The sequence below is a fragment of the bacterium genome (assembly GCA_021372615.1).
In the GTDB taxonomy this organism is placed as follows: domain Bacteria; phylum Armatimonadota; class Zipacnadia; order Zipacnadales; family UBA11051; genus JAJFUB01.
On sequence record JAJFUB010000029.1, the window covers coordinates 1 to 57,671 of the forward strand.

The 57,671-nt window shown below is 67.3% G+C and carries 35 protein-coding genes, 1 tRNA gene, 2 rRNA genes and 1 pseudogene (1 of these 39 running past the window's edge); 15 read left to right on the forward strand and 24 right to left on the reverse strand.

The features are described from left to right. From LLH23_04835 to LLH23_04845, 3 genes are all read left to right on the forward strand, one after another. Positions 1 to 269 (forward strand): 23S ribosomal RNA (locus tag LLH23_04835); the annotation flags it as partial. 116 nt (positions 270 to 385) lie between these two features. Beyond that, a 5S ribosomal RNA gene (gene rrf / locus LLH23_04840) occupies positions 386 to 502 on the forward strand. Positions 503 to 556: 54 nt separating this feature from the next. Beyond that, positions 557 to 631, forward strand: a tRNA-Asn gene (locus tag LLH23_04845). 584 nt (positions 632 to 1,215) lie between these two features. Here the strand turns inward: LLH23_04845 and LLH23_04850 are convergent. The 8 genes and pseudogenes from LLH23_04850 to LLH23_04885 form a co-directional block, all read right to left on the reverse strand. After that, positions 1,216 to 2,517, reverse strand: a pseudogene (locus LLH23_04850) (recombinase family protein). Continuing rightward, positions 2,514 to 2,756, reverse strand: a complete 243-nt coding sequence (locus LLH23_04855; protein MCE5237801.1) for a hypothetical protein — start codon at positions 2,754 to 2,756, stop codon at positions 2,514 to 2,516. The pseudogene LLH23_04850 and the gene LLH23_04855 overlap by 4 nt, the downstream one beginning before the upstream one ends. 701 nt (positions 2,757 to 3,457) lie before the next feature. Then, a complete protein-coding gene (locus LLH23_04860) occupies positions 3,458 to 4,042 on the reverse strand; it encodes a hypothetical protein (protein MCE5237802.1) in 585 nt (194 codons plus the stop codon). A 421-nt stretch (positions 4,043 to 4,463) separates the two neighbouring features. Further along, entirely contained in the window at positions 4,464 to 4,934 is a 471-nt protein-coding gene (locus LLH23_04865) for a hypothetical protein (protein ID MCE5237803.1), read from the reverse strand. Between the two features lies 1 nt (position 4,935). After that, positions 4,936 to 5,265, reverse strand: a complete 330-nt coding sequence (locus LLH23_04870; protein MCE5237804.1) for a helix-turn-helix transcriptional regulator — start codon at positions 5,263 to 5,265, stop codon at positions 4,936 to 4,938. Positions 5,266 to 5,338: 73 nt separating this feature from the next. After that, complete coding sequence (locus tag LLH23_04875) at positions 5,339 to 6,082, reverse strand: hypothetical protein (protein MCE5237805.1); 744 nt, start codon at positions 6,080 to 6,082, stop codon at positions 5,339 to 5,341. Continuing rightward, positions 6,079 to 7,056 (reverse strand): hypothetical protein, encoded by a 978-nt coding sequence (locus LLH23_04880; protein MCE5237806.1) that lies wholly within the window; start codon positions 7,054 to 7,056, stop codon positions 6,079 to 6,081. Before LLH23_04880 ends, LLH23_04875 begins: the two co-directional genes overlap by 4 nt. Before the next feature lie 24 nt (positions 7,057 to 7,080). Beyond that, the gene (locus LLH23_04885) at positions 7,081 to 7,344 is read right to left on the reverse strand and encodes a hypothetical protein (protein ID MCE5237807.1); all 264 of its coding nucleotides are present in this window, start codon (positions 7,342 to 7,344) and stop codon (positions 7,081 to 7,083) included. 453 nt (positions 7,345 to 7,797) lie between these two features. Here LLH23_04885 and LLH23_04890 point away from each other — a divergent pair, with 453 nt between their 5' ends. From LLH23_04890 to LLH23_04930, 9 genes are all read left to right on the forward strand, one after another. Continuing rightward, positions 7,798 to 10,503 carry an N-6 DNA methylase gene (locus tag LLH23_04890; GenBank protein ID MCE5237808.1) on the forward strand — a complete coding sequence of 902 codons (2,706 nt, stop codon included), beginning with the start codon at positions 7,798 to 7,800 and terminating at the stop codon, positions 10,501 to 10,503. After that, positions 10,493 to 11,887, forward strand: coding sequence for a restriction endonuclease subunit S (locus tag LLH23_04895; protein ID MCE5237809.1), 1,395 nt, complete (start codon positions 10,493 to 10,495; stop codon positions 11,885 to 11,887). Before LLH23_04890 ends, LLH23_04895 begins: the two co-directional genes overlap by 11 nt. Continuing rightward, the gene (locus LLH23_04900) at positions 11,880 to 15,260 is read left to right on the forward strand and encodes an HsdR family type I site-specific deoxyribonuclease (GenBank protein MCE5237810.1); all 3,381 of its coding nucleotides are present in this window, start codon (positions 11,880 to 11,882) and stop codon (positions 15,258 to 15,260) included. Before LLH23_04895 ends, LLH23_04900 begins: the two co-directional genes overlap by 8 nt. Next, positions 15,257 to 15,946, forward strand: coding sequence for a M48 family metallopeptidase (locus LLH23_04905; protein ID MCE5237811.1), 690 nt, complete (start codon positions 15,257 to 15,259; stop codon positions 15,944 to 15,946). The genes LLH23_04900 and LLH23_04905 overlap by 4 nt, the downstream gene beginning before the upstream one ends. Positions 15,947 to 15,998: 52 nt before the next feature. Continuing rightward, complete coding sequence (locus tag LLH23_04910; protein MCE5237812.1) at positions 15,999 to 17,510, forward strand: HNH endonuclease; 1,512 nt, start codon at positions 15,999 to 16,001, stop codon at positions 17,508 to 17,510. Positions 17,511 to 17,683: 173 nt separating this feature from the next. Then, positions 17,684 to 18,472, forward strand: a complete 789-nt coding sequence (locus LLH23_04915) for a hypothetical protein (GenBank protein ID MCE5237813.1) — start codon at positions 17,684 to 17,686, stop codon at positions 18,470 to 18,472. Further along, positions 18,459 to 20,816 (forward strand): hypothetical protein, encoded by a 2,358-nt coding sequence (locus tag LLH23_04920; GenBank protein MCE5237814.1) that lies wholly within the window; start codon positions 18,459 to 18,461, stop codon positions 20,814 to 20,816. The genes LLH23_04915 and LLH23_04920 overlap by 14 nt, the downstream gene beginning before the upstream one ends. 374 nt (positions 20,817 to 21,190) lie before the next feature. Further along, positions 21,191 to 23,308: a hypothetical protein gene (locus LLH23_04925; protein MCE5237815.1), complete on the forward strand. Its 2,118-nt coding sequence runs from the start codon at positions 21,191 to 21,193 to the stop codon at positions 23,306 to 23,308. Positions 23,309 to 24,248: 940 nt separating this feature from the next. After that, the gene (locus tag LLH23_04930; protein MCE5237816.1) at positions 24,249 to 25,550 is read left to right on the forward strand and encodes a hypothetical protein; all 1,302 of its coding nucleotides are present in this window, start codon (positions 24,249 to 24,251) and stop codon (positions 25,548 to 25,550) included. A 645-nt stretch (positions 25,551 to 26,195) separates the two neighbouring features. Here LLH23_04930 and LLH23_04935 read toward each other — a convergent pair. The 14 genes from LLH23_04935 to LLH23_05000 form a co-directional block, all read right to left on the reverse strand. Beyond that, positions 26,196 to 26,744 (reverse strand): GNAT family N-acetyltransferase, encoded by a 549-nt coding sequence (locus LLH23_04935; protein ID MCE5237817.1) that lies wholly within the window; start codon positions 26,742 to 26,744, stop codon positions 26,196 to 26,198. A gap of 44 nt (positions 26,745 to 26,788) precedes the next feature. Next, a complete protein-coding gene (locus LLH23_04940) occupies positions 26,789 to 28,072 on the reverse strand; it encodes a Gfo/Idh/MocA family oxidoreductase (protein MCE5237818.1) in 1,284 nt (427 codons plus the stop codon). An 84-nt stretch (positions 28,073 to 28,156) separates the two neighbouring features. Beyond that, positions 28,157 to 28,327, reverse strand: a complete 171-nt coding sequence (locus tag LLH23_04945; GenBank protein ID MCE5237819.1) for a hypothetical protein — start codon at positions 28,325 to 28,327, stop codon at positions 28,157 to 28,159. 269 nt (positions 28,328 to 28,596) lie between these two features. Continuing rightward, the gene (locus tag LLH23_04950; protein ID MCE5237820.1) at positions 28,597 to 30,306 is read right to left on the reverse strand and encodes a glycoside hydrolase; all 1,710 of its coding nucleotides are present in this window, start codon (positions 30,304 to 30,306) and stop codon (positions 28,597 to 28,599) included. 672 nt (positions 30,307 to 30,978) lie between these two features. Continuing rightward, on the reverse strand, positions 30,979 to 31,521 hold the full coding sequence (locus LLH23_04955; GenBank protein MCE5237821.1) for a hypothetical protein: 543 nt from the start codon (positions 31,519 to 31,521) through the stop codon (positions 30,979 to 30,981). 43 nt (positions 31,522 to 31,564) lie between these two features. Continuing rightward, complete coding sequence (locus LLH23_04960; GenBank protein ID MCE5237822.1) at positions 31,565 to 32,476, reverse strand: DUF5591 domain-containing protein; 912 nt, start codon at positions 32,474 to 32,476, stop codon at positions 31,565 to 31,567. A gap of 26 nt (positions 32,477 to 32,502) precedes the next feature. Further along, complete coding sequence (locus LLH23_04965; protein ID MCE5237823.1) at positions 32,503 to 37,605, reverse strand: DEAD/DEAH box helicase; 5,103 nt, start codon at positions 37,603 to 37,605, stop codon at positions 32,503 to 32,505. A 253-nt stretch (positions 37,606 to 37,858) separates the two neighbouring features. Beyond that, complete coding sequence (locus LLH23_04970; protein ID MCE5237824.1) at positions 37,859 to 39,025, reverse strand: hypothetical protein; 1,167 nt, start codon at positions 39,023 to 39,025, stop codon at positions 37,859 to 37,861. Positions 39,026 to 39,074: 49 nt separating this feature from the next. Further along, a complete protein-coding gene (locus LLH23_04975; GenBank protein ID MCE5237825.1) occupies positions 39,075 to 39,581 on the reverse strand; it encodes a GyrI-like domain-containing protein in 507 nt (168 codons plus the stop codon). Between the two features lie 304 nt (positions 39,582 to 39,885). Further along, positions 39,886 to 41,328, reverse strand: coding sequence for an amidohydrolase family protein (locus tag LLH23_04980; protein ID MCE5237826.1), 1,443 nt, complete (start codon positions 41,326 to 41,328; stop codon positions 39,886 to 39,888). Continuing rightward, positions 41,328 to 42,803, reverse strand: coding sequence for a rhamnulokinase (locus tag LLH23_04985; GenBank protein MCE5237827.1), 1,476 nt, complete (start codon positions 42,801 to 42,803; stop codon positions 41,328 to 41,330). The genes LLH23_04980 and LLH23_04985 overlap by 1 nt, the downstream gene beginning before the upstream one ends. 13 nt (positions 42,804 to 42,816) lie before the next feature. Next, positions 42,817 to 43,587, reverse strand: coding sequence for an SDR family oxidoreductase (locus LLH23_04990; protein ID MCE5237828.1), 771 nt, complete (start codon positions 43,585 to 43,587; stop codon positions 42,817 to 42,819). A gap of 10 nt (positions 43,588 to 43,597) precedes the next feature. Beyond that, a complete protein-coding gene (locus LLH23_04995; protein MCE5237829.1) occupies positions 43,598 to 44,932 on the reverse strand; it encodes an aminotransferase class III-fold pyridoxal phosphate-dependent enzyme in 1,335 nt (444 codons plus the stop codon). Between the two features lie 10 nt (positions 44,933 to 44,942). After that, on the reverse strand, positions 44,943 to 45,917 hold the full coding sequence (locus LLH23_05000) for a sugar phosphate isomerase/epimerase (GenBank protein ID MCE5237830.1): 975 nt from the start codon (positions 45,915 to 45,917) through the stop codon (positions 44,943 to 44,945). Between the two features lie 133 nt (positions 45,918 to 46,050). Between LLH23_05000 and LLH23_05005 the strand changes: the two genes are divergently transcribed. From LLH23_05005 to LLH23_05015, 3 genes are all read left to right on the forward strand, one after another. Beyond that, a complete protein-coding gene (locus LLH23_05005) occupies positions 46,051 to 46,818 on the forward strand; it encodes a GntR family transcriptional regulator (GenBank protein MCE5237831.1) in 768 nt (255 codons plus the stop codon). 79 nt (positions 46,819 to 46,897) lie between these two features. Continuing rightward, on the forward strand, positions 46,898 to 49,933 hold the full coding sequence (locus LLH23_05010) for a hypothetical protein (protein ID MCE5237832.1): 3,036 nt from the start codon (positions 46,898 to 46,900) through the stop codon (positions 49,931 to 49,933). A 60-nt stretch (positions 49,934 to 49,993) separates the two neighbouring features. Continuing rightward, the gene (locus LLH23_05015; GenBank protein MCE5237833.1) at positions 49,994 to 53,821 is read left to right on the forward strand and encodes a hypothetical protein; all 3,828 of its coding nucleotides are present in this window, start codon (positions 49,994 to 49,996) and stop codon (positions 53,819 to 53,821) included. 11 nt (positions 53,822 to 53,832) lie between these two features. Here the strand turns inward: LLH23_05015 and LLH23_05020 are convergent, their stop codons facing one another. Both LLH23_05020 and LLH23_05025 read right to left on the reverse strand, forming a co-directional pair. Beyond that, positions 53,833 to 55,836 (reverse strand): M28 family peptidase, encoded by a 2,004-nt coding sequence (locus LLH23_05020; GenBank protein ID MCE5237834.1) that lies wholly within the window; start codon positions 55,834 to 55,836, stop codon positions 53,833 to 53,835. Positions 55,837 to 55,898: 62 nt separating this feature from the next. Then, positions 55,899 to 57,671: the 3' portion of a cellulase family glycosylhydrolase gene (locus tag LLH23_05025; GenBank protein MCE5237835.1), read on the reverse strand. Its footprint extends 1,209 nt past the window's final position; 1,773 of the gene's 2,982 nt are visible here — the last part of the coding sequence; its start codon lies off the right edge, out of view; its stop codon occupies positions 55,899 to 55,901.

The following is a 57,671-nucleotide window of genomic DNA, read 5'->3' on the forward strand; positions in this document are numbered from 1 at the left end:
GAAACTTGAGAGGAGCTGTCCCCAGTACGAGAGGACCGGGATGGACGGACCTATGGTGTACCTGTTGTCTCGCCAGAGGCACGTGCAGGGTAGCTACGTCCGGCCGGGATAAGCGCTGAAAGCATCTAAGCACGAAGCCCCCCTCAAGACTAGGTTTCCTCGAGCTTCGAGCTGTAAGGCCCCTGGTAGACCACCAGGTTGATAGGCTGGGTGTGTAAAGGCAGCAATGTCTTAGCTTACCAGTACTAATCGGCCGAGCGCTTGATCACGCTGCAATCATTTGTCCGGCCCGAAGTCTTCCTATCGCTATGCAGTTCTCAGGGCGCGCCAGCGCCCTGGCGCCGGCCCGGTGGGGCCGGAGCCAAGCACCATGACAACTATGTTTCCCGGTGACTCCAGCGGAGGGGCCACACCCGTTCCCATTCCGAACACGGCAGTTAAGCCCTCCAGCGCCGATGGTACTGCACGGGCGACTGTGTGGGAGAGTAGGTCGTCGCCGGGTCAGCATTGAAAGAGGCTGATGGCCATATGGCCTCAGCCTCTTTTTCATGAGCGCTCCCCGATAGCTCAATGGTAGAGCGACTGGCTGTTAACCAGTGTGTTCGTGGTTCGAGTCCACGTCGGGGAGCCAGTCCATTGGTCAACATCCGCCTCCAGGTCCGAATCGGCCTGGAGGCGTTCAGGTTCTGGGGTTGTTGGCTTCGCAGCGATTCGGGCACGTAGCTCCTGCCGGCGCGCTTCTTGGTCCCCAAGAAGCCCTCTGAAGTGAATTGTGGCCTGGTTCGAGTCCCCCCTGGCGCCCGTTCTGTCCAGCACCACGACGCTCACCAACTGCCGCAATCGCTCCCTCCGCTCCTGGGGTTCGAGCAGGTTCCACGTCAGCAGTAGGTCGTCCACGGATCGCAGGAGGGCCTCCGCTCGGACCGCCGCAGTCTCGAGGTTCTCGGTCACGGCCTCCAGCACTCGCTGCTTGTCGCGCAGGTCGGCCGCCTCACTTCTCAGCGCATGTATCCGGGCGTTGCAGGCGTCGGCGTCGAGTCCGCCGTCAATGCCAAGATCCACGACCTTCAGGATCTGCTCCTCGCGCTTGAGGGCCTCGGCCTGCAGGGCACGCGTCCGCTTCTGGGCCTGCCCGCGGACTCGCGCCAGCACGCGGCGAATGTGCGCCTGGGTGTCCTTCCCGCCGAACCTGGCGGCGAGTCTCTCGGCCACTCCGCGCAAGACCGCTGCCTCAAACCTGTCCGCTGGCACGTAGTAGCTGCGGCAGGTCGCCCCGCCGGTCCGATGGTAACCCCCGCATCGGTAGGCTTTCCAGGTGCTGCCGTCCTTGCGCTTGCGGTTGTGCGTGTAGGACACCAGACCGCTGCCGCAAGAGCCGCAGAGCGCCAGACTGGTCAGCAGCCAATCGCTGCCGCGGGCGCGGTTGTTGATCCCGTCCTTCGGCTGCGAGTGCCCGCCGCGCTTGCCGGCCCGCCGCTCCCGGTCCACCAGCTTGCGGGCCTGCCGCTCGTACATCTCGGGGCTGTCAATCTGCAGGGGGAAGCGCTCGCGCACAAGGGCGGCGACCTGCGGCGGTATCAGGGCGGCGTGGGCGTCTTCGGCGCGAATCCACGTGCGGGGGTCCTTGATGCGGTGGGCCTTGCGCTTCCGGCCGTTCTCATCGCGCCACTCGACGGTGTGCCCCATGTTCCAGACATACGTGCCTTCGTAGACGTATACCCTCCGGGCGAGGTCGTAGACCGTCACCTTGGACCACGTCCCCCCGGTCGGCGACGGCCGGCCCTCTTCGTTCATCACCTGGGCGACCCGCTGAATAGGCAGGCCGTCCGCCAGCAGGCCGAAGAGCCGGCCCACGTCTGCCTTCCGCTTGGCGTCAGGAACCCAGCCGGTGCGGGTTCTGGTGTCGCCCCGCGAGTCGGTCCCGATGGCCTTCTTCTGGGCGCGGTATCCCCACGGCACCCTCCCCCCGCAGGAGTGCCCGGTGCTGGCGTTCTGCACCAGTGCCCTCATCGTGTCTCGGGCTATCTCCTCACTGCGCCCGATAGCCATGGCCTCCGTGATTCGCTCCATGGTGCGCCCCGGGCCGGCGGCGCCCTCGAAGCGCTCGGCGACCGAGAACACCTGTACGCCATACTGGGGCAGCAGGCGGCGCTTGTAGGTCAGGTTCACGTCCTCATCACGGCTGAAGCGGTCGAGCTTGTCCACGACAATGCGGCGCACGGGCTCGGCTGTCGTCTGGCTATCAACGGCCGCACGGATCAGGTCCTGGAAGCCCTCCCGTTCGGCGCTGTCACTGTAGGCGGACTTGCCGGCGTCCTGGTAAACGCCGACGACGCGCCAGCCCCGGCGGGCGCACTCCTCGCGGCAGGCTGTCACCTGCTGGGGAATGCTGAGGTCGGAGAGGGCGCTGTCCTCGTGACTCACGCGGGCGTAGATCAGGGCCCGGACCGTTTCCTGATCGTCGGCGAAGGTGACTCTGCCAGCGAGGTATTCATCGGGGAGGAACTTGGCGCTCATGGCGTGGACCGTCCTTCTTCCGTGGTGGGGGCGATCGGGCGGTTCCCGATGGGCAAGCCCAATTCCTGCAGGACCTCCGGCAGGTGCGGGCTGTCGGCCTGGTTGGCCATGGCGGTTAGCAGGCAGTGCCCGATGGCGCTCCTGATCCACGTGTCCAGGGCAAGCCGCGAAGTAGCATCGGCGAGCTGGGCTGCCGGCGATTGCCGTCTCGGGTTGGCTGCAGACCGTACTGGGTTCATGTGGTGTCAGTGACTTGCTGCCGCTGCTGAGGCGTCTGTCCATGGTAGGCTGAGGGCTGAGTCAGGGCCGCGCGCGTGCGCGCGGGCGTGTGCGCACAGCGCTACCTTAGTGCCGTAGCCTCGGGAAGTAGATACGTAGTCGTTGGCGGCTGCTGTTGCTCCCGGTCGTGGTACTGATCTCCTTCCCGTCCGGCGTGTGCCTTGAGGAGAAAGAGGAACCTGTAGAGTGATGTTGTCCTCACTACTCATGTGATTGGTCCATGCCGTTGGTCGTGACGACGTTCGCGCGAGAAAGGCAGGGGGCAACGGCGGGCGGCCGTTGGCCCGCCGTTGCGACCGCTGGGCCGTTCGGCCGTTGCCGTGCGGGCTCCCGGAGGTACTGCCCCACCGGGGGGAGTTCACAATCCACACTCCGTACCCTCAGGTTCACGCCAACCTGCTCTCGCAAACCAAAAACGACAAAATCGGCAACAACGCCCAGGGCAGCCAGCGCGCAAGCGTCACTGCCGCCACCTCCTTGGGCAGGCGGCATTGGCGACAGGCGACGGTGCTGGCTTCTCCGCTGGAATGCCAACTGTCACTGACGGACGTGATCCCCTGTGTCGGTAGCGTCGGATCATATACATGCACCTCCGTGCACGTTCCAGGCGGTGAGGCGTGCACGTATTCGTAAGGCCTTACCCCTTCCCCATATGCCGTGTCTATCGTGCATAGGGGATCGGCACGACCCGCTCTACCGTCCTCGGTCTGACGTGCTCTCCCGCCGTCCGCGGCTTGCCCTTGTCCACCACTCGCACGAGGCCGCGCGCCTCAAGATCGGCGAGGGCCCTGCGTTGCGTATCCGGCCCCATCCCGACGTCCCTGCCGTCACCGAAGGTGAAGAAGAGAGAGCCGCCAGCGGGGATGCCCCGCGCCTTCTCAAGCTCACAAAGCGCCCTGTAGAGTCGGTGCTCCCGCTCCGCCACCCACTTCGGCCAGCCCCGTGCGTAGAAGGTCTGGCAGTCGCTGTCGGGTCGGTCCCTGGTGTGCTTCTCATACCGCTTTCCCCGGTAGTACGCGCAGTTCTCGCGACCGATGCACAGGTCCCCTGCTGCTCTACCTCTGCAACCTGGAGCCCGCCAAGGGTTGCCCTCGGTCCACCGGATCAGGTGCTCGGCCCGCTCACGCGGGAAGCCCTTCGCATTTGCGAACAGTAGCAGCAGCCGCTTGGCCGCCGGTAGGCTGAAGTTGGCTCGCCCCATGTCCAGCAGCATCAGCCCGACAAACCTCAGCGTCTCGAACTGCATCCCCGGACCTCGCGCCAGATGGACTTCGCGTCTACGGTTGAAGGCACTGCACAGGCAAGGCTTCACGTCGCGAGGGTTGCATCGCAGGACCTCGGCAACGTGTTCCGGTTGGACCTTCTCGCCCGCCTCAAGGGCGGCGCGCACCGGATCCTGTCTCTGCATCGCCGGTCCCGGTTGGGGGGCGGCGGGACGGGACAGCCGGGACCGGCTTCCGCCACCCCGAACCCGCCGCCTGGGTGCCTCCCCGCTTTGCGGCGGGAAGTACGGTTCTCGGCGGACCTCTCTCGGGGTCACCGAGCAAGCTGTGGTGTTCATCTCTAGCTGCCCCGTTCTCCGGCTGCCTGCCCCCTGGAACGGGGCCGCTCAGGGGGCAGGTGCCGGAAGCTGCTTCCCCGCCCGCATCTAGGCGGGCAGGCACGTCTCACGAGGCGCGGTCTTCCCTATCTTCGGGCCCGCAATCGTCCCCGCTGACCAACTGCCCCAAACCGGCGTCGGAACTCTCAGCGTTAGGGCTGGTGTGAGGTTGCGCGGCCATTGCCTGCTTGCGGCGGTACTCGCGGCCCCGCTCTGCCAGCGTGCGCTTCTGCTCCTCTGACATCCCAGCCACCGCCTTCTTCCCCTTCCACTCGCCGGCCGTTAACCCGCCGTACGGGAGGTAGTCAACCGCCATGCTCCCGGCCGCCCGCGCCTCCTCCACAATCCGCAGCCGCGTCGGCTTCTCGGCCCGGCACTTCCAGTCAGTGTCTCCGACGATCGTCCTCCGCAGCACCGAGTACTCGGCGTCCAGGGGGCACCGGTTGCAGCTACAGCCGTCGTAAGACGGGCACTCGTTGTAGAGTTGCAGGTCCTCGGGGAACGGCCGGTAGGGCTTGGGGTCCCAGGTCTTGGCCATGTCACTGCGCCCCCTCCGGCTCGTCGGTCGTGTCGCCCGCCGGGGTTGCGCCCTCGGCGGCGGACCTGATCCGGGCCGAGTGCTGAGTCCGCAGCAGGGCTGCCTGATCGTCTCGCCATCGCCGGTGTTGGTCGAGGAGGTGCGCAACATCGACGCCCATGTCCCGGAGGGCGCGCTGGTACGTGCGTCCCGGCTCGCGGGTGCCGGTCTCCGTGGCGTACAAGATCGCCACGTCAACGCCGACGGTGCGGGCGAAGTCGCAGGCACTCAGGCCGGACTGCTTGCGGAGGGTGCGAAGAGGGGAATCGGGGGCTGTCGTGTGCTGGTGCATGAGTCACCTCGTTCGGACTGTGTACTCTTTACACCAGCATTGTAGACAAGCGACGGCTTGGCATCTTCGGTGATTAGTGGTGGACTTTCGTCCAGGGACTCCTATAGGGGTTCGGCTCTTCGTAGGTCTCCTCGCGTCGCCGACAGCGCGCGCCGGGGCAGTAGTCGCGAGGGCGCCCGCCTGTCGACCGATGGAGAATGAACTTGCCGCACCGCGGCCGGGGACCGTCATCAGGCTTGCGTCCCTTCCGCGCAAGGCAGAGACGCAACAGCCCTGGCTCATCCGTGGCCAGCTCGGTCAGCCGCCGGGCAGCCTGCGCCAGCGGGGCGAAATCAGTACCGTACTGCAGGGAGGGGGCAAGCGCCTGGTCTGGCGGGTCCGTCTCTCCCGCAATACCCGGAGGGATGACGCGCGTCCATTTGCCGGGCTCGCGAAGGTGGGGCAGGTAAAGCTCATCTCCGTCAGCGGGACCGCCCCACACCGTGGGGGTAGCTGCCCGGATCATCTGGGCAACTGCGGCCACACAATCGGGGGACCAGAGGCGGTAGATGGTCAGGAACCGGGAATCACCGCCGAGGGGATCGGGCTGACACTGGAACTGCCCTTCGGCGACGGCTACCCCCAGATCGAACACGAGCAGCTTCGCATCGTCCTCCGGCAGGAAGTAGCCCTGGTGATACGCATTGCTGGTGGCGCCGAGTACGTAGGGCAGAGATAGACCCCCGAACAGGCGTGGGACCTTGACGCGCCTTGCCATCTCGGCCTCCGCCCACGGTTTGAGGTCGTTGAGTAGATCGACGAGCTTCTCATCGGTCATTGGCACTCGACCCTCTCGGCTGCGAGGTCAGCACGCACACCGTGGCTTCGCAGAGGGAAGCTCACCGGGCGGAGCCGATCGGCACCGCCTCCGCTGCATCTCTCGAGACCGTATTGGCCCGCTTGTAGGGGCAAGGGGTATTCCCCCCCATTCTCGGTAACCATGATGTCCTCGTTGAGCAGCCACAGCATTGTGTTCAAGCGGTCGCGTACACCTACCTCCCACAGGGAGCCGTCATCTAGGGCCACAGACTGCCCTCCTTCAAGCTTGGGTCGCATCCAGTGGCCGCTGCTCCCGCCCAAGTACTGGCTGGCCCCCGGCGCCGCAGCAGGCGGCCTGAGGGGAGGTGCGATTGCGGCAGGCGCAGCGGGCGCCTGCCAGCAGACGGTCCCATCGGCGGCGAACAGAGTCAGCGTCGACTCAGGGTACGTGGTCGTGGCGCCGGTGGTCTTGTTGACCGTAGCTGTGGCGCCAAGGCAGGCCCGCAAGCCACCTGTGGCGTCGGACAACTCCAGCCCCGAGGGGCCTAGACTACAGCGCTCCTTGCCCGCGTTGTCGACGAGACGCAGCCCGGTCGTCTTCACGATCAGACCGCCCCGTTCGGGGGAGTTGAAGAGGCACAGGGCGGCGTTGCCCTTGGGATCGAGGTCCAGGCTGGCGCGGACCTTCCCGTCTGCATCCCATAGCGAGATCGCAGGCCTACCGAGACAGGAGCCAACTTGGACACATCCGGCGCCTTTGCTGCCCAGTAGCTCCAGTTGGGCGGTGCCGTTGCTAACCGACTCGAGCGCCGCCTGCCTGCGCCCCGACTGATCTACCACCTCGAACCGCCTCGCCCTCACCACCTCCTGCACCGGCTTCCCCGCTTGTGCATGGACAGGTGCCCCCTGCAGCAGCAGGTTCGACACCGCGCCCCCGAAGAAGCCGGAAACCACCGTCAGCACTGCCAGCACTCGGAACTGCTTCCCGGTCATGGCACTCCCCTCCCGGAACGGCTCTCACCCCTCCACCTGCGCCTCCATGTCGCCCGCGCCGAAGGCGCTGTAGTAGTGCAGGATCAGGTCTCTCGTGCGGAAGCGGCCGTAGCGCTCGCGGTCGCGGCGCTCCACGATGGGGAATGTCGTCAGGACATAGCCCGCTTCCTCGCGGCTCAGTCCGTACGGGTGGAAGTAGAGCGCCTCGAGCTGGCAGCGCAGGTGCAGGCGCCGTTCCTCGTCCCACGCGAACCGTGGCTTGGTCTGGCCCCTCCGGGCGTTTGACACACCGGCGTGACAACGTCGTCCGCGGGGTGGTAGATAGCGCGCGGCGTCTCCGCCTCCGCAGCCATGGTGCGATTGTACATCTCGCAGATCAGGCGGTCAAAGTGGCTGAACCCTCGGGGCTGTTGGCCTGAGGCCCTCTCTGGCGCGCACAGGCGCGACTGCATCTACCTCATGTCACAGCTGATGTGCACAGCGCCGACACAACTTGACCCAGCCACGACCACCACTCTGCGCTCTGAAAGCTACGGGGGCGCCAGGAGGTGTATCGCCTTCGGCGGCGAAATAGAGGCGCTACACACAGTTTCGCCATAGCAGCGTACTCGGTTGGCCGGGGGGTAGTGGTGCCGGCTCAAGCTGCAGTCCCCTGTTCCCCCTGACCTGTCGCACCACACCTGGTTGACCGCGGGCGCCATCAACGGCGGTCGCCGGTCTCGCACTGGCAAGGATCAGACCATGAGCCTGGACAACGGCAAGACGAACGGGGCCAGCATCCCGAAGCAGGGCCACAAGCTGACGCTCCCCGAACTGGAGCGCAAGCTGCTCAAGGCCTGCGACATCCTGCGCGGCAACATGGATGCCTCGGAGTTCAAGGAGTTCATCTTCGGCATCCTGTTCCTCAAGCGCATGAGCGACCAGTTCGATGCTGATCGCGAGAACCTCCGGCGCGAGTACGAGCGCCAGGGGCTGCGGGAAGACCTGATCGAGAAGCAGCTCGTCAACCCCGACAAGTATGACTTCTTCGTTCCGGAAGACGCGTCGTGGGGGAAGCTCAAGCACCTCAAGGAGGCCATCGGGAATGGCCTGAACAAGGCGCTCGCCGCGATTGAGGACGCCAACCCGGACACGTTGGAGGATGTCCTCAAGGGCATCAACTTCAACCGCAAGGTCGGCCAGCGGACGATGGACGACAGCATCTTGCTGCAGTTCATCCAGCACTTCGACGAGATGCCGCTGGCCAACGGTGACTTCGAGTTCCCGGACCTGCTGGGGGCGGCATACGAGTACCTCATCAAGTACTTCGCCGACAGCGCCGGGAAGAAGGGCGGGGAGTTCTACACCCCGGCGGAGGTCGTGCGCATGATGGTGCAGCTGCTGCAGCCGCGGCAGGGCATGGCCATCTACGACCCCACCTGCGGCTCCGGCGGCATGTTGATCCAGTCGAAGCAGTATGTCGAGGAGATCGGTGGCGATCCGCGCGACCTGGTGCTGGCCGGCCAGGACAGCAACGGCGGCACGTGGGCCATCTGCAAGATGAACATGATCCTGCACGGCATCCGCAGCGCTGACATCCGCCAGGCCGACACGCTCAAAGATCCGCAGCACCTCGACCGCGGCGAGATCAGGCGCTTCGACCGCGTCATTGCCAATCCCCCCTTCTCGCAGAACTACACTCGCAAGGACATGAAGTTCGAGGGGCGTTTCCAGGTCTTCATGCCGGAGAGCGGCAAGAAGGCCGACTTGATGTTCGTCCAGCACATGGTTGCCTCGCTCAAAGCCGAGGACGAGCAGCGGGGGACGAAGGCCGGGAAGATGGCCGTCGTCATGCCGCACGGGGTGCTGTTCCGGGGCGGCGCCGAGCGTGACTGCCGCCGCAAGTTCATCGAGCAGGGCATCCTGGAGGCGGTGATTGGGCTGCCCCCGTCGCTTTTCTACGGCACCGGCATCCCGGCATGTGTGCTGGTCATCAACAAGGACGGCGCAGGCGATCGCAAGCAGGTCCTGTTCATCAACGCCGACCGGGAATACCGCGAGGGGAAGAACCAGAACTCCCTGCGGCCAGAGGACATCGAGAAGATCACCCACGTCTACCACGGCCTGCTGGAGGTCCCGGCGTACTCCCGCATGGTGCCACGTTCGGAGCTGGAGGCCGAGGACTACAACCTCAACATCCGCCGGTACGTGGACAACAGCCCGCCGCCGGAGCCGCAGGACGTGCGCGCCCACCTGCATGGCGGGATCCCGACCGCCGAGATCGACGCGCTGCAGGGCTACTTCGACAACTACGCCGGCCTGCGGGAGTTGCTCTTCCAGCCGCGCGATGAGCGCTACAGCGACTTCACGCCTGCGGTCGAGAGCCGGGACGCGATCAGGCCGCTGATCGAGACCGCGCCCGGCGTCCAGGCCAAACACGCCGAGTTCCACGAGGCGCTCGGGAAGTGGTGGGCAGCGCACGTGGCGGAGATCGAGGCCTTGCCGGAGACCCACGACGTCTTCGGCCTGCGGCAGCTGCTCATGGCGAGCATAGGCGACGCTCTGGTGCCCCAGGGCATCATTGACCAGTACCAGGTGCGCGGGGCGCTCGCGTCCTACATGAACGAGCTGTCTGCCGATCTGAAGTCCATCGCGGCGAGCGGGTGGGGGCCGGAGCTGATCCCGGAGGAGGAGATCCTGCGCTCGCAGTTCCCCGAGGTGCTGGAGCAGATCGAGCGGGACGAGGCGCGGATCGCGGAACTGCAGGCGCTGTTCGCGGCGGTGGACGAGGAGAACGCGGAGCCGGACGAAGAGAGCGGCGTACTGCCCTCGGAGGACGTGAAGGCCTACAAGGCGGAGAAGAAGGCGTTCGACGAGGCTTGGAAGGAACGCCTGGCCACGATGAAGTCAGTCATCGGCGACCTGCACGACCTGCTGAAGGCCGCGGGGCTGATCCCCAGACAGACGAAGAAGACGTGGTTCACGGAGGGGCTGACGCCCAAGGAGGCGGACTTCGCGGTGGCCGAGCGTATCCTGGAGGTGACCGGCGCCGACCGCTCGCCGGAGGTCGTGAGCCGGCTGCGTGAGTGCCAGCGCGAGGGCCTGGCAGCCAAGCGGCGCAGCGATGAGATTGCAGAGCGTCTGCAGACACACTCCGATCTCGAAACCGAGCTTAAGACGCTGAAAGCCAACATCAAGCAGGTGGAGAAACGCAAGGACGATCTGGTCGCCGAGGCGCGAGGGCAAGTGTCGGAAGTGGAGGCGCGCCGACTGATCTTGGCTCGGTTCCAGCGCCTACTGTCAGCCGAGTTCGACGCGTACCTCCAGCGGCGCAACAGGAACCTCCTGCTGGCCGTCGAGGCCCTCTGGGCGAAGTACGCGGTGACGGCGGCGGAGCTGGTCGCGGAGCGCGAGCAGACTTCCAAACAGCTTGGCCACTACCTGGCGGAGTTGGGCTATGCAGAGTGACCAGACACAGATCGACCGGCTCATACCGGAGCAACTTGGCGAGGACACCGGCGGCGTGTCGGCCTGCGACCAAGGGCGCAGCGCGAAGAGCGCGCCAGGTAGCTGGAGTGAGGTCTCGCTCTTGGACGTTGTCCCCCGCGCCGAGTATGGGATCTCCGTGCCTCTCGATGGCCAGCCTGAGGGCGTCCCCGTGCTGCGCATGGGCAACCTCACCGGCGGCACCGTCGATCTGTCCGACCTGAAGTACTCCCGTTCGCCAGAGGCCAAGGCAGCGCTTCTGCAGGACAGGGATGTTCTGTTCAACCGCACGAACAGCTTCGACCACGTTGGCCGCACCTCGATATGGCACAGCGAACTGCCTGAAGCCTCCTTTGCTTCGTACCTCGTCCGGCTGATCCCCGACCCCGAGATGGTGACGCCCGAGTTCCTGACGCTGTGGTTCAACCTCGCTGCCACCCAGATCGCCATTCGACGTTATGCCACCCCCGGAGTTCACCAAGTCAACATCAACCCGACCAACCTCCGCCGGGTGATGATCTACCTGCCTGACACTCTGCCCCCGCAGCGCAAGATCGCTCGCATCCTGTCCACGGTGGACGACCTGATCGAGCAGACGGAGGCGCTGGTCGCCAAGCAGCAGGCCATCAAGCAGGGGATGATGCACGACCTCCTGACGCGGGGTGTGGACGACGACGGGCACTTGCGGCCAAGCTTCTACGAGGCACCAGAGCTGTACCGAGAGACGGAGCTGGGATGGCTGCCGGCATCGTGGGAGCCGAGGCTGCTGGGGCAACTCGTGTCGCCGCAGCGACCCATCGCCTATGGCATCCTGATGCCCGGCTATGGCCACCCCGGGGGAGTACCAGTCATCAAGGTGAAGGACATTCGGGAGGGCCAGATCCAGACTGACGACCTCCTGCTGACAAGTCCAGAGATCGACGAGGCCTACAAGCGGTCACGCGTCCGGGAAGGTGATCTTCTCTTCAGCATCCGCGGCACCGTGGGGCGCATGGCCATCGTCCCGCAGCATCTGTCAGACGCGAACATCACACAGGACACGGCGCGGATCGGGCTGGTGGAGGGCGATGCCCGGTTCATCAGCGCGTACCTCGGGATGCCTGCGCCCGCGAGCTTCATCGCCAGCCACACACTCGGCGTTGCCGTCCAGGGCATCAACCTGGGCGACGTTCGCCTCATACCCGTAGCCTTTCCGTTGCCAGACGAGCAGACGGCGATCGGCGACATTCTGGACGCCCAGGAGGCGGCGGTCGTGGCTGAACAACGGCAACTGGCAAAGCTGCGCCTCCTGAAGGGCGGCCTGATGCACGACCTCCTGACCGGCGAGGTACCGGTCACACCAGACGAGGGGGACAACGATGTCTGAGTACTCGCTGGTCGAGAAGCCGTTTCTGGAGCAGCTGGGGGCGCTGGGCTGGATCGTCGTCGACCAAGGGCCGGCCTACCCCACCGACCCCTCCCAGAGCCTGCGCGAGAGCTTCCGCGAGACGATCCTCCGCGACATCTTCTTCCAGAGCGTCCGCGACATCAACCTCACCGAAGATGGCCAGGAATGGCTCACAGACGCGCAACTGGAGGAGTTGCTCGTCTCGGTGTCCCAACGGCCCGGAGAGAGCCTGACAGAAGCCAATGAGAGCATCCTGAAGCTGCTTCTGAGACACCAGGTCGACGAGAACGAGCTGACGGGCGAGCAGTACCCCAATGTCCAGCTGATTGACTTCCACCACCCCGAGCGCAACCACTTCTTCGCCATCAACCAGTTCCGCATCGACACTCCCGGCTGTGTGGACGACTGCATCATCCCCGACATCGTCCTGTTCGTGAACGGGATGCCGCTGGCGGTCGTGGAGTGCAAGCTGGCGAGCGCGACTGAAGCCGACCCGATGTGTGAGGCGTTTGTGCAGCTGATGCGGTACTCGGGCCGGCGTGAGGCGACGACCGAGGCCGGCCTGCGCGAGGGAGAGCCGGAGCTGTTCTACACCAACCAGCTCCTGATCCGCACGACCGGCGAAGAGGCGCAGTTCGGCACGATCACCTCGACGGATGAGGAGTACTTCTACCCCTGGCGAGACATCTGGCCGACGGAGTACGCCGAGTATGAGCCGCCGCTCGGCCAGGAGCGGGAGCAGGAGATCCTGATCCAGGGGATGCTGCCCAAGGCGACGCTACTCGACCTGGTGCGCAACTGCACGGTCTTCATGGACGTTGACGACGGCAAGGCGCGGGCGAAAGTCGTGGCGCGGTACCAGCAGTACCGGGCGGTACTGAAGATCATCGACCGCCTGCGCACGGGCCAGACGCAGATGGAGCGCTCGGGCGTCATCTGGCACACACAGGGGTCGGGCAAGAGCCTGACGATGGTCTTTGCCATCCGAAAGCTACGGATGTGCGAGGACCTCAAGGACTACAAGGTCGTCCTCATCAACGACCGGGTCGACCTCGAGGAGCAGCTGAGTAAGACGGCGCGGTTGACGGGCGAGCCGGTGACCGTGATCGACAGCACGGCGGAGCTGCGGCACCAGCTGGCGACCGATGCCTCGAACCTGAACATGGTGATGGTGCACAAGTTCCAGGAGGTTCAGGGGCGCCTGCCCGACTACCTGGAGAGCGTCCTGACCATCCCGCGCTACGAGACCTTCGGCACGATCAATGGCTCCGACCGCATCCTGCTGATGGTGGACGAGGCGCACCGGACGCAGTCGGGAGACCTGGGCGACAACCTCTTCTACGCCTTCCCCAACGCCGCGAAACTGGCGTTCACCGGGACGCCTCTGATTGTGACCGAGGAAGGCAACCAGACTGCCCGGCGCTTCGCCGGGTACATCGACAAGTACAAGCTCCACGACGCTGAGCGCGACCACGCGGTAGTCAGGATCCTGTACGAGGGGAAGGCTTCGAACGACTGGGTCGGGGAGCGGGCCACGTTCGACAAGGAAGTGGACACGACGGCAGCCGCGCACGTCACATCGCAGCTGCGCAAGGAGAGCAACGTCGAGAAGCTGTCGCGCTGGGCGCGGGAGCAGCAGCGCCCCTTCGAGGACCTGCTGAAGGAGCATACTGCCGCGGAGATCGCCGCGCTCAAGGCCCGCTGGGGGACGTATGACAACCTACTGGAGGCGGACAAGCGCATCGCCGAGATCGCCAAGGACCTCGTGAAGCACTACGTCGAGGAGGTCCTCCCCAACGGCTTCAAGGCCCAGGTGGTCTGCGGTTCGAAGATGGCCGCGGTGAGGTACAAGCAGCACATCGACGCGGCCCTGGCCGCCATGCTGGCCGACGAACAGGCGAAACCGCCGTGGCACGGCGACCCGCGCGAGATCCCTGACGAGACCCGCACGGAGTGGCAGGACGCGGAGCTGTGCAGTAAGCTGACGTTCCTGCAATCGGTGGTCGTGGTCTCGCCCGAGACCACCAACGAGCGGGCGGTCATCACCGAAGCCCGCCGACATGCCCAGAGCGTGAACGCGGTCGAGAACTTCAAGGCCCCGTTCAACCAGGAGGACCCGGAGAAGGTCAACACCGGGATCGCGTTCCTGATCGTCTGCGACATGCTGCTGACCGGCTTCGACGCTCCGATCGAGCAGGTCATGTACATCGACAAGCACGTCCAGAACCACAACCTGCTGCAGACGATCGCGCGCGTGAACCGCGTGGCCAAGGGCAAGCGGCGCGGCTACATCGTGGACTACATCGGCCTGGCGAACCACCTGAAGGAGGCCCTGTCCATCTACGCCGCGGATGACCAGCGGGACATCGAGGACACTTTCAGGGACATCAGCAGCGAGCTGCCGATCCTGGAGGAGCGCTACCAGCGCCTCCTGCACCTGTTCGTCGACGATGGCGTGACGGGCATCGAGGACTTCGTGCAGCAGCGTGTCACGGGCCGCGAGGAGGCAGAGGTCTGCGAACAGGCCATCGTGCTGATGGAGAACGTTGAGCTGCGGGCAACCTTTGAGGTCTACCTGGAGCGGTTCCTGCAGAGCCTCGACATCATCCTGCCACATGAGGCCGCGATGCCGTACAAGGTACCGGCCAAGCGCTTCGCGTATCTGCTGTTCCGGATCAGGGACAGGTACCGCGACGAGACGCTGAGCATCTCTGACGCCGGCGAGAAGATCAGGCGCATCATCGACGCCTACCTCCTCAGCGAGGGGATCGACCCGAAGGTCAAACCGACCGAGTTGCTGTCGCCGCGGTTCGTGACCGAAGTGCAGACCATCACCACGTCTCGCGCCAAGGCCAGCACGATGGAACACGCCATCCGCCGGCACCTCAAAGCGAACTACGGCCAAGATCCTGCCCTGTATGCGAAGTTGAGCGACAGGCTGGACGCACTCATCAAGCAGTACCAGGACAACTGGGAGGCGCTCAGCAAGGAACTGGAGCAGCTGCGCCTGGACATCGAGGCGGGCCGGACGGATAGCCCACAGGGGGTGAGTGCGAGGGTGGCCCCGTTCTACGCGCTCATGGGGCAGATCGCCTTCGGTGAGGACATTGTGCCTCCAGAGCAAGCTAACAAGCTTGCTCAGTTGGCCGACCAAGCTGTGGAGATGCTGCGGTCGCGGATCGGCATCGTGGACTTCTGGAACAACCAGCCCGAGGTCACCAGCCTCAGGGGCGACCTCTCGGACATCCTGCTGATGTCTGAGATCGATGGCGTGGTCGACAAGGTCGACAAGCTGGTCACAGAGTTGCTGCACTTGGCCAAGTACCGACATGCGGATGTCATGCGACCATGAAAACCCAGCGGAGCATCACCTATGCCGTGCAGCGCAGCCGGCGCAAGACGGTGAGCATATACGTCGAGCGCGACGGCACGGTGACGGTGCTGGTGCCCGAGCAGTTGACCGATCAAGAAGTCGAGCGCCTCGTCGAGGCCAAACGGGGGTGGATCCACCGCAGTCTGGCCGAGTGGCGGGCGCTGAACACTACCCGAGTGGTGCGGGAGTTCGTGAACGGCGAGGGGTTTCTGTACTTGGGGCGCTCGTACCGGCTTCAGCTGACAGAGGCCCAGGAACAGCCGCTGCTGCTGAAGGACGGCCACTTCTGCCTCCGGGCTGAGCAACAGGCCGAGCCTCAGGCGCGCAAGGCGTTCCGGGAGTTCTACCGCGAGAAGGGGCTGAAGTGGATCGGTGAACGGATCGCCTTCTACGAACGCAGGATTGGCGTTCGGGCCGGTGGTCTGCGCGTCCTCGACCTCAAGAGCCGGTGGGCGTCATGTGCGAAGGCGGGCGTACTCAACTTCCACTGGAAGTGCATGATGGCGCCGCTAAGGATACTCGACTACATCGTAGTTCACGAGTTGGTTCACCTACTGCACCCCACACATAGTCGCGCGTTCTGGAGTGAGATCGACAAGGTCATCCCGGACTACCGGGAGCGCATGGAGTGGTTACGGGTGAATGGGGCGGGTCTGGATCTGTAGGCTTCGCAGGAAGGTACGGCGGCAGCGATCCTCGGGCATTGGGAGTAGAGCGATGGCGATCACACTGAAGCGCCAACTGAACGACGACGAGAAACAGCAGGTACTGGCAGTCCACGGGAGGCGGTGCTTCGCGACTGGCCATGAGATCCCCGACGGCAGCCCTCTTCATTTCGACCACATCAGGGCGTTCGCCGAGGGCGGGGCAACTGAGATCAACAACATTGCCCCGATGTGCGAGACACATAACAAGGCGAAGGGGACGTTACCCTTAGAGGACTTCCGCGTGAAACTCCGCCTCGACGAGTTCTTCGCCGGCGGCGACCGAGTGACCCTGAAGCACCTTCTGGAGTACCTGAAGCAGAAGGGTGACCTGACCTGCTATGGTACGCCTGTCAGCGTCAATGCCTCAAACCACAAGGTCGAGATACAGGCCCCGGACGCCACACTCACATACGACCTCTACACTTGCCCGGCGACCGGCTGGGAGTACTTCTATGCGACACTTCCCATAGCGCTCCTGGACAGCGACGACGAAGAGGACGGCAAAGCTGGTCTTCAGCCTCGCTATCTGATCCCCGACAAAGTCTTCGAGCTGTACCGGCACTTTCAGACGCATCCGGTGCTTCAGCCGTCCATCGGGCGCGTACACGAGAACCGCCTCCTCCTGTTCGACGGTCAGCACAAGATCGCGGCCTTGCTTTGGACGAACCGCCGCGACTTCGAGTGCAAGGTGTATCTGGCGCCCGACATCCGGCGCCTAAATGAGACGAACATTGCTGCACACGACAAGTACTCGCAGATGCGCTTCTTCTCGTCGATCATGCTGATGAAACTGGGCAGCGAGTTTGGTAGCGAGTTCGACGACTACAAGAAGCTGGAGGATGGCAAGACGAAGAGTGAGGTCGGCTTCATGCACTTTCTGGAGGCCGACAAGTCACGGGCGATGACCCGGGCTGAACGCAACAGACGCTTCCGCAGCTACCTGATGAACGCAGTTCTCGAGGATGAGGATAGCAAGACCAGAGCGTATATCTCCTCGGGACAGCGTAGCACTGATGAAAAACCTCTGACCATCGACCTGCTAACCAAGTCAGTCTTCCAGTGGTTTCTGCATACCGATCCCGTCAGCGACGACATGACTACGGCTGCCTACAAGCGTGATCAGGAACGCGTCAACAACGTCGCGCTCCTAAACATGCTGTACGAGCAAGCTCTGTGCAGTTGGGATCCGAGGGCCGGGGCAGCCGATGGCAACCAGCTGAAGCTGCGGCGTCTGTTCGGCTCCAAGTCTATGATGGCCTGGTCTGAGTTGTTGCGGGATGCGGTCTGTGCCAGCCTTCACCTTCTTGACGAGGAAGACCGTCGCCGTCCCTTCTACAGAGACATCTCCGACGAGGACATGGGCCACATCAGGCAGCTCGTTCAGCGGCTGGTATCGTGGAACCGCTGGTCTGCGCCGCAGGGCGACGAGATCGATCGCGTACTGCCGGACAGCAAGAGCAAGGTCAAGGAGTGGTTCAAGGGCAAAGGTCTCACTACTGGCTATCTGCTGGGGGCGGAGTAGCGAACCCTCTTGCGGGCGCTGCGTTCGCCCCATTCGCGGTTCTGTGGGCGCTCGATACGGCGCCGAGGTGCCTGTGACATCATGTTCCGCGAGGTGATTGGATGTGTCCTGACGGCCCTGAAGATCAGCCAGACCAACCATTCGGCGGACTACGCGACGAGCAGAGGGAGGGAATGGCTCGTCAGGCAACGGTCAGCAACCTGCTCTTTCTCATCGAGAACGCGCTGCGAGGGGTGGTCGTTCGCGAGATGGAAGCCGTGCATGGTGCACGATGGTGGGAGAAGCGGATGGCGCCCGAAGTCAAGAGCAAGGTGATAGGTCGACAGATGGGCGAGCGACTGGGAAGCGGACTGTCATGGTCTTTGAGCCACGCAGTGGCCTACCTTGACCTCCCGGACCTCAAGCAACTCATAGTGAAGAAAGACAACTGGCGCGACTGCTTCAGCAAGTTGTTCGGCCAGGCGGACTACGTTGAGGGTGAAATGGCTCTCCTCGAGCCTATCAGGAACCGCGTCGCGCACAGCCGCTTTGTCACGGATGAGGATGCCTTGCGCACAAAGGCCACTTGGCAGTACGTCCTTTCTGCCGTGACCGCCGAGGAGGTGCCCAGGCTCTTCTCTCTGGCCATCGCTCCGGTGTCCCCCCTGTCGGAACTGCGGTGGCTAAGAGAGCGGCTGCGCCAGATCGGCGAAGGGGCCGTGGCCTGCAGAGCGACAGTCTGGCCAGACGACGCCGATCGCATCATCTCGAGTTGGTGGTTCTCTGGCGACTTGCTGCAAGCCGACCTGTCCAGCATTGAGCAGTGCTGTAGCGTCCTTAGGGAGTACTGCCTTGCACCCCGCTATGCGGGCATGGGACCTGACTGGATGCGCAAGGCGGAGGAGCTGGCCCTCCGCCCCCTGCTGGCAGACTCGGACACACAGCTTGGGGCTGTGATAGGAGAAGACAATGCCTCTTCCTGATGCTGTGAACCCGTATGACTTCGCACACGCTGTGACTGATCCCCAGGTGTTCGCTGGAAGGCGCGAGCAACTGGAGGAGGCCGAGTACTATCTTCGACTGGCCGCATCGCAACGCCCAACGTCGCTTGCCGTGATAGGCGAGCGATCAAGTGGCAAGAGTTCCTTCATGAACATGATCAGACTGCAGGCAGAGAGGTATGGTCTGGTCAGCTTTCGGATGGACTTGGACTCCAGCGTTGTCCAGACAAGGACGCAATTCTTGCGCCAGTTCTTTGAGGCTGCCTTACTGTCCGTTTGTCGCGCGGGTCTGTACGAAGGGCGCACGGGCCAGGTGTACCAGACCGTGCGACAGCTGCTGGACGGATGGGAGGTCCCCAGCGATCTCACCTGGGTTCGGTTTGCTTTGCCGTTGCAGATAGCGCGCGCATCGGCGGCGGGGCACCTCGAGTCGCTGACGATCCCCGTGACGACGCTTGCCGACGACTTCCGGCAGTTGACCGAAGATCTGGTGACCGACGGGGTCGCCACAGCAATGGTGGGCCTGATCGATGAGGCGAACCTCCTGTCCCTCGACCAGTCGCTGCTCGAGACGCTGCGCAACCTGGTCGAGACAACCCCGAGCCTCATGTTGGTCTTGGCAGGAACAGGCGAGTTCCTGCCGGTCATGCGTGATGTCTTCTCCCCGATCACGCGGCAGTTCAAGGTCATCCCGTTGGGACCTTTTACGTCGCGGCAGGAGGCGAGGGAGTGCGTCTTCCGTCCGCTCCGCAAGATCGGGGTCGAGAAACCGGAGGAGTGCATCAACCTGCGCACCGTCCATGAGCTGACGAACGTGGCCGGCAATCGCCCATACGAGTTGCAGCTCATATGCCACATGATGTACAAGCGGGCTGTCAGGGCAGGCGGGGAAATGGTCCTCAGCACAGCAGTTCTGGACGATGTCTTCCTCGAACTCGACGCTGTTCGAGGCACCGACAGATCACGGATCAGACAGAAGCTGGACGCCTTAGACCATCTCCATCTGACCGCTCTGTGCCAATGCCTGACCCCCGCCGACCTCTCCCTCGATAGAGTAGGCGCGCTACGCATAGCCTTGGCTCCGTCTGAACCTTCAATGCCGAGAGTAGACGCATCAGTTGCTGGTATCCAACTCGCCTACGCCAGTCTGAAAGACCGAGGGCTATTGGAGGAGTCGGACGACGGAGTCCGTCGGCTACCCGGTGATGAGATAAACGACATCTACCTCAAGTACTACGCAGAAGCTCGAGGGATTTCGGCTTTCCGCGAGCCACCGAGGGCACAACAATGGGTGCCCCTTCAGGTCCTCGGTCTGGCAGGCGCGCACGACATCGAACCCTACGGAAATCGGGGTCTGTTTGGCGTGTGGCCTTTGGGAGACCTTCTGCGTTTCCACCAACGCGTCACGGAGGTGGCAGAGAAGATCCTATCTGGCGGCTATCAGTTCGAGGAGACCGACCAGGAGGTGATCTTCCATCTGGAGGAGACCTCGCGCATGTTCCCCCAGGACAGATCCCGCCCCGTGTGTCTGCTTCGCATCGAGCACACCCGAGACCTTCCCGCCGTCGCCGTGCTTCTGGTACACGATGACGCCGCTGTCGAGGTCGCGACGCAGCACCTGAGCGGTCTTGCCTGCGCTCTCGAGCAACGTCTGGCTATGGCGGACGCGAGACTTCTCGAGGTCACCATGTTGTCCGAGCCGGTGATCGGTGGGTTGGACGTACTGGGCGCGCTCGGCGGTGAAGACGCCTGCGAAGTGGCGGCGACAATCGGGGCGAACAGAGCAATCTGTCTGCATGAAGAGGGCGACACCGCGGGGTGTGTGGAGAGCCTCGAGACGCTTGTGCAACTGCATCCGTCAAACGGTACGCTGCGGAACAACCTGGCGTACTGCTATCTGTTGCAGGGCGAGTGGAGGAAGGCGCTTGACGAGGCTGAGCGAGCGGCAGCGAACAGCGACATGCCGCTGCTGCGCTACAATCTGGCGATAGCGAACCTAATGACGGGACAGAAGGAGACCGGTGTCTCGATGCTCGTGGACATTGCGGCCAGTGATCCGCCGGACGCAGACGAGCCGCTTGAGGAGGCCCATTGTCTCCTGGTGCCCGTGCCAGGCGAGGACAGCATCGCGCTCGCTGAACTCCATGCGGGCGTACACGAGGGCTTGGCCGTAGCCCGCGTCGCGGCATTGGCTCTACTGGTGCTGGACGCCGGCGACGCAAGTCATCTGCGCGCGCTCGATAGCTTGGGATACGCCGGGCGCGATCTGATCACGGCGTTCCGTGAGAGGCAGTTGGGGACGTCTGGTACTGCAGCTGACCGATGACCCCAGTTGACCGCGAGACAACGTGGCGATCGGCCTGGGGCACTACCACGTCACGACCTTAGGCGGCGCGAGGCTGAGCGTCAACCATTCGAATGGCTGCGGGGTCGGGGAGCCAACACATTCACTATTCGCCTCCAGTTTCGTCAGAGACTGGAGGCGGATTGCGTTCTGGGGCCTTGCGTGAGCAAGCAGGATGAGTAGCACCAGAAGCAGGTGCCAGAACATGCGGGGAGGATGATCAGGAAGGAAGGCGAAGTCAACATCGGTGCAAACGCCCCAACTGCCGTCGACAGCCCCAAAGAGACACACACGCTAGTTTCGGAACACCACTGGGCCACATTCGCGCTGTGGCCAGGACGGAGGGGGGAGGCTACGTGGAAAGCCAGGTAGACTACATGGCCCGCTACCTCTTTGAGCCGTTCTCAGAGGACTACTACAGGCTGATGAATCAGACCGGGGTGAAGCACGCCTTCCCCCGGGCCGAGGGCAACGACAACTTCAACTCGGTGTGGGATGGTGACGTCGCCCCGGATGGCACGTTCTACTTCCCCCTTTCCTCTGAGGCGGGGAAGTCCGATCACACCAAGCTTGTGCGGTATGATCTCGAGACGAACGCGATCGTGGACTGCTTCTACGCGGGCGACGTGATCCTCCCGCACCCGCGCCACCTGCCCGACAGCAAGCTGCACACGTCCATCAACTTCCTGCCCGACGGCCGGCTGATCGCCACTACGCATAGCACCGACCGCGCCAAGCACCACAGCGAGTGGATGCCCTTCGGCCATCACAACCACGTGTGGGAGGGCTTCCCGGGCTCGCACATTCTCGTGTATGACCCCAGGACCGGCCGGGCTGAGAACTGGGGGATTCCCGTCCCTCGCGAGAGCATCTACGGCGCGAAGTACGACCCTGTCCACGACGCCCTGTACATGATTGGCTTCATGCGCGGTCACGTCTACCGCTACTCGTTACACAGCAGGCAGGTCAAGGACCTGGGCAAAGCGGCGGAGCTATTCTGCTACCGTTTGGTGCTGGGCGCCGACGGCCACATCTATGGTGTCACGAAGACCGGATGTGCGTTCCGGATCAACACGGAGACGGAGGAACTGGAGGACCTGGGCTACCGCTTCCCCGAGGAGCCGGGCAACTGGGGCCACAACACCTGGTACCGCTACATGGCCTGTGGCTTCAACCACCACTCCGGCGAGTTCATGTACATCGTCCTCCCCTTCTCCGGCACGCTCTACAAGCTGCAGTTCGCCACGCTGAAGATCTCGCCGGTCGGCCCGATGCTGGACGCGGATGGCTTCATCCCGCCCCCCAGTGAGCGCAGTTCCTTCTTGCTTGAGACCATGGCGATGGACAAGGAGGGCGTGCTGTGGTACCCGCTCACCCAGCAGGTACTGGAACTCGCGCCGGAAGCCACCATGCGGTACCACCTCCCGTACTACCTGATGCGCTGGGACGTGGACCATGGCCAGGCCCCGGAGTGTCTCGGGGTCATCGGCTCGACCACCAGAGTGTTGAGCCATCCGACCGAGATGGCGATCGACGAGGAGCGGGACAAGATGTACTGCGTGTCCCTGGGACGCGGCTTCGGGGCGGATGGCCCGAACGTGCTGGCCGTGGACCTGGCCGCATTCCGTGAGCACATGTACACGCCGGGCCCCATCACCGAGGACCCGGTTCTGCAGCCGGTAGCCTTCACCGAAGAGCAGATAGCCGCGCGCCGCAAGCAGACCTCCTACGTCGGCGAGGAAGTCACTGCGAACAACCCTTTCGCGGCGTTCCCTATCCGCGACTGCTTCCCCCTCCGCATCTGGCGCGAGGTGCCGCCAGCCAATGTCGAGGACACCAAGGCCATCGGCATGTGCTACGACGATGGCGATCTCCTCCACGTACTGACGGGCAGGACCCTCTGCGCTGAGACCGCCCGGTACGTCTTCCAGATCAAGGGGCGCGAGATCCTCAAACGCCTGGATTTCGGGGAGGTCGAGACGTCCTACCGCGCTTGGCTACTTGACCATATCTTGCCGGGCAAGCTGGAGTTCGATCGGGAGGTGAAGCTCCCTGAGGCGACCGGACGCCGCTATCGCGCCGTGGCTTCGGCCGCAGCAGAATGGAACGGGCACCGGCAGATCGTGGGGACCATGGACGCGCTGGTGGCCATCGTCCAGGGCGACCGCGTCTACTCGCTGGGGCACGCCGCCGCCTATGGCCCGGTGCAGTGCATGTGCACCAACGCCGACAAGACGAAGCTCTGGGGCGTTGCGGGAGACCCGGAAGACATGGGGTATGTGTTCTACTACGACGACGAGGTCGGCCTGCGGCAGCTCGGCATCGTCTACTACAACGCCCCCGGGTTCTACGGTCCCACCGCATCCAACGAACTCTCCAGCATCGTGCTGAACCATGCCGAGGACACTCTGGCAATCGGCTCGATCGATCGCCTCTCCACGATTCACGTCGTGAGTCTTGCTCCTCCGGCATGATCCATCCGAGCTATCGCCGGGGCTGTACCTCGCCAGACTTGCTCCTTCCCGCCCGGACTGAGTGGGCACCCGAGGAGGCACCGAGTTGGCCGCGCTCCGTCTCCTGGACTGACACCTGTCCTTGCCGAAGACCCCCGTAGGGTCTCACAACTCACCTGCCGGGCAGAGAGGCTCTAGCTGAACGGCTGCGGTCAGATCATGCCCGCCAGTTCCCGGCGCTCTTCGCTGGCCAGTCAGTCGCGAGTACTGTGCACGCTGGGGAGCCAGCATTCTTGACCAGCATCTGCCCCTCCCGCCCTGCGGCCAGAACCGGCTGCAGGGCGCTTGTTTTCCGCTCAACCCCTGTCTGAGTCCCCTTTTCTGCTCCTCCAGGCTGCCAATCACCGAACGAACTGGGCGCCCGGCCGGGGATGAGGGGTTCGTGGCCGAACTGGAGCGGCTGACGGGGCGCGTGCTGCCGGCAGGCTCACGCCTGCCGCTACCGCTGAGGCGTGCCTTCGGCCCTCCCCGTCGCGGCGACACCGCGGGGTATGCTCCCACGGGCTGGCGCCACCTGGCTCGCGGCTGCCGCGCGAGGCAATCCTCTGTCCATGCGCCTGGGAGTGCTCTGCTTCCCGATGGTCCGGCTCGATGCCATCGGCAGCCCGGAGTCCACCACTGGGTGGATTGGTTGGAAGTGACCGCCTTGACAGGAAGTGAGCGTCGCGGCGGCGAATGCAGGACTCGATTGGTATCGTTTCGATGGTGAACCTCTTCGTGTCCTGGCGTCTGCGACAGACGGCGGTCCTCGTCCGCACCTCTGGGGTTCGGTCAGGGGCCTGGCAGCGGGCCCCACTCAACCGTTGCCCGGCTGGTTCAGGTGTCGCCAGGGTCACGTGGGGTGCCATCGTCGGCGACGCCCGGCCGCCAGAGGCGGCAACCCAGCCAGGGAGTGAGGCCAATGACCAGTCTGACTGCATGCCCACGGCCCCATCGGTCGGTAGTGCTCCTTGCTCTTGCTTGTGCCTTTCCGTGGGCGTTTGTGGTCCTACCTCAGCCACTCCAGGCAGACGCCGCGGACCAGGGGATCATCGCCTATGTGCGGCTCTCGACGCATGACATCCACCTCGTCTCGCCTGATGGGACGGGCGACCGGGTGCTCTGGACCGCTCCCCGCAAGTTCTTCGTGGATCCGCCAATCGATCTCGCCTGGCGGCTCGACGGCCGCGAGTTGGCCTTTGCCAGCGGCCACGAGGCGTGGGCCTCGTGGTACGATAGCGATGTCTATGCGGTTGGCTCCGACGGCACCGGCTACCGACGCATCACCAACGCGCCGGCCGTCGCCGAGCTCGCCAGACTGCCCAAGGGCTCGGTGACCGTGAGCGTCTCCAACTTGACTGTTGACCGGGTACAGGTGTACGTGGCGGGCGCACCGGAGCTCAAGTCCGTCCCCGCCAACGGGACGATGACCTTCGACGACGTCGCCGATTTCGGGCCGGGCGTCTGGCAGCCGGCAGTCGGCATCTACGGCCTTTATCGGATCATGCCGTCCCCGCCCCTGGCAGACATCGAGCCGGGCAAGACGGTTCCGGGAGGGAACCTGATCATCTCCCGGTACTCCGGCATCCGCTTCTTCGGCGCCGGCAAGGTCTCCTGGAAGGCTGACGGGTCGGCGCTCGCCTACGCCATGCGGACCTGCTCAGGAATCAGCCAGATACCCGCGCTCCCCAAGTACGGCTCCATTGGTCTGCCGCTCCCGGTGGTCGCGAAGGCCTCCCCTGGCCTGGTGGCCTGGGGCCCAACTCCTGACACGAGTGACCGGTATCTTTATCGGTCGGGCTACAACATCCTCGATGAAGAGCGTGGGGGGATCTACCTCAACACCGTTGGTGACGCCTCCGGGGGCAGCAAACTCGTGTCCACCCACCGGGCCGAGTTGGTGCGCGACATCGAGTGGTTGCCTGATGCGTCCGGCTTCCTCTTCACCCAGATGTACGTCCCCCTGAATATCCGCACGGACCTCTTCGAGTACAGCTTCGCGACGAAGCAGGTCAAGCAGCTGACCGACCTCAAGGACGACAGCGCCCGTGGACTCAGCATCTCGCCCGACGGCCGGCAGGTCGCCTTCGAGCGAGAAGGGACCGATGCAACGAGCAGCTTGTGGATCATGGACCGCGACGGCTCGGGTCTGCGCAAACTCGCCGACGATGCCGGTCGTCCTGCCTGGGGCCGGCTGCCGGCGGCTCGCACGCCCGGCGGTTAGCTGGCAACGGTGGCGCGGTGAAGCGGGAGCCGAACAGCCTGCCCCCCATGGCTTGCCCGATCACGGCCCAGACGGCTGCCGCCGGCATCCTGACAGTAGGCACTTTCCGTATACTGTGTCTACGGACCACGTCCCGGCAATGTGATGCCCCCCCGGGCTGCCAGGTCAGTCTGGCGCTGTTGTCCGCGTGGCGACCAGCGATGTGCGGGCAGGTCAGCAGCAGGTTGGGGAGCTGGTACTACTTGTACAGGTACAGACCCCCTCAGCACGGACGTCGAACAGGACGTGGAAGAACTCCTCAGCCGGGGTCCAGTCCAGCGGGCAGACTCACATCTCGACGGTGCCCGGCTGGCCTTGGAGCAGACCGGCGGGATAGTCTACATAGCCGGTGCAAGGGCCGGACTTGAGCGCCTGCCAGACTTTGCCGCGGGCCAGCGGCGGTGGTGCCGCTCAAGTCCTTGCCGAAACTGATCGTGATAACCGGGGCCGTCTGGGGCAGGCCCAGTGTGGGCGCCACCGGGCAGCCCAAGGGCATCCGTGCACGCATGGTCCCCATGGTGGCGACAGAAACGCCGGTAGCTGCCTTGCGCTTCGGCGGGACGCCACCCGCAAGGCGGTGGTTGGGGGGCACGACACCGCGACAGGCTATTGAGCCGGTGGCCAGGGGCGAGCGAGGGCCTGGAAGACCCCACGCCACGCCGCGTCGTGCTCGGGCTCGCCCAGCACCGGCTGCATGCCTAGCCCCAGGTACATCCGGATCGCCGGCAGCAGTGGCGGAAGCGTGCCGAGGTGCACCGCCTCGAAGCCCCGATCCCTGAAGTAGTGCATCGTCGCCAGGACGATGGCCTTGCCGAGCCCCCTGCCGCGGTGCTCCGCCAGCGTCGCTACCCAGCGGATGCGGCCCTCCCGGGTCTCGTCCGGCTCATCCCGCCAGGTGAAGGCAGTGGCGACCGCTTCCTCGCCGCACATGATGAAGAAGACTCCCTCGGAGTCGTACTGAGGCTTCGCCATGAAGCTCTCTCGAATGTACTCCTCGGTCCAGTGCTGGTCCTCAAAGCAGGCGTTGATGACGCCGGCCCAGGTCGGGCACGGGTTGTCGAACTCGCTCGCGGTGGCCAGACGGTAGCCCGCGGGGATCCGGACTGGCGGCAGGTCGTCCAGGTGCGGCCGGCGCAGGTTGATGAGCAGACCCACAGGAATCCCTCCCGGCAAGTGGTGGTGCGGCACTGTCTGCTGGCCTATGGCTGTAGCGGCTGCGTGGTGTCCAGCAGCGGCCAGTCGGCGGGCGGCATGCCGAAGTCGGGGATCGTGAGACGTTCGCCGTCGCGTCTGGCCGACTCGTGGGCGACGATCCCCGGCGCATTGTACCGGGCTGCCAGCCAGACGTGGTTCGGTGGCAGCTTGTGTGCCGCCACGGCGCGCACAAAGTCGTTCACCAGGAACACGTGCGTCCCGTCATGTCCGTTGGGTACGCCGGCGAACTCGACAGGCAGTTGCCAGAAGGGCTGGGCCGGCGATAGCCCCAGGAACTTCTTGCCCAAGTACTCGCGCGGCAAGTCCCCCAGATTCTCCTCGGTAACCTCGACCCCGCCAAAGCTCCGGATCGCGCTGACGTCCTCACTCTTCAGAGCGACGAGCTTGCCGGCGTCCGCGTACGGGATCTCGGTCGACTGTCCGTAGTCCCGCGGGAAGTCGAGCCATGTGAAGACCCCTTGCCCAGGCTGCTCCTCATAGGCCGCGTGAGTCCCGATGATGGTCATGCGGCCGTCGCCCGCGCCGACGCGACGGAACTCGTTGACCCGCGCCATACCGCCGTCGGAGGTGCGAAACAGGGCCGACTCGTTGCTGAACACGTTCTGCCACGGGCTCTCCTGCGCGCGGAAGACGCCGTCGGGATGCCGGTCCACGTACCCAAAGCAGGCCACCTCCGTCATGCGCCGGAACGTCACGCCCAGGACGAAGGCGGTGGAATGGGTCGGGTAGAGCATCGGGGGGAAGCTGGCATCGCGCTTCCAGGTCTCGCCGCCGCTGTACATGTAGGCCCCGTAGAGGTGGGCCATGTCGTGGTGGTACTGGCCCTCGCCATAAACAAACTCGCCGAACTCCCCTCGCGCGAACTTGTCGCGGCAGAAGGTGGTCTGGGCGCGGTAGTAGCTTGTCTCCCCCAGCATGTAGACCAGGCCGGTGGACTTGACGGTGTCCACGAGTTGGGCCAGCTCCTCAAGGGTGGTGGCCGCGGGTACGGCGCTGTAGACATGCTTGCCCGCTCGCAGTGCCTGCACGGCCTGTGCGGCGTGGTCCCAGCGCGCGGTGAAGAGGGCCACGCAGTCGCAGTCGCTGCGGCAGAGGGCCTCCAGGGAGTCGAAGGTCCTGGTCACCCCAAGCCGCGCCGCCTCGCGCGCCAGGCGGTCGGGGAGGACGTCTGCCAGGTACACCTCGCACACACTCGGGTGGCGCTGGAAAAGCGGTACGAAGACGCGGCCGAACTGCCCCGCGCCGCACAGGCCCACTCTCAGCTTCATCCTGCGGCCTCCTGATCCTGTCATGTCTCCCGCCCTACGGGCATCCCTGATGCGGTCGGCGAGAATGGCCGTTCTGGCGTCGGTCTACTGCAGAAGGCGCCGCAGGCTATCGGGGCCCTTGCGGTCGGGGTAGCGGCGCTCGTAATCCAGCGACAGATGCCCGTGATAGCCAGCGGCCTGCAGGCAGGAGACCGAGTTGGCGCCGCTCTTGGACCAAAGCTTGCGCGTTGTCGGCCCCGACGGCACCGTGTCCAACAGTGGCAGTGCCGTCCTCCCGGGATGGCTGTTAGGCGCGGCCGAGGTCGCCGACTGGCGCTGGAGGGCGCCTCCGGCTGTGCAGAGGTGCCGGCACAGGCGGCGCACATGTCGGCAGCGGGGGCTCACCATCGCCGGAGGCTCTGCAGCAGCGGCCAGTAACCTTGCTCCACCGGGCCTCGCCGCCACCTGGGACGTGAGGGTGGCTGCGGTCAAAGCAGGAGCGGCGGCCCAACGCGGCGAGGCGTGCCCCATTCCCCCCACTCGCTCTACTCTCGCGGCTCATCGGGGCGCGCGGGGCCAGGGGGCGAGTTCACGGCAGTCGGCGCCGGCAGCGCAGATACCAGGATCGCCGTGTCTGGCGCCTTGCCGGAGTAGAAAGCGAGGACGTGTGCACTCCCGATCGCGGTGGCGTTCACGTTGCCTGAATCGACCCCGATCCGACTGCCTGTGGCGACTGCCTCGGGAGGGGGCCAGTTGAGCGGATTGCCGAACACGCTGGCTGGATCGACGACCCGACGCCAAAGGACACCGTGGCCACGCTGGTAGTAATAGTTGCTCAGCAGACCGGTTTCGGCGTCGAGGACCAGGCTCGGCGTGGAAGCACAGACATCGCCGATGTTTGTTTTCGAGCGCGTCCACGTTGCACCATAGTCGGTCGATACCATCTGGAATTGGGTCTGCGTTGTGGACGCGCCTCCGCCCTCTATCCGCGCGATTGCGAGAATCCTGCCGTTGCCGAGATAGACAGCGGACGGCTCGGTCGGCCACTCGGACTTGGGCAGCTTGGACTCGATGGTAGTCTGTGTCCAGGTTGCGCCATCATCGCTGCTGGTCAGCGCGCCCCACGAGTGACTCGGGCTGTCATCGTATGCCCCTGCGAACCAGAGGGCCATGAGCCCGATCGTGGGGACCGAGAAAACGTCGGTGATCTGCATCGGCGTCACGGCGAGCTTCGGCGTCGCCACGAGCGTGAACGTCACACCATCCCTGGTGCGATAGAGGTCGTGGTTCCAGTCCTTCCCGATGCGCCGCACCCAGAGGAGCATCGCCCCCGTGGAATCCACCCCCTTCCCGACGGTGACCTCGCCGTAGCCCGGCGTGTTGGCGACAACAGCTTCCGTCGTCCAAGTCTTCCCGTTGTCCGTGGAGGTGCGCGCGTACACAGCGCGGGCGTCCTCATCGATGGTGTGCGCCGTGCCTCGGCTGTACACGCAGACCAGCTTGTCTCCGAGGGCCTGAATCATCGGCCACGAGTTGTAGCCGCTCACGTCCTGCACGACATGTGGCTTCGGGGGAGCCTCCAGGGGGGTTACCTTGACCATGGCCAGGCCAGTGGGCTTGGTGAACGTGTCGGCGGGATCGGTCGGCTCCCGCTGAATGCGCACCCACAGGGGAGCATTCGGCTCCACCTCGTAGTAGGGCTCCAAGAGAATGGTTCGAGTGTAGAACGGTCCAGCGGGAAGCGCGGTTCGCACGGGGGCGCCCAGAGCATACCGCGCCGTGAAGGGAGCACCTTCCACCATCTGCGTTAAGTGGCACCTGTAGACATCCTCATAGTCGGGGCTCGTCGAGGCATCCGTCGTGGTCACGACGATCTCCACCTTCACGCCGCCGCACCCGCTGGGAAGCCCGCCCACGAGTCCGGCGACAGACTGCCCAGGCGTGCCGCCCGATAGCGACCACACCGGGATGTGTGTGGAGCCGCTCGACATGAGCACCAGCGAAGGCTGGCCCGTCGCAACCGACATGCTGTCTGCGCTCAGACAGATCGGCGCCCCCGCCCACCTGCCAGAAGCTCGCCTCTGAACCATTCGCTCACCATCCTCGACAACCGCCTGTTTCTCTTGGGCGGGCGAACCGACGGCCTCGCCCGCTCCGAAGCCGGCGACAGGTGCGGCAAGCAGCGCAGTGTATAGACAGATCATCTCACCGAGGGTGAAGCCGTGCCGCCCGCAAGCACTAACTGCATCTAGCATTGATTCTTCCTGTCGCGCGCCATTGGTGAACGTGGCCTTCACGTGCGGCGGTGCGCGGCAACGCCGTCAAGTGCCAGGCGATGTCCGGGTAACGGTCCTTGTCGTGGGACCGAAGGTAGATGTGGGCGTCGATGATGCGCAGCGCTGCTTCCTTGCTCGGACAGAGTTTCGCCGCTCGCAGCGGCAAGCCTCCCCTCCAGTGCCCTGACCGAGGATCTCGCGTGGTAGCAGGCGGCGGTCACCTGGGCGTGATCCGTCTCCTGCCAACCGGGATGCGGGTACAGCGCCTAGCAGTCGTTCTGAATGTAGTCGGTGATGCCGGGCCAACTGGCGGGCACCTTGTGGTGACCCCCGTTCGTGGTTGGCGCCTGCTCTGCTGTCTCTTTGACTGGTTGCCAACGCCCGTGGGGTCCCGGAACTCATCTGCAAGGCGAGGAGGCCGGACTGGAGCGGCCGCTGTCAGATTGCCGGAGCAAGGCCCATATTCCTCGGAACCGCCCGAACCCCATCGTCAGAAACGAATGACCAGTGGTGGGGCAATCTCGAAGACCCGGAGGTTATGTAACCAGATGGCTTCCGGGTCGGGGAGCCAGTTCACCTTTCATACGAACCAGACGCCATCAACTGGACCCCCGCCGCACCTCCCCACATACCAGCACCGCTCGCGGCATCTCACCGTGTCTGCCTCTTCGCGAGCGACCGGATCAGGCTCAGGCTCAGCTCCCCCGGCTGCCCCCATCCTCGCTGGCCCGACGCAATCCTGGGGCGGAACTCCTCATAAAGGCCGTAGGACACCTCGGCCAGGTCTTCAGGCTCGAAGGCACTCGCCAGTTCACCCATGGCCTCGCGCACGGCCGGCAGGGCCGCCCCGAACTTCCCGGCCAGGTACTTCTCCACGCTCGCGGGACTGATCGCCTTGTCCTTGACGACGGCCCGGATCCCACTGGGGGTGTGCTTGATGGGCACAGGGCGGCAACACACCTCCACCCAGCCGTCCTCGCCCAGGCCCGTCTTCCTCGGCGGCCCGCCCCGCTCGGGTGCCTTCGGATCGCCGAAGATCCCCAGCATCCGCCCCTTCGTCTGGGCATTCAGCCCCGAGACCGCTTTGCCGAGCGTTAGGGCCGCGTCCCAGTCGTAGCCCATGCGCTTGGCGACGACAGCCGCCCACAGGGTCAGCACCGGGGCTCGGTTCACCGTCACCGTCTCCTCGGCCATGGTTCGTCCCTCCTCCTGCTCCCCTCACGGGCGGCCATGCGACTCATCCCTCGTCGTACAGCGCACCCAACTCACGCAGTCGCCGCGCCGCCGGCTCCTCCCAGTCCGCCCCCAGCCACTCCAGGAGGCGCAGCGTCAACTGGATCCAGTATTGCTGCCAATACGTGCGGGGTCGGCTGGCGCCGACCTGCGTGATCCGTGGCCCACCTGCCACGGGCAGTACTGCCATCTCCCTTCCTGCCCACCGGCTGGCCAGAGACATCACCTCGCCGTACCGCCCCTCGGTAAAGGTGGCGATGTGGTCGTACTGCCCGCCATGCGCCTGCAGATACCCGGCCATCCTCTGCGCCAGCACCGGCTTGGTCCGTTCGTATACTCCCGGGGAGAAGTGTTTGACGCCGCCACCGCCCACGTTGGCCGGGTAGATGTCCTCCAACTCGTATGGAACAGGCCCCACTTTGCTGGCCAGAACGACAACGTGCACGGGGCAGACGAGGAAGTCAGCGCGGGGATCCCTGCCGGTCGCAGCCCAGATGGCGCGCTTCATGAACGCATGGGATGGCGACGTGGAGAATGGCCGCCGGACGGAGCACTGCAGGAACACCAACAGCCGCTTGTCTGCCGGCGGGCAGTATCGTTCGAGGACGTACTGGGAGAACGCCTCGGAGGCCGGGCTGGTGACGTCCAGGTCGCGGTCCCCCAGCGGGGGCCAGACCTCGGCAGCCGCGCGCAGTTCGGCGACTGCCCGGGACGTGCGCCGCTCCAGCTCTCGCGTCCAGGCGGCTGCCCAGCGGTACTGCCACCCCGGCATCCCGGCCACGAAGTGCCCACGCAGCACAAGGCCCTCGGCAGCGAGACCGCACACGGCCTCGCCCACGCCTTCAGCGGGCAGCCCACACAACTGCGCCAGGGCCTCCACGCTCAGGGGGGCGTCGGCCGGGAGCAGCGCGGACATCACGCGGTGCCGGATCTCCCGAGGGTTCACCCGGGCCCCTCCCTCTCCCCGTCGGCTCCCCGCCGGGCCAGGTACGCCTCAATCTCCGCCTCGGTGAACTCACGCCGGCGCCTGAGCTCGGCGATGAAGTCCTCGGTCAGGTCGTCCACGCTGCGGACGCGCCCCCAGCCCTGCCGGAATGGCCATCGCCTGCGGTAGCCGGTGAGCCCCGGCGGCCGCACCTGCAGGCCCACGAATGATGCCCCCGCTCCGGCAGAGGCGGCGGTTACGCCCCGGTACCGCGCCTTTGGGGTTGCGCTGCTCCACTCAAACTCCCAGCCTTCCCCGGCCAGCTCGCGCTGCAGCAGCGCCAGCGCCGCCGCCAGCACCGGCCGGACCTGCTCGTGCGCACGCCCCACCGCGTACTCCGGGCCCACGTCCGCCCTCCTCTCGGCATAGCAGGCGGGGAAGGCCGCTGGCTCGCCCGATGGTGCCAGTCGCGTTGCCGTGCCGTCGGGCGGCCAGCGCATGGCTCCTCTAAAGAACCTGAAGCCGAGACCCTCCAGGAGACCGGACACCGGATGTGTCTCGACCGGGCACCCGTTCCAGCGCGCGATCTCCGTCGGCGCTTCATCGCCTCCCGGCGTCCACTTCAGCCGCTCGAGACACTCGCGCAGCTCCTCCCGACCCAGTGGCGCCATCTGCAGCGCGTCGCTCCGGTGCAGGTACACCAGGGGTTGGCCAGCCCGCACAACCACGCGGCTTCCGCGCCGGCGCGGCCTGTGGACGGCGTTTCCGGCGGCATCCCTGAACTCCAGGCTCGTGGCGTACAGGTTGGCTGGGTCCGTAAACGGTAGCACGAGCAGGGGCTCGTCGGGCAGGTGGGCTCCGGCGCCGTGCTCGCCCCGCCGGGCCCGGCAGTCGCGCAGGAGTTCGACCGCCTCCGGCAGGCCGTACTGCTCGCCGTGGTGGCTCTCGATGAAGTCGCCGCGACTGACCTGTCCCAGCAGCTCGCGGCGCTTGAACTCAGGCAGCAGGCGGTCCCACATCGGAGCCCCCGCTTCGGCGCCCACGATCTCCCGGCTGACAATTCCCCAGCGCCGCAGGAGCTGCTCGGCCCAGTGGCGCACGACCGCTTCGTCTTCAGCTTCCTGCCGGCCCGCGCGCAGCCGTTCCGTCGCCAGCCAGCGGCCTAACCGCGGGTCCAGGCGACGGCTCCTCATGCGCTCGAGGACGCGCTCGTGGGTGTCCTTCCCTCCCACGCCGCCAGACGGGTGCAGGATATCGTGCGGCGTGTGCATCAGGTCATAGCACGCCGACAGTGTCACCCCGAAACCGGCGTGGCGCACGCACTCATACGTATCGCAGGCCAGCTCCCCACACCAGGCCAGATGCCACACAGCTCGCACTGCAGCGCCCTCCTCCACGCCGGTGGCAGCGACGACGTCCTCGAAGAACCCGGCCCCGTGCTCCCGGAAGTGCTCTCGCACTGCCCGGATTTGGCCGGCGATGTCGCAGTCTGCCGAACTCTCCCCGTCCTCCGGTGCCGCCGTCCCCCTCCCCAGCCATGTCATGTCGTCGGTCAGGCACAGAGTCAACATGCCGCGGTGGATGCGTCCCCCTCCCACTCTGCGCCAGCAGACCTCACCGGCGGCCATCAACTGGTCGAGCATTGCGGGGGAGTAGTCCCAGACCCGGGCGGCCAGTGTCTCCTCCTCCAGAGCGCCCTGGATCACCTCGCAGCCCTGCAGTTGCCGGATCACGTCCCGTAGCCCTGCCGTTCCGCGCAGCCGCGTTTCTGGATGGACGTGCTGCCACCGCGACACGAAGTCGACCACTTCCTCCCCCGTGCATGCCGCCAACTCGCGTCTGAGGTAGCCCAGGGTCAGACGGTGGATTTCCTCCAGGTTCGCGCGGTTCACCCACTGAGGCCGGGGCTTGTCCCGTGTGTACGCGCCCTGCGCCACCGTGCCCTCGGCTACCAGCTCGGCCAGTGCTCGCTCCACCGCCGGGGCTGACCACCCGGTCCGGCCCATCAGTTCGTAGGCGGTCACAGGGCCGCGGCAGCGCAGCATGCGCTCGATCACGGCCCGTCGCGCCTGCTCCTGCGGCACCGCCCTGCGCCAACGGGTCGGGATCAGCTCCCGCGCCGGCCGTTGCTCGTCTGCTACCAGCGCGCCGTCTTCCAGGCGCGGGACCAGCACGGGCTTGGCCCGTCGGCTCGTGCCCGGAGCAAAGGCATCGCGGTACTCCCGCCAGAGCTCGGGGGTCACCAGCCGCACCGGTTCCTCTTCGCAGTCCGGCGTGTCGACCGCCACCACCCGGCCTTCGGCCAGCAGCGGCGCCAGGAGCGCAGCGGGATCGCCCTGGGCGACCTCATCCACGGACTCCAGACGCGCGGGCAGGTCACCAAGCTCCCGGATCACCTGTGCCAGTTCGTCGCTGGTCCGGGCCTGGCTACCTTCCGCCCGGCGCTGCCAACGCGCTTCGAGGCGCTCGATCGCGCGGGGGTCCAGTAACTCCGCCATCTCGTCCGCGCTCAGCACGTCCTTCAGCACCTGCCGGTGCAGGCGCAAGAGCTGAGCCCGGCGCTCTCGCCCCATAGCCTGATCTCTCCGCACCGGGTCGCCCACAAGTAGCCCATGCGCAAAGGGCGACGGCGCCTCCACTTCCTGGAACACCAGCTCCGCCTGGCCGCGCTCGACAGCCGTCAGCAACTCCCGCACCGCCCCCAAGTCCAGGGAATCGTGCAGGTACTCCCGTATCACCTCCGCGACGACCGGGTAGCTCGGCTCCGAGCCGCATGCCTCTTGCAGCTCCTGAGCCCGGTAGCCCTGGAGCCAGAAGGGCACCCGCGCGCCCTGCCACGCCCGGAGCACCTGGAGAGAGCATGTAGCCGCCGCCCGGAACGCGCTCCCATACACTGCAGCGTCCCGGGCAGTACCGGCCACCAGACCCTCGACGTCGCCTGCTCCCACGGCCAGCAGGGCCTGGGCCTCCACGACCTCCCGTGCCCCCTCCTCTCGTCGGGTGAGCAGCAGGATGTCGTTGGACGCCGTCGCGGTCCACTCCCCCAGCCCGCTCTGCAGCGCCGCGGCAACCAGGGCGATCCCCCACGTCCGGTTGACGCGCTGCCCGAAGGGGCTGTGGACGATCACGTTGTCACGCCCCAGTTCGTCGCGCCAGGTCTCCACCAGCAGGCGCTCGTGATCCGGCACGACCCCCGCCGTGGCCCGCTGCTCGCGCAGGTAGTCCACGAGCGCAGCGGCGCCATCGTGATTGAGGTGGTACTCACGCTCCAGCCATTGCCGGACTCCGGGGTCATCGAGTCTCGCAGCCAGCTCCCGACGCAGCTCGCCAACGCGCTGGCCGGCCGCCACTGTCCGCGACTCGACCTGGCCGTGCCACCACGGGATCGTGGGCGTAGCGCCGGGCGCCGGCTCAACCAGCAGGCGGCCGCGGTCCATGCCGGCCATGCGCCAGGTCGAGCTGCCCAGCACGAAGATGTCGCCCGTGCGCAGGCTGTCGTCCACGAACTCCGACTGCACCGCACCGATGCGCTTCTTGCCGCCGGCCAACACCACCTCATACTCAGCCGTATCCGGGATCGTCCCCACATTCATCGCGCACACCTGCGCGCTGCCGCGGGTCGGTGACAGCCGGCCCGTCACGCGATCCCACAGGAGCAACGGGCGGGGCGGCCACGCCATCTGGAAAGGCCGTTCCCCGGCCAGCATCCCCACTACACGGTCGAAGGCCTCGCGCGGGAGGTCCCGGTACGGGTGCGCCCGCCGCACCAGCTGGTACAGCCCGTCCGCGTCCCAGGTCTCAGCTGCCACCGCTCCTGCGACCTGCTGCGCCAGCACATCCAGGCAGCCACGAGGCATGCGCACGTCGTCAATCTGACCGGCGATCGCGGCCCGGGCGATTGCGGCCGCCTCCAGCAGCTCATCGCGGTCGAAGGCCAGCACACGCCCCTGGCTCGTAGCCCCCAGCAGATGCCCGGCACGTCCCACACGCTGCAGGCAGGTGGCGACCGAACGCGGCGACTCGAGTTGGCACACCAGGTCCACGGCCCCGATGTCGATGCCCAGCTCCAGTGTGGCCGTAGCCACCAGCGCGTCCAACCGTCCGGCCTTCAGGTCGTCCTCTGCCTCCAGGCGGGTCTCACGCGACATCGAGCCGTGATGGGCGGCGATCCGCTGCCCCTCCGCTGCCAACTCGCGCAGACGCAGAGTCGTCCGTTCCGTCTTGTACCGGCTGTTGGTGAAGACCAGCGTCGTGCGGTGCCGGGCGATCTCCCCCAGGATCAGTTCATAGGCCGTGGCCCACAGGGCGCTATGGCTGGCCTCAAGGAAGTCGGGGAGTGGGGCCACGACCTGCACATCCAGACCCTTGCGCATCCCGGCGTTGACCACTGTGCATGGCCGCCGCTGCCCGTCCGGGGTGTAGCCCACGAGGAACGCCGCGATTTCCTGCAACGGGCTGAGCGTCGCGGAACAACCGATGCGCTGCAGCGGGCCGTCAACTCGCTCCTCCAGCCGCTCGAGGCTCAGCGCCAAGTGCACGCCCCGCTTGTTGTCACACAGGGAGTGGACTTCGTCCACGATGACGGTCCGGACGGTCCGCAAGTGGGGCGCCATCTGGCGACTGCCCAGCAGGAGGTACAGGGATTCCGGCGTGGTGATCAGTATATGCGGGGGTCGCGCGATCATGCGCTGGCGCTCGGACGGCGGCGTATCCCCGGTGCGCACCGCCACCCGGATGCCCGACGTCGCCTCACTCGCCATCTCGCCAATGCCTGCCAGCGGGACCAGCAGGTTACGCTGGATGTCATTGCCCAGCGCCTTCAGGGGTGTGACATACAGGACCTGCACGCTCTCGGCCAGGTCCTCCGCCTGCGCCCGCCGCAGCAACTCGTCTATCGCACACAGGAAGGCGGCCAGCGTCTTGCCTGATCCAGTGGGGGCCAGTAGTAGAACGTTCTCGCCCAGCCGGAGGCGTGGCCAAGCCAGTTCCTGCGCCGGCGAGGGACACGGGAAGGTCTGCTCGAACCACTCGCGCACCGCCGGCAGAAAGGCGGCGAGCACCGGGGAGCGCGGTTCTCTCCTAACGACCCGCTTCTGTCCCACCTTCCGCTGCCTGTTCATGGATGACGCCTGAGTCTGGGCGACAACGAGACTGCAGCACGCCAACACGCCCACTGACGCGACCGACCGGCAGGTGACCATGCCGGCACTTGCGCCAACTCCCCGCACGGAGCATGGCGTCCCGGAGGCGCCGGGGCAACGCGGAGATGGGCGCGACGATCTCGGGGCTCGTGTCGAGCACCGCCCGCAGCGCCAACTCATCGCGCGCGAATCGCCTAAGGTAGCGTCTGCGCTCCTGTGCGCACGGCATTCCTCATGCCGACAGGGCCTTCTCGATGTGCTCCGCCGCCTCCGCTTCCCGGTCGCGGGCCTCGTGGACAAGCGGAATGATCCGCCGCCGTGCCTCGCCGTCCACGAGCTGCCGGACCTCACGCTCCTCGAAACCCAGCCCACCCACGATGCCCCAGACCCGCATCATCAGGTCGCTCTCGGCCGCGCAGCAAGAGGCAGCGGCATACAGCGCGGAGGGGTTCAGACCGCTGTCCAGCGCCGCCTGGGCAAGGAAGATGGCGGCATACCAGCGCCCCTCCGCCACGGAACTGACCGCGGCGTGCTCGGTCATGAAGCGGTCGCGAAGGGCGGCGAGGTCGTCCGTGGCGAAGTCCTCGTCCCGCAGCAGGTGCTCTGCCCACACATCGTACGCGGCGATGCCGTTGTGGCGGCCCATGCGCGTGGGAGTGCGCATCACGTCGAGATCCCACTCCAGGGCCTCCCGGTAGACGCGCTTGCGGTCGGGCTGCTCTGTCCTGTCGCCGATGAGCATCAGGCTCCAGGTGTCGGCGAACCAGTGGCGTTTGCGGAACATGCCGTTCGGTTCGAACTCGAGGTCGGCGCTCCAGTCGGGATGGTGCTGGAAGAAGTTCCAGCCAATGAGCACATCGCCGCCCTCGTCGTAGCCGGCGATGAGGCACTCCTCCGGCGGACCGATCACGCCGTTCGCGATGACGGGCCGGCCTCGGTCGCGTATGCTCTGGATGATGTGCTGCCGGGCGATCGCGTCATTGTCGTCGCCGTCGCGGCGCAGGTCGCCGTGCGTCACGCCAGTGGTCTCGTACCCCACCGCCGCGAAGGCACGACGGAAGACCTCGCCGGGGTCATTGCCGATGAGCCACGTCGCGGCATTGTCGGGGTGCCACCCGTCGGCCCAGCTCAACTGGAACGCGATACCCGTGACGCCCATCAGGTACGCGTAGCCGCAGCCAATGCCCCAGCGCGGATTGTGCTGGCGGATGGCGTGGCAGCCGAGGCCGTCGCCCAGGTACTCCAGACAGGCCCGCAGGCAGGAGGGGAACGGCATGTCCTCCGGACACCGCGCCCGGGTGTCCTCGCGCTCTTGCGTGTCGTAGTAGAAGCCTACGCGTGGCACGCCGTCGAGGACCAGACGGGTCGACGGGTCCGCGGCTCTGGGCTGTGCCGGCATGGCTCACATCTCCTTCCGCTCGCCAGACGCACTCCCCCCCTGCTCACGGCTAGCGGGGCTGCTGTTCCTGTCTGCGCACGATGGGCACCCAGAACTCGTGCGTGTCGATCGCGGGGTCCAACCAGAACGTCTCCAGGTCGCCAACCATGGCCCTCCGCGGGTCCCAGTGGAACTCGTATCCCGACCGTGCGAGCCAAGCCCAGGGGTTCACCGACCCCTCCTCGCCGTTCCTGATGCACCAGATGGCGTACTCGCCCTCGGGCAGGGCCTTGGCGACCATGCCAGGCGGCAGGTTGACGACGGCGCTCACCTCGGCGGCGGCCAGGTACATGCGGCCCGTCGTGCAGCGCTCGCCGCCGACCTGCTGCCAGTAGCCGACGTAGCGGTCCGGGTGCGCTCTGGCCTCGATCTCACCCAGCCGCGAGGTCAGGTCCCGCACGAGTTCAGCCATCTCCTCCCCGAACCCCGCTACCACATCCATGTGCCTCTCCAACCCCACGAGTGTGAGCTTCTTCGTCTCGATCCTATCGGGGTCGGTCTCCACCTTGCTCGGCATCAGTCCATCCCGCCATTCCGGTGCCCCTGGCCCCCGTCAGGTGGCAGTCTGAGGGTCCACCTTCACAATGCTGCACAACGTCATGTCCTTCATGTTGAGCGCCCAGAGGTGTTCCCCATCGGTGGTCAGAGCGCCGATGGGGCCGCCGAGATCGGGAGGCGTGCCTGGCGCTTGATCAATGGTCTGGGCGGCGTCCGAGGGCATGGGTCGGTTCTGGAGTTGCTGGCATACATACCGGCTTCTCCTTCCTGCCCGATGATCCTCCCTAGGGCGGGCTAGACGATCGGCGGGCCGGGGGCGCATGTCACCGGTCGAAGAGGGCCAGAGCGTTGCCACGCAGGCAGTCGCGGACCTCGCCATCCGACAGGCGTGACCCCAGCACTGCGCCTAACAGGCAACGCGGGTCAATCCAGTTGACGTCGCTGGCGAACAGCACGCGCTGCGCGCCGAGGCGGTCGCACAGCATCGCCACCAGGCCGCTGTCAAAGTAGTCGCCCGACAGGTCAACCGTGACACCCGGATAGCGTTCGCCGAGGGCGATGACGGTTGGGGCGGTGGATGGGCGGCCCCCGGCATGGCCCAGGATCAGTCGGACCCCGGGCCAGGCCCGCAGGTGGGTCTCGAACCGCGCCGGGTGGGAGAGGTACTGCACCGGGTTGGTGGCCGAGTTCTCCCACGAGTGAGTGACCAGGGGCTTGCCCGCGCGCACCGCCAACTCGAAGGCCGGACGGTAGGCCGGGTCGTCCGCGGGCACTCCGTGCATCGAGGGGTGCATCTTGAGGCCCACGCACAGGGGATCGTCGAGTTCGGCCCGCAGGCGCTCGGCGTCCCCGCCCGGGTGGAACACGGCATAGCAGCGGAACCGGTCCGGGGCCGCCTCCAGGAGGCTGCGTGCGGCGTCCAGGCTGCCGCAGGCCGGGTCGTCCAGGGCGGCCGCGGGGATCAGGAAGAGGCGCTCGATGGCGCAGGAGTCCATGAAGCGCAGCCAGTCGTCGGGCGTGAAGTGCTCATCGGGCGTGGGGAAGCGGCCCGGCGGGCCATTGTGACCATGGCTGTCTATGATGAACGCCGGTGGCAGAGGGGCAGCCAGATCCGGCGACGGCGTCGACACTGCCGGCAGGCCCAACAGGCGACGTGCATTGTTCCCCGCCAGATCACACCGCTGCTCCCAGGACAGATGCGCCAGGGCGATCGGCGCCACCGACACGTGGGCGTCGTGGCGCGGTGCATGGGTGCCGAAGAGCAGCCTATCGCCCACCCCGGCCGCGCAGAGCCGCTCAAGCCCCAGCCAGTTGCACAGGTTGTAGGTGCACAGCCACAGGTTGGGGTGGGTCTGCAGCAGCGTCTCCAGCGTGGCGATGTGATAGAGGAGTTTGAGGGGGCCCGACTCGATGACCAGGGGAAGGGTCGGGTGGGCTCGCGCCAGCTCACCCAGGCGCGGGAGATCCACATCCGTGTGGCGGACCACCAGTGGCGTCCCCGAGCGCGCACAGTCCTGCGCCGCGTCGGACAGCGAGCCGGACTGGGCCGGCACGTAGACGGCCAGGTGCGGCCCTGCCGGTCGTGCCGACGTCACTCCGACGGGCGCCCTCGCAACCGCAGGCAGGTGCAGATCGGTCGCGTAGTCCGGGAACGCCGGAGGATCGTCGTCGTCACGGCACACGTCGAGCCAGGGCAGCGCCGCCACCAGCCCGCGGTAGAGGGCTCGCAACGCCGCCACCCGCGGTCCGGCGTCGCCGGTCGCCATCACACGCGCCTCGTCTTCAGGTCGCGGTAGCGGGCCACCAGTGCTGCGTCGGGCGCTGCCTGGGGCTGGTAGATCGTGGCCGGCGCCGACGCTTCGACCAGCTCCGACACATCCTCGCCGACCAGCCCGAGCACCCGGGCCTGCAGCAGTAGGTTGCCCAGCGCGGTGGCCTCCATGGGTCCGGCGATCACGGGCAGGCCGACGGCATCCGCGGTCCACTGGCACAGCAAGGCGTTGGCGCTGCCACCGCCGACCAGGCGCACGGCGGCGAACTGCCGGTTCGTGACGCGCGCCTGGCTCTCGACGCCCAGGAGGTGCTCCAGGGCAAGGCTCTGCAGCAGCACGCGGGTCATCTCCGGCGCGTCCGCCGGGGCGACTTGCCCGGTGCGGGCGCAGTACTCGCCGATGGCGGCCAGCATGTCGCCCGGGCCCGTGATCAGAGGGTGGCCGACATCCACGACGGTCGGGACCGGGCCGCTGAGGCTGCCCGCGGCGGCGATGAGCTCGGCCCATGACGCGGCAGCCCCCGACTTGCGCCACTGGAGCATGCACTGCTGCAGCGGCCACAGCCCCGTCAGGGGACACATCAGCAGCCAGCCCCCGCCGCCCGCGCCGATGCTCTCGAGCATCTCGGTGGCCATCGTCGCCGTGACCACCGGTTGGGCGCTGAGCGTGCCGAGCATGGACCAGGTGCCGCAACTGAGGAACACGTGGTCCTCACGCGGCGACACGACGGAGGCAGCGGCGGTGTCGTGTCCTGCGGTGGAGACCACGGGCACGCCGATCAGGTCCGGGTGCGGCGCCCGATCCGCCGCGACCGTGCCCAACACGCCCGGGTGGTCGAGGCAGCGGGGCAGGAAATGCGTTGGGATACCCAGCAACGTGAGCAGGTCGCGATCCCAGTCGCCGCTGGCCAGGTGGCGCAGGCCCGAGGCTGTCGCCATGCTGCGGTCGGTGGCAGCCACGCCGGTGAGGTCGTGGTGGATGAGGTCGCAGATGTGGAGGAGCGAACTGGCCTGCGTGAGCGTGTCCAGCTCGTTCTGGGCCATGACCCGCAGTTGGCACAGCGTGATGATCGGTAGGGCCATGGCGCCGACGCGGGCGACAAGGGCGTCGGGACTGATCACGTCCGCGAAGCTCCCGGGGAGGCCCTCGGTGCGCGGGTCCCGGTAGCAGGCGGGCGGCTCGAGCAGCTCTCCCGCGGCGTCCAGCAGGCCGAAGTCCACCGCCCAGGAGTCGCAACTGATCGCCGCCGGCGGCCCGAAGCGCTCCGTCGCCTCGCGCAGGCCGGCGCGGACACCCGTCAGGAGCGTGGCCCAGTCCCAGCGCAACGTGCCGTCCGTCGGCTGCGGCTCATGGCCGAAGCGGTGGACCTCCGTCAGGTCCAGGCGGCCGTCCCCCAGACGGCCTACAATCACGCGGCCGCTGCTGGCCCCCAGGTCAATGGCGGCCAGCGTCGTCAGCGAACTGCTCAAGCGTATCACCTCGTCAGCGATGGAAAGTGCGACCGCCATCCACCAGCACCGACTGGCCGGTGATGTACGAGGCCAGATCGGAGAGCAGAAAGGCGGTCAGAGCGGCGATGTCCTCTGGCTGGCCGAGCCGCCGCAGCGGCACCTGCGCCGCCACCTGCTCCCGGTCGGTCGGGTCGGGGTAGCGGACGCGCAGCAGATCGGTCTCCACCAGCGAGGGCTGCACCACATTGCAGCGCACTCCCGCCGGTGACGTCTCCTTCGCGACAGCATGGCACAGACCCTCTAGGCCGGCCTTACCGGAGGCATAGTCTGCTCGGCCGCCGCCGCCGGTGTGGATCGCCGCCGAGCCGATCAGCACAATGCTGCCGCGCCGGCGGGACAGCTCGGGCAGAGCGGCCCGGAGGGCGATGAAGGCCCCGGTCAGGTTCAGGTCCACGTTCTGCCGCCACTGGCTGACGGTGAGGTCGGTCAGGGATATGGGCGAAGTGTAGCCGACGTTGTAGACGAGATGGTCCAGGCGGCCGAGGGTGGCGGCGACACGCTCCGCAAAGGCCGCGGTGGCGGCCTCGTCGCAGGCCTCCACGGCGTCGTGCAGGCAGCGTCGGCAGAGTGTGGCAAGCTCTGCCGCCAGCGCCTCGCTGGCGGCGACGCCGGCGGGGCTGCCGGTGTGCGTCCAGGCCACGTCGCCCCCGGCCTGCGCCACGCTGCGACAGATGGCGGCCCCGATGCCGCGCGAGCCGCCGACCACCCACGTCACTGTGCCGCTCAGGTCAATGGCTAGCATCGGGAGCCTCCTACGCTCGCAGCACGGCCTGCACCGAGGCTGCGAACCGTTCCAGGATCTCGTCGGCCTCCGCCCGGCTGACAATCAGCGGGGGCTTGACCTTGAGTACGTTCTTGCGCACACCGCCCAGGCCAAAGATGATCCCGCGCTGGAGGCCTTCGTTGCGGATCGCGACCGTCTGCCGCTCCAACGGCTCGCGCGTCTCCGCGTCGCGGACGAACTCCACGCCGATGTGCAGCCCGGCCTGGCGCACGTCGCCGATCTCGGGGAAGTCGCTCGCCAGGGCCCGCAGGCCCGCCCCCAGATAAGCCCCCATCTCACGGCAGTTGGCCAGCACGCCCTCCTCAAGCAGCGCGAGGAGCTTGGCCGCTGTGACCATCGAGAGGGAGGGGTTCGCGAAGGTGTGTAGCTCCTCACTGTCGGGGCTGAAGCCCTCCAGTTCATCGCGGATGATGATGGCCGCCAGGGGGAGCCCCGCGCCGAGGCCCTTGCCCAGCACGAGGACGTCCGGCGTCACGCCGAAGTAGTCGGCCGCGAACATCTCGCCGATGCGCGCGAAGGTCTGGATCTCGTCGAAGATCAGCAGCGTCTGGAACTCATCGCACAGGTCGCGCAGGCCCTGCAGGTAGCGCTGGGGCAAGATGATCTGGCCGGCGCTGGCCTGAATGGGCTCGACGATGACGCCCGCGGGGCGCCCGGCGATACCGCGCTCGAAGGTCTCCCGCGCCATCGCCAGGCAGAAGCTGACGTAGTCCTCAGGCGCCATGCCCAGGGGGTTGCGGTAGGTGGTGGGGTTGGCGATGCGGATGAAGGGGCGGGTGAGGCCGAGGAAGTGGCTGCCGCCCACATAGCTGCCCGCGGCGTGGGTCGAGACCCACGAGGCCCCCATCGTCCCCAGGGTCGTGCCGTGGTAGCTGTCGTACAGGCACACGAAGTCGCGGGCGATCTCGGTGTTCTTGGCCGCGATCTTCATCGCGGCCTCGATCGCAGGCCCGCCGCCGACGGTGAAGGAGACACGGTTCAGGCTCCCGGGCGCCAGCTCCGCCAGCCGTCGGGCCAGGTAGAAGCGCGGCAGCGTGTCGAAGCCCTGATGGGTATGTGTCAGGTTCGCGATGTGCTCGCGGATCACCGTGTTGATGCCCTCGTGCGCATAGCCCAGGTACAGCGCCCAGCTCTGCGACGTGCAGTCAATGTAGTCTCTGCCCGCCGTATCCCAGACGCGCACGCCCTTGCCCCGCACCAGGACCGGGCCGCCACGGGTCCCGCCGCCCAGCATCACGTGCCGTGCGCACGCCTCCAGCGCGGCGCCGTCCAGCGCGTAGATCTGCTCCAACACCGGGTCCATGCCGGTCACCTCACTTCAGCACTTCAGCCATCACGAGATCCATCACCTCGACCGCGCGTTCCCCCGTCTGCAGCGCCGGCAGCCCCGCCGCGATGAGCCGCCGGGCAAGGTCGCGGAAGCGGTAGATGTTCTGCACGGTGCGGGTCAGTGCCGCCACGCCTGCCTCGCGGTATGGGTAGATGTCAATGCCAGTCCAGCCGTCAAAGCCCATGCGTTCGAGCCAGTAGAACAGCTCGATGCTGTCCCAGAGGTTCACCGTCCCGGGGATCAGGTCGTGGTCCCAGTCGCGGTAGTTGTCATTCAGGTGCAGGTGGAACAGGCGGCCGCGCTGCAGGGCCATCACTGCCGCCTCGGCCGGGTTCTCGGCGGCCATGAGCGAGTGGCCCACATCGAGCGTGATGCCCGCGTTGTCCCGGCCGGTCCGCTCGCACAGGTACAGCGCGCGCCCGACGGTGGCGATGAAGCACTTGACCCGCGGCTCCTTGCACTTGTACTCGATGGTGATCTTCATCTCGGGACGGTAGGCGACGATCTCGGCGACCGCGTCGGCCAGCCGCGCCCAGGCCTCGTTGTAGTCGGTGGCGAAGGGGTACTCATAGCCGTCCTGGCCCAGCCAGAGCTGCACGTCGGCCCCGCGGGCCTCGATGGCAGCGTCAATGCCCCGCTTGACGAGCGCGATGGCCTCCTCGCGGGTGGCGTCATCAAGCGAGGAGAGCGAGCCGTACTGCCAGCGCGCGCTGGAGTACATGTCAATCTCGGTCATGCCCAACTCCAGGCCCAGGGGGTCGAGCAGGGCCCGGAGGGCGGCGGGGTCGTCGTACTGGGAAGGGTAGTCGAGGGCCACGCCCTTGATGCCGGGCACGGAGGCCAGCAGTTCGAGCTGCCGGGGGAAGGGGAGGGACGGCTTGTAGCCGCCTTTGACGAAGCGGTCGGCACAGGTGGTAAAGCTGGTGGTGGCGGCGTCAATCCTGAGATCGAGGTCCACGGGTCTCCTCCGCTTGTTGACTACTTGTCTATACAAGTGGGCAGTATGCTATCACAGCCACGAAGCGGTGTCAAATAGGCATTGACATCCTCTGCGGACCAGTGTTTACTTGTCCAGAGAAGAGTACAGGTCCATGCTTGATGAACTCCTGACCGGGCGCACGATCCGCAAGGACAGCCCCATTCCCTACTACTACCAACTCGCCCAGATTCTGCGCGAGGCGATGGATGACGTCAGCGCCGGCGCGGCTGACGGCGAGGAGATCGCGTTGCCCTCCGAGCCGGCGCTGTCGGCGCGGTTCGACGTCACCCGGGGTACGGTCCGCCACGCGCTGCAGATCCTGGAACGCGAGGGGCTGATCGTGCGCGAAAAGGGACGCGGCACCTTCATGCGCCGCCGGCGGGTGGAGCTGGACCTGACGGAGTTGTCCTCTATTGCCGCCCACATGCGCGACCAGCACTGGGCCGCCGAGTACCGCCTGCTGGGGGTCGAGCGTGGACCAGCGCGTCCCCAGGCGCAACGGGCGTTGGGGCTGGGGGCGGGTGAGGAGGTATGGGAGGTGCGGCGGCTGCGGCTGGCCGATGGCGAGCCGGTCAGCGCCGAGACCTCGATCATCCCCTGCCGCCTGGCCCCCGACCTGCCCGCCGCCGACCTGACCACCTCGCTCTACGAGACGCTGCGGTCGCGCTACGGCTTCGGGCTGCGGACCTCGGAGCAGACGATCCGGACGCGGGCCGCCGACGTGGAGGAGGCCGGCCTGCTGGCCCTGCGCGCCGGCGATCCTTTGTTCGTCATCACCGGCGTCCTGGCCGACGCACAGGGCACGCCGGTGGAATACTCACGGTCCCTGTGGCGCGGGGACCGCTATGACCTGCAGGTGCGCCTCGTCAGCCGCGAGTAGCGTGCTGCGATCACTACGCCGCGGGGGGCCTGACGGCTCGCCGCCGCGACCGGCGCCACTGCCCGAGGGAGACAGCCCGATGAGTGACCTCCGCCGCCCCCTGTGGAACAACCTGACCCCCAACGACCTGTTGTCCGCGCTCGCCCGCCCGCCGGATCGCTACCGGCCGGTGCCCTGGCTATCCTGGACCGGCGACCTGCACTGGGAGGGCCTGAAGGCGCAGCTTGACCAGATGCGCGCCCAGGGCCTCACCGAGTTCTTCCTCTTCCCGGTCTACGGCATGGAGCTGCCCTACATGTCGCTGGAGTACTGGGAGCGGGTCCGGCAGACCCTGGAGCACTGCCGCGCCACGGGGATGAAGTGCTGGATCTACGACGAGTACAACTGGCCCAGCGGCATCTGCGCCGGCACAGTGACCCGCGACCACCCGGACGCTCGCGAGCACCTGCTGTGGCTGCACCACGAGGCGGGAGAGGAGGAGACGCCGGGGCTGCCGGCCGGGGTGAAGCAGACGTGCCGTAGCGGGGGCGTGGAGTGGGCGACGGCCGAGGGAGCCGCGCGACGCACGAGCGTGCGGGGCGGCGACTGGGTCGGCAACATGCCCGGCTACCTGGACATGCTCGACCCGGAGGCCTGCGAACGCTTCCTGGACAGCACGCACCGCCGCTACCTAGCCCAGGCCCCCGACATGTTCCCTGAGACGATCCCCGGGTTCTTCACCGATGAGCCCGGCTTCGCCCACCCGGGCCTCCCCCGGGGCACTGGCGGTTGGCTGGCTCTGCCCTACACCGGCGACCTCTTCGCCAGCTTCCAGCAGCGCTATGGCTATGACCTCCGCGACCGTCTGGGCGACCTGCTCGCCGACACGCCGACCGCTCCGCAGACCCGGTGCCATTACTGGCGCTGGGTCGCTGAGCGCTACGGCGAGGCCTACGCCGGAACGATCCGCCGCTGGTGCGACGAGCACGGGGTGGCGTTCACGGGGCATTGCCTGGGGGAGGAGGTGCTCTCGCTGCACGCACGGATGGAGGGCGACCTGTGGGAGGCCATGAAGCACTACACCATCCCCGGCATTGACATGCTGGCCAATGCGGACGGGTACACCTACCCCGAGCGGATGAGCTTCTACGGGGATCTGGATCGCCGGGCCTTCCACCTGACCTGCAAGTGCGTCCACGCCATCTGCCGCCACACCGGGGCGCGGGAGATGATGAGCGAGGCCTACGGGGTCTGCGACTGGGGCATCAACCTGCAGCGGCAGAAGCGCGGCTTCCACTACCAGGTGGCCCTCGGCGTCACCCTGTTCAATGACAACACGCTGATCACCTCGGTCGCCGACTTCCGCAAGTACGCCCTCGCCGGCAAGCACTTCACGCAGCCGTGGTGGGAGCATTACCAGCTCTACGCGGACTACAACGCGCGCCTGGCGGCCCTGCACGCCGAGGGCGAGCCGGTGGCCGAGGTGGCGGTGCTGTACCCGCGCTCGGCCGTGTGGGCCCAGATGGACATCGGGGTCTTCACGAGGGCGTGGCTCGACCCGCAGCCGGGCCACCCGCTGACCCAGCTCGGGGAGCAGGTGTATGAGCTGCTTGATGAACTGATCCGCGAGCACTGGATGTTCGACTTCGTCTTCGAGCCGGTGCTGGCGGAGGCGCGGGTGGAAGGCGCCGAACTGGTGACCGAGCACTGCCGCTACCGGGCGATCGTGGTACCCTCCGCCCGGTACCTGCCGGCGGCGTGCCTGCAGGTGCTGCAGCAGTTCGCCGCCGCGGGCGGACAGGTCATCTTCACCGGCGCGCTACCTGAGTACGAGGCCGACACCCAGGCCAGTCTGGCCGTTGAGGTCGGCGCGTTGCTGGCCCAGGCGACGGTGGCGCAGGTTGAGGCGGCGGGGGCGCAGGTGCGCGACGCGCTGGCGACCCGTCTGCGCCCCGCGCTGGTGCTCGAGGGTGAGGACCGGCGGGAGTTCATCAGCTCGTGGCGGCGGATCGCCGACAGTGACGTGCTGTTCCTCGCGAACATGGCCCGGCGGGACACGGAGGTCACGATCCGCACCGACTTGAGCGGGCCGCTCGCGGTCGTGGACCCCTTCAGCCTGCAAGCCTACCGCCCCGCGGTCGAGGCGGGCGCGATCCGCTGGCGCTTCGCGCCCTGGCAGGGCATCCTGCTCGTGAGCGGCCCGGCGGCGGCAGCGCTGGGCGAGGACTTGCCGGCGCGGCCCGCCTGGCAGGAGGCCCGGCGCGTCGTGGCGCTGGACGGCGCATGGGACTTCGACCTGCAGCCCGGCAACATGCTGCGACCGGCGCTGCAAGCCAAGCCCGACCCCGATAACAACGGCGCTGCCGAGGGCTGGCAGCATGACACCGGCGAGGCCGGCTGGGTGGCAGCCGATGGGAGCTGGCTGCCTGACCCGATCCGCCCCGGCGACGCCCCGTGGTACTGGCTGCGCGCCGAGGTGACCTGCGAAGCGGGTGCCCACCCACGGCGCATCGTGGTGGATAGCCGTGACTTCCTGGAGCTGTTCGTGAATGGCCGGCCCGCCGAGCAGACGCCCGGGATGCCGCTGTGGGCCGAAGAGAACGTGCACTACGACGTGGACGGGCTGTTCCGCGCAGGGGCCAACACGGTCCACATACGCGTGCGGACCAGCAAGTACAACGATCCGCGCGTGGCCGCCTTCCCTGGCCGGACCGACCGCCTGTTGCAGCCGGTCGTGGTGCTGGGGGAGTTCCGCGTGGAGGGGCAGACACTGCTGGCGCCGCGCCCGCAGGTGCGGGCGGATCAGCCCTGGGAGCAGCAGGGCATGCCGCAGGCGGCAGGCACGGGCATCTATCGGCGGCGGCTGGAGGTGGCGGCCGGGGCAAGAGTCTTCCTGCGGCTGCCGGAGGTCGTGGATGCCGTGGAGGTCTTCGTCAATGGCCAGTCGGCCGGTCGGACGGCCTGGCCCCCGTACGTCTTCGACCTGACCGACCTGCTGCACGGCGGGGAGAACGATCTAGAGATCCGCGTCAGCAACACTCTGGGCAACCTGATCACAGAGACCTACGGCGGCGCCCAGCCGCCGGAGTACCCGACCAGCGGCCTGCAGGCAGCCCCCCAGTTGCTGTTCCTGTAGGCGCGGGGGCGCCTGCACAGCCGCCATGACGCGACACCGCAGCCGTCAGGGGTGAGGCCCATGCGCCGGTCCGTCCGCGTGCTCGTCACTCTGGTGTTGGCGCTGCTCGTAGCAGGCAGCCTGCCCGCCGCGCCCGCGGGCTGTCTCATGCGGGTCAATGATGTCAGCGGCTTCACTGGAGCCTGGCCGCTGGTGGGAGGGCTGCCGCTGCCGCAGGGCGCGGTGCGCGACCCGGGGCAGGTGCGTGTCTGCGATGCCCGGGGCCGGGAGATCCCCGCGCAGGTGGACACCGCCGCCACGTACCGCGATGGCAGCCTGCGCTGGGCGCTGATCAGCCTCATGGCCCCACCGCAGGGCACCGTCCGGGCCGAGTACGGCCCCGGCGTCAGGCGCGCTGCCGTTCAGGGCCTCCGGATCACCCGCGATGGGGGACAGGTGCGGGTCAGCACCGGCGCCGCCGACTTCACCCTCGATGGCGGCAATCTCCTGCTCCAGAGCGCGGAACTCACCGGCGCGGGACGCCTCCCCCTGTGGGGGCCCGGCGAGAACTACGCCTACCTGGTGGACAACCAGGGCCGCACGGCCCGCTGTGCCGGGCCCCAGGCGGGCGTAGAGATCACCACGCTCAAGAGCGGGCCGCTGCGGGCGGTGCTGCGCACTGAGGGGTGGTATGTGACCGACACCGGCGAGCGCCTGGCGCGGGGCATCGCGCGGCTCAGCTTCTTCGCCGGCAGCCCGATGGTCCAGATCAGCCACTCCCTCGTCTTCACCGAGGACACCAACCGGCTCTGGCTCAAGGACTACGGGATCGAGGTCCCGGTGCGCGGCGGCACGCGCGCGGTGTTCGACACCAGCCAGGCCCACGACGCCACGACGCAGGCGGTGGCGCTGCCAGCCGGGGCCAGCGCGAGCCTCCTACAGGATGACTACCCCCATCTCGCGGAGACTGGCTCGCACTTCTCGCTGACGGTCCGGGACGGCCAGACAGCCCGCGAGGTCGCGACCGGACCGGCCTGTGGCGAGTGGTGCGACCTCGCCTCGGACCGCGTGGGCCTGACCGTGGCGCTACGCGACCTGGCCGAGCAGTTCCCGAAGGAACTGGAGGCGCGGGCGCAGGGGATCCGCGTCCATCTGTGGCCCGAGCGCAGCGGGCGCGAACTGGACTTCCGCGCCGCGACGCTGGTCAAGGACTACTGGCAGTCATGGGCGGCACTCGCGCCCGGCGGGGCCGAGGCCCTGGCCAAGACCGCCAGCAACGCCCAGGGGGCGAGCAAGACCCACGAGCTGTGGCTCATGCCCCATCGCAGCGCGCCCGAGGTCCCCGCCATCGCGCGGCAGTGCCACGCGGCCTGCGAGCCGCCGCTGCTTCAAGCCGACCCCACGGCGCTCTGCGCCAGCGGCGCCCTCACCTGGCCCGTGCACCCCTACGACCCCCAGCGCTTCCCGGCCGAGGAAGCCATGATCTCGGACTTCTTCGACCGCCTCACGCTGCCGTACAAGGTCTTCCCGATGACCGGCCTCATCGCCTGGGGCTGCCACCCGTACCTGGACTACACGCGGCGGGACGGCAAGTGGTATGCCGTCTTCTACCGGCTGTCGCAACTGGTGGACTACGGGATGCGGCGGCATGTGTGGACCCTCTACGCCCGCTCCGGCGACCGCCGTTACTATGACTACGCCGCACGCTTCGATCGCTTCGCCGCCGACTGGGAGATGGCACACGTCACGACCGGCCAGAAGATCAAGGGCGGCTTCGCCGTCGGGGACATCCACAAGCCGCTTTACTGGGGCACCAGCAGCCTCGTGCTGAACACCGACATCTCCGGCCATGACATCGCGAACTGGCTGCTGGAGTACTACCTGACCGGCGATGAGCGCGCGCTGGAGGCGACCCGCGAGTTCGGTGAGGCGGTCAAGCAGACCTGGGACCTGAAGGCCGCGCGCGCGGGCTATTGCCCCTTCGTCATCACCCGCGTGCTCACGGCGTTGTACACCCGCGAGTGGGACGAGAGCTTCCACACCATGGCACGCGACCTCGCCCACCAGATCATTGCCCCCCAGAGCCCCAACTACCTCACCAACGAGATGGCCTACGGGGCGCTGTACAAGGTGGACCGCAATGCCGCCGCGCTGTACGACTACTGGTGGGCGACGGGCGATGACCTCGCCCGGCAGGCCTTCCTGAAGGCCATGGACTACCAGTACCGCTTCAACCGCATCCCGCCGGCCATCGAGTACCAGAACGGCGGCGCCTACCTACTGACGATTGCGTACCAGTGGACCGGGCGGCCGGAGTATGCCGCGGCGGTGCAGCAACTGGTGCGCGGCGGGCTGGCAGCGGAGGGCAAGCCCCTGGCGGAGGAGTTGACGGGCGACCCGCGTCTGTCCGAGAGGCTACCCTACCGTGGGGTGCACCTGAACATGCACACGACGCTCGGGCTGCCGACGGCGCTGGCGCTGCTGGCGGGACTGGACAAGCCGCCGCCCTCGTTCCCGATCCTGGTCAAGTCCTTCCAGTCCGACGACGCCACCGCGATCTTCGCCAAGCCCGCCGGGCAGGGGGTGACGCTGGGGGTCTATGTGCAGACGACGCAGGCCGGGGAGGTCGGGGTGCAGGTGCTCGGGCCCGATGGCGCGCCCGTCGCCGCGGAGGTGAAGACCGAGGAGCGCATCGCCTCCTACGCCCCCTCGCAGTTCCGCCACTTCAGCCTGCGGGTCAAGGTCCCGGCCGCAGCGCCCGCCGGCCTGTATCAGGTCGTGCCGGGGCCGACGGAGGAGTTCGTCGTTCAGGACGCGAGCGTGCCGCAGGTGAGTCTCGCCTGTCCGAGCGGGGCGTGGCTGGGGGGTGGGGGACTGGCGGCCGGGATGCCGCTGTACTTCCGCGTGCCGCCGGGCCAGCAGCGCGTAGACCTCCTCGTGGGTCGCCCGGTGACGGTTCGGCGGCCCGACGGGAGCGTCGCCCTGGAGCCCACGAACGAAGGCATCGGTCGCGTCAGTCTGCCGGTCCAGGGCGCGGCGGGCGCGTGGTCGGTGCATTCCCCGTGGCCCGCGCACGTGCAGTTGCTGAACCTGGACCCGGTGGTGGCCTACGGCGACCCCGCCCGGCTGATCCAGTCGCCCGCACCGTCCCTCCGCCGCACCGATCCTGCCCTGCCGTCGCCGCAAGAGACGTTCGTGCCCGGGGTGATGGGCCAGGCGCTGCAACTGGCCGGCGACCGCACCATCGGCTTCGCGCCCGGCGAGCGCCTCGCCGACGGCAGCACCCAGCACCTGCCCACCACCGAGGGCACCATCGAGCTGTGGTTCCGGCCCAACTGGAGCAGCAGCGAGTTGCCCTTCCGCGATGGGCAGCTTCTGCAGCGTGACTTCCTGCGCGCCGGCGCGATCAACTTCTACTACCGCTACGGCCAGGGCCCCGTGCGCGACAACCTGTACTCCTACGTGGACCTGCTCACCCGGGGCAAGCTCGGGGCGCCCGGACGGGAGACCGACGGACTCATCGGCGGCCATGCGCGCCACTTCATGCAGAAGGCGCAATGGGTCCACCTGGCCGCCACCTGGCAACTGCAGCAGGGAAAGCGTGGCACCGAGGGCAGCTTCGCCGTGTTCGTCAATGGCGAGAAGATGGAGCCGACGTGGAACTACCCGCGCAGCCTGACCGGACGCGATCCGTACCGGCTGCAGGAGGTCGCCGCGCGGATCGTGCTCGGCGCGTGTGACGGCTGCCTCGATGAGCTGCGGGTGTCACGGGTGCGGCGCTACGAGGGTGACTTCACGCCCTCCCGGCAGCCGTTCGCGCCCGATGCCCAGACCGCCGCGCTCTTCCACTTTGACGGGTGCCTGAACGGGCTGTCGGGGGCGGAGGGGGCCGTCATCGCGGCCCAGTGAGGAGGTCGGCCTCACTCCGCCAGCGCCCCGCCCAGCTTCATCCCCTCGAACCACTGGAGCAACCGCCGCGCGGGCGGAGGCGCCTTGTCTTCCTCCAGGGCCGCTAGCCGGCCCACCTCCAGCAAGCTACGCCGGCCGTCCACCCAGAACAGCAGCCTGCCCGGCAGACCCCCTTTGGCCGCGCGGTTCAGGAGTGCCTTCGCCGCCTCGGGGAAACGCCCGGGGCTCACCGGGCCGATGAGCAGGCGCCGGGGAACGATGGCGGCCGCGTGCCGCTCGTCCTGCCGGACCCGCCTGGCCGCGGGCTGTTGCGGCTCGGCACGGCCATGGCTGCGGACGAGGTCCCCGAGGAGCCGTCGGTAGCGCCGCTGCGCGGTCGCGTGGGCCGCCTGCAGTTCACCCTCCAGCTCCCCCAGGCGAGGCGCGATCTGCTTGCTCTCGGTGGCGGACAGCAGCACGTTGACCGAACGGAGGGCGGCCGACTCCCGCTGCCTCAGGTACTCCAGACGGTTCAGGCCATGGGCCAGACGCTCGTCCAGGTCATCCTGCCCCTCGGCGAGCGCTTCGCGCGCCTTCGCTGCCTGCGCCGTCACCTCGCGCTCAAGCAGGGCCGGAGCCTGGGCGGCGACCATCTCGGCCAGGGCGATGGCTTCGCTCTTCCCGGCGTTGGCGATCGTGTATACAAGGGTGGCCGCGAGCGCTCCCGCGCGGGCCAGGGTCTCGGCGCTGAGCTTGTCGGGCGTGTCCTCGCTGGTGTGGTAGTACCTGTCCGGCCAGTTGATGAAGGCCACACTGGGGACGCCGATCGAGGGGTCGGAGATGAAGTTGTCATTGCCCCAGAACGGCGTCTCGAGGGCGGGAAAGAACGCCTGCGAGCTGCTGAGGTTCGGCCAGGCATAGAACCCGCGGCGGAAGTGCTCCAGCAGCTCCCGCAACAGGTGGTTGATGAACGAGGGCGCGGCGTCGGGGCTGTCCTGGTACATGAGCACACTGCCGCACCGCGCCATGTCCTCGCCGACCATGTCGAGGTTGTGCGCGGCCACGACGCGCACCATCGCCTCCGGGTTCGTGACCGCGTGGGCCTGCAGCGAGTAGACCTCGTGGGTGAGCCAGACGCGGAGGCCGCGACGCGGGCGGGAGAGCTTGCCGGCCTTGATAAGCGCCTGCAAGGCACGCACGATCTCGACGCACAGCCCGGTGCCGGAGGCGTTGTCGTTCGCGCCCGGCTCGGCGAAGTGCGCCATCAGGGCCACTTCCTGGTCTGACCTGCCCCGCAGCAGCCCCGAGACCATCTCCAGACGGCCGTCGTAGACACGGGCGTCCACGCGCGCCCGGACGCGCACCGTCGCGCCCTCCGCAGCCCGGCGGGCGATCAGGCCCCGCAGCCACTTGCCCTGCCGCGGCGAGAGGACGAAGGCCGGCAGGTCGCCCGCCGGGCGCATGACCTGCCACAGCAGGGCATCCGGCAGGTCCATCGGGTCCTTGCGGACCACGGGGTTGGTGGCCATGGCGTCGGAGATCACGCCGACCGCCCCCTGCTTCTTCGCCTCCTGGTGGACACTGCCCGCAGCGGTGTCGGTGAGGACGAACTTGCCCTTGACCTTCAGGCCGCGGTAGTCGCGGGCCTGCCCGCCGCCGGTCACGACCACGACCTCGGCCTCCAGACCCCCCGCCGGTGTGGGCGGTGAGCCCTGGACGCAGGCGAAGGGTTGCGCGGGATACGACACGAGGCGCCGGGCCTCGGCCGCCGGCTCCAGCACCTCCAGGCTGGCCTGCCGGCAGTCCCAGGCCCGCTGCAGGACCGTGGTCCCGTAGGTGGCCTTGCCATCGGCGGGAAAGGTCACGAGTTCCGCCCGGGCGCCGGCTTGCTGGAGTTGCGCCAGGCAGTACCGGGCGGTCTCGTAGTACCCCGCGAAGGTGCTGTCGCGGTCGTTGCGCCAGATCGTGGCGGCCAGGTTGCGGGCGTTGTCGCCGGAGATCTCGCCACGGATCACGTCGTAGACTTGGCGGAACATTGCTCACCTGCATGGCGCCCGGGACCGAGCGCGAAGTATGGGTGGCGGCCCCTGCCCCGGCGTCAGCGGCCCAGGGCGACCTCCTGGATCTCCACCCCGTGCGGCAGCGCGCGCTTGTCGCCATACAGCCACGCGCCGAAGCAGAAGCTGACGGACTGCACGTGCTCGGGCCGGAGGTGGTCCCCCGGACCGCCGCGGTCCGCCGGCTTGCCCCCCCAGTGCTTGAGGTACTCCAACGAACTGATCGGGATGCGAATCTCCTGCCACTGCGTCGTCAGGGGCACGTTCAGGCCCCACGGCGCGCCATCCTGCTCGATCAGCACCAGCTCGAACCGGTCGGTCTGCGGCTCCGTGGCCCGGGCCTTGAAGATGACCGTCTTCGCCTCGGCGGCCAGTGGCAACTGCGCCGCCAGCCCGGCGGGGACGCTCGTCCGCCAACCGATACAGTCTGGCTCCGGCCCGAACCCATCAACATGGACCCGCAGCGCCGCCCGGTCCGGGTCCATGCCCGCCACCAGGCGCTGCGTGCCCTTCTGCTGGTGCAGCCTCACCTTCACCTCCGCGGGCCGCACCAGCACCACGGGGGCATCCGCCGCGACGACGTCGCTGAGCCAGGTCTGGCGCCTGTGCACCAGCGCCGCGCCGGCGACCTCGACGGCCTGCGGGTGCGGACTGGCGTCGCCGAGAATCCACGCGCCGGTGACGAAGCAGATCTCGCTCACCCGCCGCAGGTCAGGCCGGCCGGGCTTTGTGCCCCAGCGCGGCTCGAGGTTCGCCACCGGGATCGTGATCTCGCGCCACGCCGGGCTGATCGTGATGTTGCTGCCGAAGGCGGGGCCGTCGCTCTGTTTGAGTGTCACCTCCACGCGTGATGTCTCCGGCCCGCCGCGGATTGTCAGGCGCACGGCCTCATAATCGGTCAGGTCAGCCGTCAGCGGCAGCGTCGGCAGTCCCATGCCGGCGGAACTGGGCTTTTCCCCGAAGCCATCGGCTTCGAGCCGCGCCGCCACCGCTCCCGGCTCGCGCCCGGGCGCCAGCTTCACCCGCGCCCCCATCCCCGCGCGGCCGCTGTAGCTGGCGGTTGGCAGTGTCATGCCCTCGCTGAGCTTCAGCAGCGGCAGCGGCGGCTTGGCTAGCGCTGCGGCGGAGCGGTCGCCGGTGTCGCCGCCGGGCAGGTTCACCATCTCGGCGCCGTCGCGCACGGACAGGTAGGCCTCGACCTTGCCGGGGGCGAGCAGCTCGCCGGGAACACGGGCTGCGTAGCGATAGGCGCCGGCGGCGGCCATCGGCACGGCCGTGAACCCCGCACGCCCGGCCGGGCGCACGTGCAGCACGACCGGCTCGACCCCCACCCCGGCCACGGTGGCGGTCACGCGCAGCTCGCGGCCCTCGCGCCACTCCGCCGGCCAGTCCGTGTAAGCCGCCGGTGGCGCGGTGCTCGGCGGTAGGGCGACGAAGCGGGGCCCGCTCACCGCGGTCGGGAACCGCTTGCCTGCCGCGGCCAGGACATAGGCCCCCGGCGTCACCGTGACGACGCCGTCGCGGGCCGTGCGGACAGGCCCGGCGGGCTTGCTTTCGGCGACCGCCTGCAGGCGGAAGTCAGGCCCCAGGTCGGGCAGGGCCACTGTCAGCGGCCAGGAGCGCCGCAGCACGCGCATCTTCTCACTCGTGCCGCCGGAGTACGGGTCCGCCACCATCACCACATCCGGGTACACCTGTAGCTGCCACACGCCAGGCGCGACGCGGTCGAGGAAGTAGGCGCCCGTCCCGGGGTACTTGACCACCGCCGACGAGCCGCAGCCGGCGAGGCGCTGGAGCCGCGCGGGGCTGGGCGG

Bases quoted from the DNA above. Each gene is read 5' to 3' on its own strand.
- LLH23_04855 (MCE5237801.1), bottom strand. From the start codon at position 2,756: ATGAACCCAGTACGGTCTGCAGCCAACCCGAGACGGCAATCGCCGGCA.
- LLH23_04860 (MCE5237802.1), bottom strand. From the start codon at position 4,042: ATGCAGTTCGAGACGCTGAGGTTTGTCGGGCTGATGCTGCTGGACATG.
- LLH23_04865 (MCE5237803.1), bottom strand. From the start codon at position 4,934: ATGGCCAAGACCTGGGACCCCAAGCCCTACCGGCCGTTCCCCGAGGAC.
- LLH23_04870 (MCE5237804.1), bottom strand. From the start codon at position 5,265: ATGCACCAGCACACGACAGCCCCCGATTCCCCTCTTCGCACCCTCCGC.
- LLH23_04875 (MCE5237805.1), bottom strand. From the start codon at position 6,082: ATGACCGATGAGAAGCTCGTCGATCTACTCAACGACCTCAAACCGTGG.
- LLH23_04880 (MCE5237806.1), bottom strand. From the start codon at position 7,056: ATGACCGGGAAGCAGTTCCGAGTGCTGGCAGTGCTGACGGTGGTTTCC.
- LLH23_04890 (MCE5237808.1), top strand. From the start codon at position 7,798: ATGAGCCTGGACAACGGCAAGACGAACGGGGCCAGCATCCCGAAGCAG.
- LLH23_04895 (MCE5237809.1), top strand. From the start codon at position 10,493: ATGCAGAGTGACCAGACACAGATCGACCGGCTCATACCGGAGCAACTT.
- LLH23_04900 (MCE5237810.1), top strand. From the start codon at position 11,880: ATGTCTGAGTACTCGCTGGTCGAGAAGCCGTTTCTGGAGCAGCTGGGG.
- LLH23_04905 (MCE5237811.1), top strand. From the start codon at position 15,257: ATGAAAACCCAGCGGAGCATCACCTATGCCGTGCAGCGCAGCCGGCGC.
- LLH23_04910 (MCE5237812.1), top strand. From the start codon at position 15,999: ATGGCGATCACACTGAAGCGCCAACTGAACGACGACGAGAAACAGCAG.
- LLH23_04915 (MCE5237813.1), top strand. From the start codon at position 17,684: ATGGCTCGTCAGGCAACGGTCAGCAACCTGCTCTTTCTCATCGAGAAC.
- LLH23_04920 (MCE5237814.1), top strand. From the start codon at position 18,459: ATGCCTCTTCCTGATGCTGTGAACCCGTATGACTTCGCACACGCTGTG.
- LLH23_04930 (MCE5237816.1), top strand. From the start codon at position 24,249: ATGACCAGTCTGACTGCATGCCCACGGCCCCATCGGTCGGTAGTGCTC.
- LLH23_04940 (MCE5237818.1), bottom strand. From the start codon at position 28,072: ATGAAGCTGAGAGTGGGCCTGTGCGGCGCGGGGCAGTTCGGCCGCGTC.
- LLH23_04950 (MCE5237820.1), bottom strand. From the start codon at position 30,306: ATGCTAGATGCAGTTAGTGCTTGCGGGCGGCACGGCTTCACCCTCGGT.
- LLH23_04955 (MCE5237821.1), bottom strand. From the start codon at position 31,521: ATGGCCGAGGAGACGGTGACGGTGAACCGAGCCCCGGTGCTGACCCTG.
- LLH23_04960 (MCE5237822.1), bottom strand. From the start codon at position 32,476: ATGTCCGCGCTGCTCCCGGCCGACGCCCCCCTGAGCGTGGAGGCCCTG.
- LLH23_04965 (MCE5237823.1), bottom strand. From the start codon at position 37,605: ATGAACAGGCAGCGGAAGGTGGGACAGAAGCGGGTCGTTAGGAGAGAA.
- LLH23_04970 (MCE5237824.1), bottom strand. From the start codon at position 39,025: ATGCCGGCACAGCCCAGAGCCGCGGACCCGTCGACCCGTCTGGTCCTC.
- LLH23_04975 (MCE5237825.1), bottom strand. From the start codon at position 39,581: ATGCCGAGCAAGGTGGAGACCGACCCCGATAGGATCGAGACGAAGAAG.
- LLH23_04980 (MCE5237826.1), bottom strand. From the start codon at position 41,328: ATGGCGACCGGCGACGCCGGACCGCGGGTGGCGGCGTTGCGAGCCCTC.
- LLH23_04990 (MCE5237828.1), bottom strand. From the start codon at position 43,587: ATGCTAGCCATTGACCTGAGCGGCACAGTGACGTGGGTGGTCGGCGGC.
- LLH23_04995 (MCE5237829.1), bottom strand. From the start codon at position 44,932: ATGGACCCGGTGTTGGAGCAGATCTACGCGCTGGACGGCGCCGCGCTG.
- LLH23_05005 (MCE5237831.1), top strand. From the start codon at position 46,051: ATGCTTGATGAACTCCTGACCGGGCGCACGATCCGCAAGGACAGCCCC.
- LLH23_05010 (MCE5237832.1), top strand. From the start codon at position 46,898: ATGAGTGACCTCCGCCGCCCCCTGTGGAACAACCTGACCCCCAACGAC.
- LLH23_05015 (MCE5237833.1), top strand. From the start codon at position 49,994: ATGCGCCGGTCCGTCCGCGTGCTCGTCACTCTGGTGTTGGCGCTGCTC.
- LLH23_05020 (MCE5237834.1), bottom strand. From the start codon at position 55,836: ATGTTCCGCCAAGTCTACGACGTGATCCGTGGCGAGATCTCCGGCGAC.